Below are 57,671 nucleotides of genomic sequence, written 5' to 3'. Positions count from 1 at the left end.
CTGATCTTTTATTGCATTTACTACGGCAGGATGGCAATGCCCTAATGAACATGCCGAAACTCCAGCCACGAAATCAAGATGTTTTCTACCGTCTGTAGTATAAATATAAGAGCCCCTGGCATGTGAGACTTCCAGCCCCAGTGGATGTGGAGTGGTTTGCGCCTGATATTTTATAAAATCTTCTTTCAAATTTGCTCATTTTCGTCCTCAGAAGATGTGTTCTTCAATTGGTTTACAGGCTGGATTTCTTCTTGTTCCCGTTGCGGTGGAGTCTTGGAATTCTTAAGGTCTTCAGGTTGCAGGCGTGAGTTTTCATTCAGTAAAAGATCGTCATCTTCCCGCTCATCAAAAAATTCTTCCTGCTCTTCCGGTAAAGGGATGCCCTGAATCCGGACAAGTTCAGGTACAGGCTTTCCTTCAAAAAGGTCTTCCTTTGTCATTAGCCTTTCTTCGCCCCGCCAGTTAAAACCAATAAGTAGTCTTTGATTTATGGGAAATTCTTCTTCGGGATATAATCCGCCTTCGGGATCGTCAAAGTAATAAATTTCATCTATATCCTGCTCACTGAACAAAATCCTTATAGAACTTGACACTGTTCGGTTTATTCCTATAAGTTCCTGTTGTTCGTTGCGCATGTAATTCAGCGTTTCAGTATTCTTGTTTATGTCAACCTGGTAAATGTCGTTTTCGCGAAACAGTCCTACCAGTTCCATACCCTTTACCTGATTGTAACCTTCAATAGTATCCTTTTGAATCAGAAAAGCATTGTCGAATACCATCAATGAGTCCAGTTGTTCGGTTTCAGGATTTGATTTAAGATGAATAGTATCTCCGGTCATCTGGCTTTCTCCAGACCAAATTACAGGATTTCTTCTTTTCGTTACAGAAGTAACGGGACCGCTGGTTATGTTAATAAGTTTAGTTAATCCTGTTTTTTGATCCACGTATATAGAGTCGCTCTTCCCGCTCATATCTGTTTTAAATATCCTTACATCATAAAATCCACGAATCACTCTTTCCTCAGGAACGCCTGTAATCATTAAAGTGTCGCTGTGTATAAATACCGAATCTCTGTCCTGTAAAGTAGCTGCTACGGGTCTTTTAGTGATAATTACTGAATCTCTTTCGCGAAATACTTCAGCGTAGTGCCCTTTTACCACACTTTGATTTATGGTATCTGTAATTATGATGTTATTCGTGGCTGAAGCAAAATTTCTGTTCCTGTCAAAATAAAGGCTGTCTCCTTCTACCTGCCTGTTTTTATAGTCTATCTGGGAATTTTTTACAAAATATCCAGTATCCCCGCGAGTATCATAAAAACCTCTTTCGCAATAAACTGTGCTGGTTTCGCTTTCGATGGTTGTAGGGCCGTAGAGATAAGCGTGGCCAGTATCAGAATAAAAATCGAGTTGTTCAGAATTAATTACGTATTCCGGATTTGTCAGAACAACATTAGTAAGAAAGGAGTACTTATCCTGTTCCATATAATACCTGCCAACGGTACTGGTGAGCACACTGGCAGTGTCAATTACTTTTCCTCCACTCCGATAATAGGCTTGTTGTTTTACACGATCAAAAAATAAACTATCAGTTGTTAAAGTGGTTTGCGGCCTTTGCATAACCACCTGACCACTGGCAAAAGCAAATTGTGTAGTACCATTATACTCGGCATAACTACTGGCCATGCTCACAGTATCTCCCTGCTGCATTCTTACATTTCCAAAAGCTTTAAAAAAATTATCCTGATTGTAAAAAACTGCATTGTCGCACCACACCTCGATTCCCTGATGAGTAAAATGTACTTGGTTCTCAACTTTGCTAAGAATAATAGCGCCGGGATACCTCTCTTCATTTTTTACCTGCCGGTCGCTGGTGTAATTAATTTTTTTCCCATCCTGAGCATAACTGAAACAGGTACAGAACAGGATAGAAAAAATGAGGAGAAATTTGAAGTACTTCAAAAGAAAAAGTTTTTGCGAAAATAAAGAAAATTCTGTTTAAAAAATATCTTCTTTTTTCGAATGAAGCGCGGATTTATTTCAATTTTCAGAAGGCTTATGTTTCAAAATATCAGCTAATTATACTTGAACAACTCATAAGGTAATCTTAATGTAATACAATAAAATATTAAAAACCCCTCTGCTGCGGCGGGTTTTTGAAAACATTAACACGCGTCAACGTCTTTCCAGCTAATTAACCTGTATGTTTAAGCGTGAACTAAAAATTATAATTATGAAGAAACCAGTTGTAAAGGTTGATTTTGTTGATGAATCACCGAAAAACGGAAAATTTAAATCTCGAAGGAGATTTATAAAACTTGGTGGGATAGCTTTCGCCGGTTCGAGTTTTTTAATGTATTCCTGTAGTGAGGACGATGATTTTAACCCGGGCCAACAAGAAGGTCCTGATCCGCAGCCAGAACCAGAACCTGAGCCAGAGCCGGAGCCAGAACCGGAACCAACAGCTTTTGATCTTGGAAGTGGTGATGTAGGGATCCTTAATTACGCTTTCGCTTTGGAACAGCTTGAGGCAGCATTTTATACTGCAGTAAGAGGAGATGCTTACTATGAAGGAGCTCCACAAGAAGAAAAAGATGTTATTGATGATTTATATAATCATGAAGTAATTCACCGGGAGTTCTTTAGAGCTGCAATTACCGCAGCAGTAGGAGAGGGTAATGAAGATATGGTACTACCAACATTAGAATTCGACCTTTCTTCCGTCGATCTTAGTAGTCGTCAGGAAGTGCTTGAAACTGCCCTTCTTTTGGAAAATACAGGAGTAGGAGCATATAATGGTGCAGGGGATAGACTTGCAAGTTCTGATTATCTGACTATTGCAGGTAAAATTGTTTCTGTGGAAGCGAGACATGCGGCAGCAATTTATGAATTACTGAATCCAGAAGGTGGAATTGCAGCTGATGATACTATTGATGAAAACGGACTTGATCTTGCTTACGATCCATCACAGGTGCTTCAAGATGCAGGCGGATTTATTACTACAGACTTCACGGCTACACAGTTGCCTGAACCAATGACATCGTAACCACTAATTCCTAAAAGAAAAAATTATGAGTATTATAAAGATGCTGGATGGATTTACATCCGAGAATTTAATGAAAAAAAGGAGTTCACGGCGTGAAATGTTCGCTACCGTAGGTTCCTTAGGTAAAAAAGTGGCTGCGGCAGCAGTTCCTTTTGGACTGGCAACAAACAATGCAAAGGCGGCAGCTTTTTTTCAGGATACAACTGGCCCTGTACAGGCTTTACAATTTGCGTTGCTTCTGGAGCGTTTGGAAAATCAATTTTATTTAATGGCCTTAGAATCTGATGTGCTAACTGGTCGTGGGGGACGAGTTGAAAATGTATTTATGGATATTTCAGCCCATGAATCTGCACACGTTGAATTCTTAGAATCAAATTTGACTGATGCAGGTGCAGATGTGAGCGATATGCCAACTTTTGATTTTACTGCCGGAGGAATTTTTGATCCATTCAATGCAAATGGAGATGCTGATGCGTCTTATGCACAGTTACTCGCATTGGCTCAGGCTTTTGAAGATACAGGGGTGAGAGCATATAAAGGACAGGCTCCTAATTTAATGAATACACCATATCTTGAACCTGCTCTTCAAATTCATTCTGTTGAAGCACGACATGCTGCTGCAATTAGAAGAATAAGAGGAACAGAAGGATGGATAACAGGTGAAGGTGCTAACGCTATGGCGCCAAATGTACAGGCTGCAATGGATGCATACGCTGCAGTGTACGCAGGAGAAGGAAATGTAACGCAGGTTATTGATCTTACTACTCTGGATTATGGTGATTCACCTTTAGTTGGAGATGTTGCCGAGGCTGTGAGTCAGGCATTTGATGAGCCATTAGGAATGGATGATGTTAGTGCTATTGCCAGCCTATTTATTGCTACAGATGATAGTGAAGAGAGTGACGGATAGAAGAAGTTCACAAGATTCTTGTTTATAATAAGAAAAGGCTGTTTCGCGAGAAACAGCCTTTTTTATTTAAAATTGTATAAGATGTTATCGGGTGATCGTTTGTTTACGATCCGGTCCAACCGAGACTACAGAAATTGGTACTTCAAGTTCTTTTTCTAAAAACTTCACGTAATCATTAAATTCTTTTGGTAACTCAGATGCTTCGGTCATTCCGGTAAGATCAGCCGCCCAGCCTTTCATTTCGCTATAGACAGGAGTAACATTTTCTGCTTCTATATTGTATGGCAGATGTGTAATTTCTTTTCCTCTGTAGTTATAAGCAGTACAAACTTTTAGAGTTTTAAATCCGCTTAAAACATCACCTTTCATCATAATTAGCTGCGTGATACCATTCACCTGCACAGCATATTTTAGAGCCACAAGATCCAGCCAGCCACACCTTCTTGGTCTACCCGTGGTAGCTCCAAATTCGTTACCTACACGCGCCATAGTTTTTCCGTCTTCATCAAAAAGTTCGGTCGGGAAAGGACCACTGCCTACGCGGGTGGTGTATGCTTTAAAAATTCCGAAAGCTTCTCCAATTTGTCTTGGTGCCACACCTAAACCAGTACAGGCTCCTGCCGCAGTGGTATTGGATGAGGTGACAAAAGGATAGGTTCCAAAGTCGATATCCAGTAAAGATCCCTGTGCACCTTCAGCTAAGATACTTTTTTTGTCCGCCTGTGCTTTTTGAAGGTAATCTTCACTATCTATAAAAGTAAGTTCTTTCAACGTTTTTACAGCATCAAAAAATTCTTTTTCGAGTTCTGCCAGGTTGTACTGCACATCCACATTATAGAACTCAATCATTTTTTCATGCTTGTTGGCAAGGGAACGGTATTTCTCTTCCCAACCCTCAAGCTCAAGATCTCCTATTCTAATTCCATTTCTTCCGGTTTTGTCCATGTAAGTTGGGCCAATGCCTTTTAAGGTAGATCCAATTTTGGCTTTACCTTTAGAAGCTTCAGAAGCTGCGTCAAGTAACCTGTGTGTTGGCAAAATAACGTGCGCTTTTCTGGAAATAAGAAGCTTGGATTTATAGTCGACCTTGTGTTTGTCGAGATTCAGAAGCTCTTTTTTGAAAATCACAGGGTCAATTACAACTCCGTTACCTACTAAATTAATCGTGCTGTCGTGGAAAATTCCTGAAGGAATAGTATGTAAAACATGTTTTTGTCCGTCGAATTCGAGCGTGTGTCCGGCGTTTGGTCCGCCTTGAAAACGTGCTATAATGTCATACTTGGAGGTGAAAACATCAACAATTTTTCCTTTTCCCTCGTCGCCCCACTGGAGCCCGAGAAGTAAATCTACCGCCATGAAATATTTGGGTTAATTAGTTTCTTCTTTTTTGTTGCCGTAAAAATATAAAGAATGTTTGGTAATTTCGATATCAAAAACCTCTTCTATGGTTTTTTTGATGGTCTGTATCCTTGGATCACAGAATTCAATAACTTCTCCGGTATCGGTAAGGATAATATGATCGTGATTACGGTCAAAATAGGATTTTTCGTATTGTGCCTGGTTCTGCCCAAACTGGTGCTTTCTTACCAATCCGCAGCCCAACAACAATTCGATGGTATTGTATAAAGTAGCCCGGCTAACACGGTACTTTTTATTCTTCATTTTGATGTAAAGGGATTCAATATCAAAATGATCATCATTATTATATATTTCCTGAAGTATCGCAAAACGTTCCGGGGTCTTTCGATGACCCTTATCTTCCAAAAATTTGGTAAATACGTTTTTTACGACAGCCTGGTCGTTCTTATTTACAACTTTTTTACTCATAATTCTTTCTCCAAAGCAAAGATATGGGATTATTCACGGCTTACCTTGTCTATGCCGTTAATTTTTTTAAGCCTGCTAATGATCGTGGAAAGGATAGAATTATTTTTGACCACCAGGGTAATTCTTCCACTAAAAATACCATCTGAACTTTCAAAATTGATATTCTTCATGTTCACATTCAGGTTACTGGAAATTTCTTTTGTGATTTCGCTTACCAGTCCCAGGTTATCAATTCCCGTGAGCCTTATAACTGCTTTGAAGTCCTGTTGAGAACTATCTATCCACTTCGCCGGAATAATTCTATACGCATAATTACTCTGAAGCTGGATCGCATTTGGACAATCTTTTTTATGTACTTTAATCCCATCGCTAACCGTTACGAAACCAAAGACATTATCTCCCGGTATCGGGTTGCAACAACTGGCGAGTTTATAGTCCAGTGTTTCGTCCTGATCTTTGCCAAATACCAGCTGATCGTATTTGGAAGTGATTTCATCTTTATCAAGATCTTCGGCCACAACAGGTTTTTTGATCTTGCTTTTAATATAGCTAACCAGGGCATTACTTCTGGAGGAAGCAAATTCTTTAATTTTCTGGTTATCGATTTTACCGATTCCTACCCGGTAAAAAAGATCCAGACTGGTTTTTAAATGAAAAAATACAACCAGCTCGTTTACTGTTTTTTCGTTGAATTGTATCTTCTGAGATTTTAGTTTTCTGGTGAGGATCGCTTTTCCTTCTTCGGCGATTTCCTTTTTCTCATCTTTAAGAGAAGACTTTATTTTAGCTCTTGCCCTTGCTGTAGTGGCATAGTCCAGCCAGTTAATATTCGGTTTTGCGTTTTCTGAAGTTATTATTTCTACCTGGTCCCCGCTTTTTAATTCGTGACTTAGAGGGACGAGTTTATTGTTAACCCTTGCACCGCGAGTGTGAGTTCCAACTTCAGTATGAATACTGAAGGCGAAATCCAGCGGAGTAGCTCCCTTCGGTAGGGACTTTAAATCTCCCTGTGGTGTAAACACAAAAATTTCTTTAGAATATAGGTTGAGTTTAAACTGTTCTACAAAATCAACGGCATTAACTTCGGGATTTTCGAGAGCTTCCTGCAAACGGTTCAGCCATTCCTCAATTCCCTGTTCTTCCTGGACACTACCCTGTTTATATTTATAATGGGCAGCATAACCCTTCTCTGCAATTTCATTCATTCGCCGGCTCCTTATCTGCACTTCTACCCATCTTCCTTTTGGGCCCATAACGGTAATGTGCAGCGCTTCGTAACCTGTAGACTTCGGAGAAGAAATCCAGTCTCTTAATCGGGTAGGATTTGGCCTGAAATGATCGGTTACTATAGAATATATTTTCCAGGCAAAGAATTTTTCGTCATAAGCTTCACTCTTGTAAATAATCCTTATTGCAAACTTATCATAAACTTCGTCGAAGCTTACATTCTGATTAAGCATTTTACGATGAATGGAAAAAATAGATTTTGGCCTTCCTTTGATTTCATAAACAAATTCTTCCCGTTCAAGAGAGTTCTCTATAACACGGGAAAATTCCTTAATGTACGCATCCTGTTCCTCTTTACTCTCTTTAATCCTGGTGAAAATATCATTGTAAACTTCGGGTTCAGTATATTTTAGTCCAAGGTCTTCAAGTTCGGTTTTAATATTATAAAGCCCGATCCTGTGGGCCATGGGAGCATAAATATATAATGTTTCTGAAGCGATTTTCACTTGTTTGTCCGGCCGCATGGCGTCCATCGTCTGCATATTGTGCAGCCTGTCTGCTATTTTAATGATGATTACCCTTATATCATCGTTAAGGGTGAGCAGCATTTTTCTGAAGTTTTCGGCCTGTAACGAAACATCCTTGTCTTTTTTCAGACTCGAAATTTTGGTGAGTCCATCCACAATTTTTGCAACGGTTTCACCAAACATTTCTTCAATTTGCTCCAGGGTATAAGGAGTATCTTCAACCACATCATGAAGTAGAGCTGCAGCTATCGAGGTCGCATCCAGCCCAATTTCCGCAGCAACAATTTTTGCCACAGCAATAGGGTGGAAAATATAAGCTTCACCAGATTTTCTACGCTGGTCTTTGTGTGCATCTACGGCTGTATCAAAAGCAGAACGAATTAATACTTTATCCTCGGTAGTGAGGGTCTGGTAACTTATACGCAGGAGCTCCTTGTATTGCCTTGCAATATCCTTATTTTCCTTTTTTATAGCGGCTTCTGTCATCATGTTTTAAAAGTACAATTAAGATTATAAAGAAACAACTACAAATCTCCTTGCAGGTTTCTAAATCTCTGCAATAGTGTAGGGTGCGAGTAATGTACCTTCACATAAGCTTTATGCGGAGTTAAATTACTCAGGCTGTTTCTGGATAACTTTTTAAGACTGGAAATGAGGTGATTACCATTATAGGTGTCTCTCGCGAAATCATCTGCCTGATATTCGAATTTTCGGGAAAGATAGTTCATAATAAAACCTGTAATTTCAGAAATGGGGCTATACAATATTCCGAAGGCAACAAGGCCAATATGAAAACCAGGTTGTGAAACTCCCAAAGCTTCAGATAACAATGGATTTCCCACAAAAAGAGATAACAGCCATAATGTGAAGCCGGTGGTGAGGATAGAAGCGGTAAGATTTACGATAATATGGTTTTTCTTATAGTGACCTACTTCGTGCGCAAGTACCGCGACAATCTCTTCATCTTTCAGGTCGTTTACGAGCGTGTCATATAAAGTAATCCTTTTTTCCTTCCCAAATCCCGAAAAATAGGCATTGGCTTTTGTACTTCTTTTAGAACCGTCAATTACAAAAATATTATCGAGCTTAAAACCCACATTTTCGGCATATCTTTCAATTTTTGTACGCAGTGAACCTTCCTGTAGCGGAGTCTGTTTATTAAAAAGCGGAACAATAAGTTTTGCATAGAACATGTTCATAAAAATGGCAAATATCGCTACGAGAATCCAGGCATACCACCAAAAATTATCTCCGGCAATTTGGTAAAACCAGATAATGAGTGCCAGTATTCCACCGCCCAGGACAGCCATCATCAGCCAACCTTTTATTTTATCAAGCAGAAATGTCTTTTTTGTGGTTTTGTTAAATCCGTATTTTTCTTCAATAACAAAAGTGCTATACCAGGAAAAAGGAGTGGTGAGTATATCGCTGCCAAACATAATTATTCCAAAGAAAATAAGTGCTACCAAAATTGGGTTATCAGTAATGCTCCTTGCAATTTGATCTGCCCATTCAAAACCACCAAAAATTATAAATCCCAGTGTAAGCAAAACCGAAAAAGTGGAGGTGATCAAGCCGAATTTGTAGCGCTCTTTTTTATAGCGCTGCGATTTTTCATATTCTTCGGAATTGTATACATCCTCTAATTCCTGTGGAACGGGATCATCAAAATGCTTTGCGTTAAGGGTATCAAGAATTTTATCGACAATAAAATCGATAACTATAATGCCGATGATGATATAATATAAAGTCTCTGAAGTCAAATGTGTTTCTATTTAAATGAAAAATTTTTCTTGTTTTGGCTATAGCTTTGGTTGGATGAATTTTAGCTTTCTACCGTCTACCGTCTACCGTCTACCGTCTACCGTCTACCGTCTATCGTCTACAGCCTAATTTAAAAATCCCCGTTGCCGTTTGGCTTCAAAAATAAGAATCCCTGCCGCAACCGAAACATTCATAGAATCTATTTCACCACTCATGGGAATTATGATGTTTTGATCTGAATTTTCAAGCCATTCGCTGCTTAAACCGGTCGCTTCTGTCCCCACAACGATGGCCGAACTTTCCCTGAAATCAACTTCAGCATAATTTTTTGAAGACTGCAGCGCGGCGGCATAAATTTTAATATTTTGTCGTTTTAGGAACGCAATAATTTCAGAAGTAGAACCGGTGGCAATTTGATTAGTAAAAACACAGCCCACGCTGGACCGTATAATATTTGGATTGTAAAGATCGGTCTTTGGATTGGCAATTATCACTGCATCTGCATTTGCAGCATCTGCCGTTCTCAATAGAGCTCCGATATTTCCCGGTTTTTCGGGTGCTTCAGCAATAAGAATCAGTGGTTTTTCTGAAGAAAACTGCAAATCCTCCAGCGCTGAGGTTTTAGACTGAAAAACGGCAATTAAACCTTCAGTACTTCCGCGGTACGCAAGTTTTTTATAAACTTCAGAAGAGATTTCAGAGATATCAGGTCGAAAATTGGCATTTTCAAGCATTGACTTTATTTCGTCTTCGGAAGATAATTCGGGTTGAAAATAAATTTCCTTAAGCCGAAAACCACCTTTTATTCCTAACTGAATTTCCCGAATTCCTTCCACCGTAAAAACACCTTCTTTTCTTCTGTTTCGGGATTTTTCCTGTAACTGAAGAATTCGTTTTATTGCAGGATTCTGTAAACTCGAAATTTGTTTATGCATACAGCAAAGATAATAAAAGAGTTTCCCGCCTTACACATTTCTGAATCTAAAGTTAAGAGCGCTTAGGCCTGGGTTAAAAAACAATCGATATTAATATAAACTATTGTATATCAGGTGGAAAACAGCTAATTTTGTATGTTATTACTATAAAAGAAAAAGCGATGTTAGTAGAAAAAACAACAAAGAATAAGCTGCCTGTCAAAGAGGGTTTCAGAATACTGAGTTTTATTTTTGCAGCCATTTTGGTAAGCGCCTGCTCAAGCACCATAAATTTTCCTAATTCTGAGGTTATTCCCGCAGCCGAGGCAAAGCTGAAGGTTGAGAAAAATGATAATAATAACTACGAACTGGAATTTGAGGTAGAAAATATGGCTGACCCGGACCGGTTAACCCCTTCCAGAAGAAATTATGTAGCGTGGATGGAAACTGAAAAACACGGAACCATCAATATTGGAAATTTAAAGATAAACCGAAAGAACAGCGGAGAACTGCGTACTGTTACGCCGTATAAGCCAATCAGAGTTATTATTACGGCAGAAGACCGACAGGATGCAATAACCCCTTCTACCCAGGTTGTTCTTAATTCCGGGGAATTTAGGGTAAAATAGAGAGAGGCCCAGAAAATGACAAATATCGTCCCGCTGAAATTTTACTGCTGAAGAAGAAAACTGAACCTAAAATCCGTTTTCTTCTTCTTCAAAATAATTTACCAGTAGCGCCACGACATAACTGTAACTTCGTAATCCTTCAGACTGGTTATTGGCAATCAGGTACCGATTATAAATAATCTGAAAAATTGGCTCAAACGGATTCTTATGCGCCATCCAGAATTCTTCTACTTCTCTATAATTAGCCAAAATTCCCGGGTTAAGAGTTGCGATCAATTCCTCAGAAATTGCTTTATCCCTTCGGTATAATTCATTTAAACAATAACGAAGCGCAAATGTAAATCCGGAATATCTGAAATAAGGATCTGGATGGTTCATTGTCACCAGACAGGCAATAAAATTTGCTTCATTTTCTTTTGCAAAACCAAGCTGGTGACCAAGTTCATGACTGGCCGTTGTCGGAATTTTATACGGAACAATGAGCGTGTTAACCTGCGCCTCGTTGGTAAGCGGATTCAAGTATCCGTTAAAGCCCATATAGGATAACGGCATGCTGTATAAAGAGGATTTCAGGCTTTCCCCACGGTATGCCAGCTCCGGAAATTCTTCGCTTACACTCTCGTAACCTTCAACTGTTCTTTTAAAAAGTTGAGATGTGTTATACGGAATGTCAATTTTCACTGAATCATTTTCAGCAAGATCAGCATGGATTTGATTAGAACGATCAATGAGTTGTTTTGTTAGGGTAATCAGTTTTTCCGTGGTGTATTCATTATCAATTTCTAATGACTGGTGCAACGGCAAACGGTAATAATTATACCCCCAGAAGAGATTAAAACAGAGATAAATAATAGATAAACTGGCAAAGGCTTCTATGAGCCATTTTTTAGGATTTCTAAATCGTTCTTTTATCCTGATAATGATCCACCTGATCAATAGAATCACCAAAAATGCGTAAAGCAAATCGCCAAAAGAAAATGGAAGAATTCCTAAAGAAATCCTCATTACTCCGGAAATCTTTGGATAAAGGAAATTGCTGTACCAGGTTTCAATTAGAAGGGGGTGATTGGATAAAATATTGATAATGATGATCTGCAGGGGTAAGAATAAAGCAAGAACTAAGGTGGTTTTTCTCTTCACGGCGCTATATTACAATTTTTATAACTTTTCAAATTTTCCAGCTTACGCAATTACCAATACATTTGTGAATATACCAAAATATTAAGATTATGAATGAAGAAATAAGAGAGTTAGAACCGCGCGAATTATGGAAAAATTTTGCAGATCTAAACGAGGTTCCAAGGGCTTCCAAGAAGGAAGAGCAGGTAATAGAATTCATTAAAAACTTCGGAAATAATCTTAACCTGGAAACTTTGGTGGATGACGCCGGAAATGTGGTGATAAGAAAACCTGCCACTGCCGGTCTGGAAGATAGAAAACCAGTTGTGCTCCAGTCTCATCTTGATATGGTACACCAGAAAAATAATGACACAAATTTCGACTTCGCCACTCAGGGAATAGAAATGTATGTAGACGAAGATTGGGTGCGGGCAAAAGGCACCACGCTTGGTGCCGACAATGGTCTTGGTGTGGCCACAATTATGGCAATTCTGGAGAGTAATGAAATCCAACATCCTGCACTGGAAGCTCTTTTTACGATAGATGAAGAAACTGGAATGACCGGGGCAAAAGGCCTTGATCCCGATTTGCTTAAAGGAGAAATTCTGCTTAACCTGGATACTGAAGAAGATGACGAAATAGGTATTGGTTGTGCCGGAGGAGTGGATATTACGGCAATCAGGGAGTACGAGCAGGAAAACACCCCCGAAAATTCTGTGGGTTATTTGATAAAAGTAAAAGGCCTGAAAGGTGGCCATTCCGGTATGGATATAAATAAAGGACTGGGAAATGCGAATAAGTTGATTACCCGCGTGCTTTATGATTCCTTCCGGGATTATGGATTACGATTGTCTACGGTGCAGGGTGGCGGACTGCGGAATGCCATTCCGCGTGAAGCTGAAGCTGTTGTGGTTGTAGATAAATCTGATATCGAACCTTTTCTGAATGAAAACCTGATTTTGATCGACGACATTAAAGCGGAATATAAAAGCCTCGAGCCAAACCTCGATATAAGTATTTCTGAAGCTGACGTGCCGGAACATGTGATGAAGGTTGAAGATCAACAGGATTTACTAAAAGCGGTTTCCACAGCGCATAATGGCGTATATAGAATGAGCCCTGAAATTGAAGGACTTGTGGAAGCATCTAATAATATCGCAAGGATTTCTGTTGAAGACGGAAGGATTGAAGTTAACTGTCTCACAAGATCTTCAGTAGAATCTTCAAGAAATGATTTATCCAACAGCGTGGAGGCTGCTTTTGAACTGGCGAAGTTTAAGGTGAAACTATCGGGGGAATATCCGGGTTGGGCACCAAACAGGGAATCTGAAATTTTAAAAGTTGTAGATGAAACTTATCAGAAACTGAATCGGGAAAAAGCCAAAGTGGAGGCCTGCCATGCAGGTCTTGAATGCGGAATAATAGGAAATCATTATCCGCACATGGATATGGTTTCATTCGGGCCTACTATAAGAGGCGCACATTCTCCAGATGAACGCGCGAGCATTTCTTCAGCAAAAAAATATTATAAACTGATTCTTGAAGTTCTGAAAAATATTCCGAAGAAATAAACAGGAAATCTTTTAAAGAGAGGTGCTGAAAATGGCAGTTTTCGACTTGTAGATAAAAATCAGACAAAAAGATTGATCAATTAAAAAAGCCCCGTAATGGGGCTTTTTCAATTGATGTTCGGGAGAGTTTTACTATTCCTGAATATCTGTGAGTTCCAGTTTAAAAACAAGATCTGTATTTGGAGGAATAGGACCGCGGCCTCTTTCTCCATAAGCTAAATGACTCGGGATAAATACTACAGCCTTATCACCAACTTGCATTTGTTGTAATGCTTCATTAAATCCAGGGATCATAGGAGCATCTGGACCATACTTGATGTACATAGGACCATATCCTCCCTGTGCACCACGTTGCTCATTATAAGCACCTAATTCTCGTGCAATGTCTTCTTTATTAGTATCGAAATAACCTCCGTCTTCAAAATAACCTTCATATAAAACACCAACAGTTTGCCCTACTTCAGGTTTTTCACCGTCGCCTTTTTCTTCAAAGTATATTTTGAGTCCGCTATCTAATGAATCTGCCTGTTCCTCGATATTCTGAAGTTCTTGTGCGGTTTCAGCTTTGGCTTCTTCCATTTTCCTTGCAACTTCCTCTTTTTCAGCTTCTATTTCCTGAAGTCCGGTTTCAAAAGTTTCAGCAGCATCAAAATTTTTAGCTTCTCTTCCTTTTTTGATGATATTTACAGAGTTTATCACCACGTCTTCCACAGGTTTGTCCCTTGCCCCGGTCTCAACCTGACCAATAGAATCCACAACATCAAGGCCTTTTACTACTTTTCCAAAAACGGTATGTCTTCCGTCGAGATTGGGAGTAGGAGCCAGGGTGATAAAAAACTGACTTCCGTTTGTTCCCGGGCCTGCATTGGCCATAGAAAGAATTCCTTTCGCATCATGACGAAGACTGTCGTTAGTCTCATCTGGGAATCGGTAACCTGGTCCTCCTGAACCGGTTCCCGTAGGATCTCCTCCCTGGATTACAAAACCTTCAATTACCCGGTGAAAAATGATTCCGTCATAAAAAGGCTTATCCTGGTAAGTGCTGTCTACCTGTGGATTTGTACCTTCAGCAAGGGAAACAAAACTTCCAACGGTAATTGGGGTTTGCTCAAAATAAAGCTCTGCAATAATAGGACCTTTAGAAGTATTAAATTCTGCATAAAGTCCATCTTCCAAATCTGGATATTCATCATTACAGGAGAAAAGGGAAAGTGCTATTGCAAATAAAAATAATAAATTCGTTTTTTTCATTTCTTAATTATTGATTTCGTTATCGGTTTCCGTTTTTATTGAATGTAAAGTTACTTTTGTTTTGAGGGGAACATTAGTCCCAATTTTTCCTTTGTCACCATAGTAGCCAAAAGCCTGATAAGAAGGAAAGAGAAAAGTTACTGTTTCCCCTTCTTTCATGAGTTTAAGGCCTTCGCGCAGCCCGCTGAAAAGCTTTTCCTGGTCTATGGCATATTCTCTGGTAGGCTTTTCCCCTTCGGCATAAATAGGCTGCCCGTCTAGTGTGGAAATGCTGTAATCAAAAACCACAACATCACCAAAATTTGGAGTTACAGTATTCGTAGAATCGGTAGATTTCTGATTGTAATAATACCAGAAATTATTGCTTGAAGCAATGTAATTTTGGGTGGAATCCTCTGCGATAATGAGCTGAATTTTTTCTTCTTCCTGTGTAAGTAAATCTTTATTGCGTTGTGCAGATTCGTTTATATAGGAGCCGGAGCTCTGTGTTACAGGATATCTTGCTTCGGGAGACTTGCAGGAAGCCACGGCAATTCCAAATAAAATCAGCAATTTCAGTTTCATAGCGATAATTCCTTTGAATATTCCGGCAGAATTTGATTGAACCTCACCACAGTTTCTTCAAGGGACAAATTACTTTTTCCACCGGCTGCGTTAATATGTCCGCCGCCGTCAAAATGTTTTCTTGCAAAATCATTTACAGAAAAATCCCCTTTAGAACGGAATGAGATTTTGATCATATTTTCTGCTCTATGTTCTATAAAAATTACAGCAAAAACTATTCCTGCAAGAGACAGGCCATAATTTACAAAGCCTTCTGTATCCCCTTTTTTAAAGTTGTTCTTATCCAGTTCTTCCTGAGAGAGTGTGATATAAGCGGTTTTCAGTTCCTGATTTACCTTTAAATTCTGAAGTGCAACACCAAGCAGCTGCAATCCGTTTTGTGAATTGGTGTCGAAAACATTGTTATGAATAGTGGAATTGTCAGCTCCTTTTTCAATTAGATCGGCAACAACGCGATGCGTATCGCTTGAAGTTGAGCTAAATCTGAAGGAACCGGTGTCTGTCATTATTCCCGTGTAAAGGCAGGTTGCGATTTCAGGAGTAATTTTTTTAACGGCCATTAATTTCTCGATAAAATGATAGACCATCTGGCAGGTGGAACTCATGCTGGCATCGCTGTAAGTATAATCTGCATACTCTGCCGGTTCCTGGTGATGGTCGATCATAATAAAAGTAGCTTGAGACTGCTCCAGTTGTTCAACCATTAGGCCCGATCGGGAAAGCACATTAAAATCGAGGGTAAAGATAATCTCTGCCTCCGCAATTAATTTATTCGATTTTTCCTGGTTGCTTTCATAAATAATAACTTCTTCATTTCCCGGAAGCCACTTTAAAAAATGCGGATAATCATTAGGAGCGATCACGTGCGCATTATGCCCTTTCTCTTTCAGAAAATGCCATAATGCCAATGTAGAACCCATTGCGTCGCCATCGGGACCTTTATGCGGGACAATAACAATATTATTGGCTCGTGAAAGTTCTGCTGTTATTTCTAATATATTCTGTTCGATCATACCTGGTGGTAAAGATACGATTTATTAGATTTCGCTAATAGACGGACCTTCTTTTTTGGTTATTGACAAAGCAACAAAAAATGAGCTTTAAATCTACTTTTTTCTATTTTTTTTCTAATCTTCCGTTCTTTAACGCTTTAAAATTTTTGAATTGGTGCAAGAATAAAAATAGATAACTTAATATAAAGTAATTATGAGTTTGTAATTGTTATGAATTGTCTATTTTTGCACCAAATTTTAAAAAGATAAAAATGGCAGGAAATAAAACATTCACCATGCTGAAGCCAGATGCTGTAGAAAATGGGCATATTGGAGCAATCTTAGAACAAATCACAGCTTCAGGATTTAGGATAGTAGCAATGAAGCTTACGCAGATGACAAAAGCTGATGCTGAAAAATTCTACGATATCCATAAGGAGCGTCCGTTTTTTGGAGAATTGGTGGAATTTATGACTCGCGGTCCTATTGTGGCAGCTATTCTTGAAAAGGAAAATGCAGTGGAAGATTTTAGAACCCTTATAGGTGCTACAAATCCTGAAGAGGCTGCTGAAGGTACTATCAGGAAAAAATACGCTGCTTCTATTGGGGAAAACGCGGTACATGGAAGTGACAGCGATGAAAATGCAGCTATAGAAGGTGCTTTTCACTTTGCCGGAAGGGAAATGTTTTAATTTTCTTAAATAAATATTATTCTGAAGAGCCATCGGGAAACCGGTGGCTTTTTTGTTGCGGATATTTTCAATTTTCATTGCAGAACATTCTGCTAAGGGAAGCCAAAAAAAATATGAAGGTCGAAAATTGACAATTTTCGACCTTCATTATAGAATTGCTTATAACCAACCTTTTATCTTAGAACAAGCTTCTTTACAAGCTCCCGCCCAAGTTCTTTATTAAGAATTTTAATGATCTTTTCCCTTCCGTAGCTTAATTCTTCACGTAATACTGAAGAACTTAGCTGAACAAAGAGGGTAGAACCCTCTAATTTAATTGCTGTAGTGTATTTTTGAATTGCAGGGCCCATTTGCTGGTTCCAAACATCCTTAACTGTCACTTTATCGAGACCTTTTTGTAGTTTATTATGATCTACAAATTCCTGTAACACCTCGCTAATACTCATATTTTCATTATTCCGCTTCTTCATTTTTGGTGGCATTTATAGGTTCATATTTATTGTAGTGGTAGATAACTCCTTCCGGATCTAAAATTCTCATTTTATTTTCTTCAGCAGAAATTATAGTTTCTTTCCATGTAGCATAAGGAGTTTTATGATATAGCCTTAAACTGTCATTTTCGACTATAGCTTCAATTTCTTCGGTTGTACCGGCAACAAAAGGCGTACCATCAAAGTTAGGTTTGACTTTTCTCCTGAATCCTTTTTCGTCTTTAAATTCAAGATAATCAACATAAGGGCTAATGGAATATTCCTTTATGGAATCTTCAGAGAATTCCACTTTGTCAATTTCCCAATATCCCGAGAGATATTTTAACTGTTCTTTTGGGTCCTTCTTTTTACAGCTTAAAATCACAAATCCCAGCATTAAAAATGGCCATAATTGCTTCACAACTTAAATATTTTATAGGATTGATTGCTTTCTTTTACCACCTTTTCTGTCCTGTCCGCATGGGTGTCACTAATAAAAATTTGTCCGAGTTCATCAGTTGCTACAAGGGCAACAATGTGGGAAACCCGTTGTTCATCCAGTTTGTCAAAAATATCATCCAGAAGTAAAATTGGATTTACCTTACTTATTGCTTTTATAAAATCGAACTGTGCCAGTTTAAGAGCCACTAAAAAGGACTTTTGCTGTCCCTGGGAACCGAATTTTTTAATAGGATGCCCTTCGATTTCAAAACTTAGGTCATCTTTATGAATACCAACGCTGGTGTACTGCAACGCCATATCCTTCTGAAGGTTTTCCTCAAGCAATTTACTTAAATCCTTCCCGAATAACTGACTTTTATAACTGATATTTACCGGTTCTTTATTGTTGGTGATGTCGCCATACCTTTTGTTAAAAATCGGGATGAACTCCGCCAGAAATTTCTTCCTTTTTTCGAATAAATTTTGTCCAAACTCCGATAATTGCATGTTGTAAACTTCCAGCGTATCCCGATCAAAAGAATTGTTTGCCGCGAAATATTTGAGTAAAGAATTTCTTTGCGAGATGAGTTTGTTATACTGTAGAAGATGGTTGAGGTAAACATTGTCGCTCTGGGAAATAACGCCATCAATAAACTTACGGCGGGTTTCGCTGCCTTCAATTATTAAATCCCTGTCTGCGGGAGAAATAATAACTGTTGGAATAAAACCTATGTGCTCACTAAATTTGTCGTAAGGTTTATTATTCCGTTTAATCACTTTTTTCTGTCCCCGCTTAGCGCTTACAAGGATATGCTCCTCTTTTTGATTTTTCTCAAATTCCCCTTCCACTACAAAAAATTCAGAATCGTGATTAATGTTCTGACTTGTAATGGGATTAAAGTAGCTTTTTCCAAAGGAGAGATGGTAAATACTGTCCAGAACGTTAGTTTTTCCAACTCCATTATGTCCTACCAGGCAATTGATTTTTGCATCGAACTCAAATGCAATGGAATTTAGGTTCTTGTAATTGAGTAATGATAGTTGTTTTAAAAACATAAAATGCTGTGAATCAGCTATTTTTTAGAATTAAACCTAGGGACTCCCGACACTGCGAATGACCCGAAAATATCGAAAAAATACAAATAAATTCTCTTTTAATTTTCAATAAAAATTCTATTTTTGCCACGCATTAAATAGACTATATGGCAACGTACAAGAAAAAAGGCTATAAACCTTCTAATAAAGAGGAAGAAAAAAAACATGTAGAGGAAGAATCTACAACAGCAGAAGTTTTTAATTCTCTTGATGAAGGTGCCGGCAGAACTGAAACCTGGGTGGCCGAGAACCAGAAATACATTTACATTATTGTGGGTGTAGCCATTATTGCAGTCCTTGGCTATTTAGGATATGAGAGGTTCGTACAGGAACCAAGAGAGGCTGAGGCAGCCAATGAAATGGCACAGGCACAAAATTACTTTTCCGGAGCCCTTAATTCTACAGGAGCGCAAAGTGATTCATTGTACACAATGTCATTAAATGGAGGAGAGGGAAAATATGGTTTTGCTGAAATTATAGAGAATTACAGTGGAACAGACGCTGCTAATATTGCTAAATATCATGCCGGATTCGCTAATTTACGAATTGGAAATTATCAGGAAGCTATAGATTATCTTGAAGATTACAGTGCAGATGATCAAATTACTGCTGCTTTGGCTAAAGGCGGGATAGGAGATGCTTTTATGCAATTGAACCAGCCAGAAGAAGCTTTAGATTATTACGCTGAAGCTGCTTCTTTGCGATCCAATTCCTTTACCACGCCGAAGTTCCTACTTAAAGCAGCGATTACTGCTCTTGAACTAAATCAGGCAGGACAGGCAGAAGAGTATCTAACCAGAATTAAAGAAGAATACCCTGATACTCCTGAAGCAGATAAGGTGGCGATCCATATGGGACGCGCCCAGGCAATGAAATAAATAAAATATGGCTACTGAAGGAAATAACCTATCAGAATACGACAAGAGCACAATCCCAAACGCGAGCAATTTTCGGTTTGGGATTGTTGTTTCAGAATGGAACGAGAAAATTACCGAGGGTCTTTTTCAGGGAGCTTTTGAGGCACTGAAGGAGCACGGAGTGGTGAATGAAAAAATAGTACGCTGGAATGTTCCGGGAAGTTTTGAGCTTATTTATGGCTGTAAAAAAATGCAGCAGAGTTATGATATGCTCGATGCTATTATTGCGATAGGAAGCGTTATTGAAGGGGAGACTAAGCATTTTGACTTTGTTTGTGAAGGAGTGACGCAAGGCATTAAAGATTTAAATGTTCAGAATGATACTCCCATCATATTCTGTGTTTTAACAGATCAAAATATGCAGCAGGCCATTGATCGTTCGGGCGGGAAGCATGGTAACAAGGGGACAGAGGCTGCCATTGCAGCAATTAAAATGGCCCAACTTAGAAAAGACGCACGCTTTTAAGTGAAGGGTGAAGAGTGAAAAGTGATTGGTAAAGAGCGAAAGTTTGGAACCTTAAACCTCTCCAGCCTTGCCGCATAACTTTGAACTTTAAATCTGAAACCACCGATCTCAAAACTTTAAACTTTAAACCTTCAACCATTAAACTTCGAAGGCGGCATTATTCTTGTTATTTCTATTTTACTTAAAGTAGCTACGGAATTTAGGAGCTTTTTGAGTAAATTTGAAGTACCACCATCTAAATTTCCATATTTTGAAAGTTAATTTTTTAAACAGTAAGAAGAATACCCGCTATAACTACACTCCCAGGTATTATAAAGGGAAGGAGACGGGGAATATTTACGACTTTGATTCAAAATTTAACAAGTATAAGGAAGCGACAAATGCTATCGATTTTGGATCCCAATGGTCGGATGTGCGAAAATCCAGTCGAACAAGGGGCAACAGGGAAATTAATAAAAGAGTAGTGTATATTATTATCATTCTGCTTTTCATTTTTCTTTGGATTATAGATTTTGATTTGTCCATCTTTTCGAATGCGCGTTAAATGGGCGATTTTATTCAACTTTTACCAGATCACGTAGCGAATCAGATTGCCGCGGGAGAAGTGGTTCAACGTCCTGCGTCTGTTATTAAAGAATTACTTGAGAACTCAATTGATGCCGGCGCCAGTCATATCCAGGTAGTAATAAAAGATGCGGGGAAAACTCTTATCCAGGTGGTGGATGACGGAAGAGGAATGGGTCTTACCGATGCCAGGATGAGTTTTGAGCGCCATGCTACTTCAAAAATTAAAACAGCAGAAGATTTATTCAGTTTAAAAACAAAAGGCTTTAGAGGAGAAGCACTGGCTTCTATTGCAGCAATTGCACATGTAGAGTTAAAGACAAAAACTGAAGAAGAGGAGGTGGGAACCTGTATTAGGATTAAAGGTAGTACAATAAGCTCTCAGGATCCCTGCGTTAATCCAAAGGGAACTTCTATTTGTGTGAAAAACTTATTTTATAATATTCCTGCCCGAAGGAATTTCCTGAAGTCCGATGCGGTAGAATCGCGTCATATTATAGATGAATTTCAACGGGTAGCTCTTGCCCACCCTCATATAAATTTTTCCCTTCACCATAACGGGAGTGAGCTTTTTCAGCTTCCCGATACCAATTACAGGCAACGTATTACCAACATTTTTGGAGGAAAAACAAACGAAAAGCTGGTTCCGGTGAACGAGGATACCGAAATTGTGAAAATTTCGGGCTTCGTTGGGAAACCGGAATTTGCAAAGCGCAGCAGGGGAGAACAATTCTTTTTTGTGAACGACAGGTTTATAAAAAGTCCATATCTTAATCACGCTGTTGTTGCTGCTTTTGAAGGTCTCCTAAAAGATAAAGCTTATCCCAGTTATTTTCTTTACCTGGAGGTAGATCCAAAAAGTATAGATATAAATATACATCCCACTAAAACAGAAATTAAATTTGATGATGAGCATTCCCTCTACGCAATGTTGCGTAGTGCGATAAAACATAGCCTGGGGCAATTTAATGTTGCACCGGTTCTGGATTTTGACCGTGATGCTAATCTGGATACTCCATATTCTTATAACAATAAAAATGCAGAGACGCCTAAAGTGGAGGTGGATCGAAACTTCAATCCGTTTAAGAATGACGGTAGAGCCAGCAATTATAACCCCGGAAATTCTTCCTATAGAAAAGAATTTAGCCCTTCCTGGGAGAGTCTTTATTCAGGAATAGAGAATGAATCTCCTTCAGGTTCCGGACCGGATCAAATGGAGTTTGAGAGCGAAGAAGTCACCGGAAGTCTTTTTTCTACACAGGAGGAGAAGCCCGAAGCATCTACGTTTCAGCTTCAGAAGAAATATATTGTAAGCACCCTCAAGAGCGGTATACTGGTTATAGATCAATACCGTGCCCACAGCAGGATACTTTATGAAGAATTACTGAAAAATATAACGATTTCAGCAGCTGTGAGTCAGCAATTATTATTTCCTTTGAAACTTCAGTTTAGTACGCATGAAATAGAGATGCTTAAAGAGATTAAAGATTCCCTGGAGCAGACAGGATTTATATTTTCAGAAATAGAAAGAGATACTGTTGAAATTTCTGGAATACCAACACTGATTGCTGAAAGTGAAGTTGGGATGTTGCTGGAGCAGTTGTTTTCAGATTTTGAAAATGATGTTCCTGATAACGGATTTTCACAAACAGATCTTTTAGCAAAGTCAATGGCAAAAAGTATGGCGGTGAAGTCGGGAACGGCACTTAATAACAGTGAACAACAACATATTGCAAACCGTTTATTTGCCTGTAAAGAACCAAGTTTAACTCCATTTAATAAGTCAATCTTTATCACATTGACGGTGGACGAATTAGAGAAAAAATTTACTTAAATGGGAAGAATTACCGAAACTGTAAAAGTATTATTGATTATCAATGTCCTTGTTTTTGTTGGTAGTCAACTTCTTGGTAATTATAGTATTCAGCTCTTTGCGCTTTGGTTTTTTAAGAATGAAAATTTTGAAATATGGCAGTTGGTTACGCATATGTTTATGCATGGGAGCTTTATGCACATTCTGTTTAATATGTATGCCCTTTGGGCCTTTGGGAGTCCAATAGAACAAATGATGGGACAAGGGAAGTTCCTTTTCTTTTATTTTTCTTCAGGTTTAGGTGCGATTATCCTTCATACGCTGGTAAATTATCTTGCCTATCAAAATGGTTTTAATGAGCTGCTTGATGCCGGCTATAGTGTAGCAGAAATTAATGAATGGCTTGGCAGTTCGTTTGAAAGTATAATGCGCACAAGCCAGTACGGCATTCCGGAAGGGGTAGACCAGGAATCTATTCAGGCAATGATGCAGGCATATTCAAGTTCTGCTGTTGGAGCTTCTGGCGCTATCTATGGTATTTTGGTAGCCTTTGGAATGATGTTTCCCAATGTAGAGCTGTTTTTACTTTTTGTTCCGGTTCCTATCAAAGCAAAATATTTTATTCCCGGATTAATTGCGCTGGATCTATTTTCCGGTTTTACAGGATATTCTCTCTTTGGAGGAGGAATAGCACATTTTGCGCACGTTGGAGGTGCTTTATTTGGATTTATAATGATTTGGTACTGGAGAAAAAATCAGTTTAATCAAAATCGCTGGGATTAAGGATGAGACCATCAGATAAGTTTAAATACAAGATCCAGACCGCTACGGTTACAGAAAAGCTTATAGCTGTAAATGTAATGGTCTTTTTGCTTTTCTTTCTGTTCAGAACGATTACTTATCTGTTTCAGATACCTTCAGATTTCCTGGTGGAGTGGTTTGCCTTTCCAAAAGATGCAGGGGAGTTCCTGTTTAAGCCATGGTCTATTATAACCTATTCTTTCCTGCATAGTGGTATTTGGCATATCCTGGGGAATATGCTCATTCTATACTTTTCTGGAGTTTATTTTTTAAATTTCTTTTCCCCAAAGAGGCTTCTTAATTATTATTTCCTGGGCGTTATTGTTGGTGCCCTTATTTACATGCTTAGCTATAACTTATTCCCGGCCTTTCAAGGTACGGGAAAATCCTATTTAATGGGTGCTTCGGCGGGTGTTATGGCAGTTTTAGTTGGGATAGCATCGCACGTTCCCCATATGCGTGTGAGATTGCTTATTCTTGGCAGTATAAAATTCTGGTGGATTGCAGCCTTTCTGATAGCTCTGGATGTTATTCAGATTCCTATGGGTAATGCTGGAGGGCATTTGGCCCATCTTGGCGGAGCGATGCTGGGATATATTTACACCGCGCAGTTACAAAAGGGCAACGATATTGGAAGTTGGTTTGAAGGTATAATGGATAGTATTGCAAATTTATTTAAGCCTAAAGAGAAGAAAGCCAGAATGAAGACCGTCCACAGAACCACGAAAAAGTCGGCAGCAACGTCTTCTTCCTCGCGTAGCCGTTCAGGACGACTTGATAAGGATGAAAAGCAGAAAAGAATTGATGCTATCCTGGATAAGATCAGTAAAAGCGGTTATGATAGCCTTAGTAAGGCCGAAAAAGACTTTCTTTTTCAGGCTGGTAAAGATGATTAAATGAAAAATTTAAACTGGTTTGATAAGTTTATCTTTCTTTTAAACTCGCTCCTCGCAGCTGCTTTGCTGGTTTCGTATATCCTGCCATTTATTCCTCCAAGGGAATTCGCATTGCTATCTGTCCTGAGTCTTGGTGTGCCTTTGCTCATCATGATTAATATGGTTTTTTTGATTTATTGGTTGATAAAACTTAAAAAACAGATTTGGCTACCACTTATAACTTTACTTCTTGGCTTTAATCATGTAAGTTCTATTTATGAAGTCGATGCTTCAGATGAAGAGGAGATTGATGGTCTGGAGGTGATGAGCTATAATGTACGGCATTTTAATCATTATCTAAGTTCTAAGGAAGAAAGGGAAATGACACCCAAAAATATTGGTGCTTTTATAGCAAAAGAGGATCCCGATATTGTGGCTTTTCAGGAGTATTATAACGGGGAGATGAAAATCGCAGAGCGCTATCCTTATAAATACATCAAAATGAAAACTGAAAACGCTGAATTCGGTTTGGCCATTCTTTCAAAATATCCCATTATAAAAACAGTTTCTCTTAATTTTGATTCGGCCAGCAACAATAACGGAGTTTATGCAGATATTGTTGTTAAAAATGATACCCTGCGTGTAATCAATATTCATCTTCAATCCTTCAGTGTAAAGCCTGATATAGGAAATATTGAGAAGGAAAGTTCAAAAAGAGTCTTCTTGGGAATGGGACAAACATTTGCTGTTCAGCAGGAACAGGTAGAACTTGTCCTGGAGGTGATAAGAAATACTCCGCATAAGGTCATAGTTCTGGGAGATTTCAATAATACGGCTTATTCCTATATCTACAGGGAGCTTCGTTCTGAAGGATCTGGATTAAAGGACGCATATAAAGAAGCGGGGAGTGGCTTTGGAAGAACCTTTGATTTTGATTATTTCCCGCTAAGAATAGATTTCATTCTGCCTGATGAGTCAATAGAAGTGCTGTCTTTTGAAACTACTGAAGTTTTCTTTTCAGATCATTTTCCTATTAAGGCCATATTATCCTTGTCTTCAGAATAACATTTAATTATCCTTCTTTTTCTAAATACGAGAGACTGTTAGGTCCCTCATTAAACAGTAGGTCGATAATTGCCAAATTTGGAATGAAACCATTTTTAGGTTCAAAAACCTGTGGATAACGGCTATTGCTGAAAGTTGTTCTGGATTTGGCGTCAATAAGATTCCGGTAATCCTGAAGATCTTTTGGGTTTAAAATATATTCTGAAGTTTTCTCAATATTAATGTCCAATTGGAGGCTTTCCAGTACAAAATCGAGGCAGGCATAATTAAAATCTAATAAATATTTGAATTCTTTGTGGTACAGGGGATATAGATCATCTTCATAAAATTCAAAAAAAGGAGAAGTTTGGTATGATGCTTTTAAAGCTCTCCAGTGTTGTTTCTGCCATTCAAAATCGTTTTCAATAAGAACGTCCCTGTATTTTTGGTGCCTGTTATCTTTAGTGTTTAATCCTAAAGAAGAAGAATGTTTTATTGGGATGTTGAGTAGCAGTTTACCGTTGGAATCGTAAATATACATTCTGTTACGGTACGTCTGCTTCTGATAGTTGTCTTCATTTTCAAAAACCACTCTCTCTGCCCTTACCAGTTGGACATACTGGGAAATTGAACCAAAGTATGCAGGATGCAGAAGAATATTCATGTTGATTTAAGAATTTCTCCTTTTTCTAAAATAATTGAAGGCAATTAGCACCACAACGATCATAAGCGCGTATGGTAGGTACGAAACCGGTGTCCCCTGTCCACGAACTGTTGTAAATACCCTGTCCCACCTGATTTTATTCATAATCCCTGAAGCATTTGTGTCCCAGCTAAACCAGATAAACACCGGTTTTCCGACAACGTGATTTTCGGGTACAAATCCCCAGAACCTACTATCTTCACTATTATTACGGTTGTCTCCCATCATCCAGTAATAATTCTGTTTGAAGGTATAGGAGTCAATTTCATTTCCATTTAGAAGCACTCTATTTCCGTTTAATGTCAGCACATTATCCTGCTCCATCTCGTAGCCTTCATAGGTTTCGATAATTCGTTTGTAAAAAGGCATTGTTTTCTGATTAATTTCCACAGTAACCCCTTCCTTCGGAATATATATAGGCCCCATATTGTCAGAATTCCAATTGAGTTTGTTGTTGTTGGGAAAAATAGAAGAAAGTTTGGTTCCAGCAGAATCCACATAACGTTCAATAGAAGCAACGTTGGGATGGTTTTTTAATCTTTGGAAACCTTCCTCTGTAAGCGCCCTTATTACAAATCTGTTTGTTGCGGGATCATAGCTATAGCCATCGGTAATGTCTAGTTCCTGATACATGTATTGCGGACTAAATCCCTGGCCTTTGGTTTGTCCAAAATAAGTGTATTGAATTTTTGCCCGGCCGGGAAGTTGTAAACGTTCGCCGTTAATATGGACCCTTCCATCAATAATACTTAAAGAATCGCCAGGAACACCAACAGCACGTTTTACATAATTTGACTTCTTGTCTATCGGTTTATCAAAGTGCTGATTAGAACGGTCAAAGAACTGCCTTACCGTATCAACGGGCCAGTTAAAAACCACAATATCGTTCCTTTCAATTTTTTCAAATCCAGGGAGACGCATATATGGAATCTGCGGGTTGTTTAGGTAAGATTTTATTCCGAAAAAAGGAATAGTATCATGTACCATAGGAAAAGCTACAGCCGTTTTTGGTATCCTGGCGCCGTAATGGAACTTGCTAACAAAAAGGAAGTCTCCCACCAGCAATGTCTTTTCCAAAGAGGAAGTAGGAATGGTAAAAGGCTGCATCACGTATGTGTGCACTATAGTTGCGGCAATAACGGCAAAAAGAACAGAACTTATCCATTCGCCAGTTGCTGTTCTTGGCTGCAGGCTTCTGTCTTCTATATAGGTAACATCAGCAGCGTAATTGACATAATAGATATAAAAGCCTAATGTCAACATTGCCAGCCAGGTATCTGTAGTAGAATGGCGTCCAAAACTTCTCACAGTTTCGACCCAAATTACAGGAAACATAATAAGATTTACGATGGGAATAAAGAGGAGAATAACCCACCACCATGGGCGATTAATAATCTTCATCAATATTACCGCATTGTATATAGGAATTGCGGCTTCCCATGCCTGTCTTCCTGCCTTTTGATAAAGCTTCCATGTACCAAAAAAGTGGATTACCTGGATGAACAGGAAAAACAGAAACCATTCTGTAAACGTCATAATCTAGTTGTTTGCTGTTATAGGTGTCTTATTCAACCGAATTGTTACTAAAAATATTAAAACAGGCTGGAGAGTACATCTCTCATAGTAAATACACCTTTTTTATCTTTGAGCCATTCGGCAGCAATAACTGCTCCAAGTGCGAAACCCTGCCTGGACTTTGCCATGTGCATAATTTCTATTGTATCAATTTTTGATTTGTAAGAGACGGTATGGGTGCCGGGTACATCTTTTATACGCTTCGCGTAAACGGGAATTTCATCCTTATCTGCATGATCCAACTGCCATCCATTTTTCTTAGGGTTCTCTGCAATTATCTGTTGCGCAAGACTAATCGCAGTGCCACTGGGAGCATCAAGTTTTTCGGTATGATGAATCTCTTCAATTTCTACTGCATAATCATCCAGACCCTTCATCATGTGGGCCAGCTTTTTGTTCAGTTCAAAAAAGACATTTACCCCAAGGCTAAAGTTGGAGGCGTAAAGAAATGCGGAATCTTCTTCTTTACAAACTTCCGTTACTTTTTCATAGTCATCAAGCCATCCTGTGGTACCGCAAACTACAGGAATTTTAGTTTTAAAAGCCGTAGTAATGTTTTTATAAGCTGCTTTCGGAATACTGAAGTCTATTGCTGCATCTATTTCCAGTTCTTCGAGATTGTAAGCTTCTATGTCTTCAGATACCCTTAGCACAATTTCGTGTCCCCTGTTTAACGCAATTTCCTCAATTGCTTTTCCCATTTTTCCGTAACCTAATAGTGCTATTTTCATTAAAATTTAAAATTTAAAGATAATCCGTAATTTGTTTTTCCATTAATGGTATTAAAATCCATGTTTGGTTTAAAAGAAAGATCCTCACTCACATTAAATTGCTGAAGGTGGGCATCTACATTTGCATCTATAATGTTCAGAATATATACACCGGCTATTACCAATATAGAAATTTCCATATTACGCTGATAAAATTGCTGTGCATCTACCAGCCTGTCGAGGGAAATCCGGTCTAAAAATTCGTCTTCCCTTCCCGCTAATCTATCTTTATAAGCATCTCTGTACCTGTTGTACTGCTCCTTATTATCTAAATAAAAGTAGACTCCCACCCCTAATCCGGCATAAGCAATAGGAATTTTCCAGTAGCGGCCATTGTAGGCTTGTCCTAAACCAGGTAAGATTGCTGAATAAAAGGCGGCCTTGGCAGGAGCAAGGGGATTATAAGGTTCGTAGTCTCCGGGATCAGGCAGAGGAGCATCCGTAAGCCCCCGACGTTCAACAACAAGTGAATCTTCCTGCGCAAAAGTTACTGCTGAAAAAGTCAGAAAGAAAATTCCTGTTAAAATGAACGTTTTAATCTTCACTTTGAATGAGCTTTTTGATTCGTTCAAAATCTTCTTCAGACTTAAAAGGAATGGTAAGTTTTCCATTACCTTTTTTAGTAACTTTTACATCTACCTTTGCACCTAAATATTCAGAAAATTCCTTAATTCCTTTTTTAAAAGTAGGAGGAACGGAAGAGGATGGAGAAGTAACTTTAGTTTTTGAATTTCCCTCCTGCATTTCCCTTACCAGCTTTTCAGTATCTCTTACAGATAAAGATTTCTGAAGAATCTTCTCGTATATATTTAATTGTAGCTGGGGGTCATCAACATTAATTAAGGCGCGTCCATGTCCCATAGATAAAAATCCGTCGCGCATCCCGGTCTGGATAATAGGGTCCAGTTTAAGCAACCGAAGATAATTGGCAATTGTCGACCTGTTTTTTCCCACCCGATCGCTAAGTTGCTCCTGGGTAAGACTAATTTCATCCATCAATCGTTGATAAGAAAGGGCGATTTCGATAGGGTCAAGATCCTGACGCTGAATATTTTCTACCAGTGCCATTTCCAGCGATTCCTGGTCGTTGGCAATTCGTATATAAGCCGGGACGGTTTCCAGACCAATTAGTTTGGAGGCCCGGTACCTGCGTTCACCAGATACAAGCTGATATTTGTCAAATTCCAGCTTCCTTACAGTAATGGGCTGGATCACACCCAATTCTTTTATGGAAGATGCAAGTTCCCGTAATGATTCTTCGTTAAAACTGGTCCTTGGCTGAAATGGATTAACTTCTATTGAAGATAATTCGAGTTCAACAATATGGCCTACTAATTTGTCTGCATTTTTATCTTCTGCAGATTGAATATCATTTTGAGGATCTTTTAGCAGAGCTGAAAGTCCGCGTCCAAGAGCTTGTTTCTTCGTCGCCTTCGCCATCTTCTAAGAGTTTTTCTTTATAATTTCGTGCGCCAGGCTCAGGTAATTGCTGGCGCCTTTACTAGCGGCATCATAATTAATAATACTTTCCCCGTAACTTGGTGCTTCACTTAAACGCACATTACGCTGGATGATTGTATCAAAAACCATTTCATCAAAATGCTTTTGAACTTCTTCTACCACCTGATTGGATAACCTTAAACGGGAATCATACATTGTTAGCAAAAGACCTTCAATATCCAGTTTGTTGTTATGGATTTTCTGAACACTTTTTATGGTATTTAGCAACTTACCAAGACCTTCCAGTGCAAAATATTCACATTGAATTGGGATTATAACAGAATCTGAAGCTGTAAGTGCATTAAGAGTTAGTAAACCTAACGAAGGAGCACAGTCTATTAAAATATAATCGTATTTTTCCTTTAACGGGAGAATTGCCTTTTTAAGCATGTATTCTCTTGATTCCTGATCTACCAGTTCAATCTCTATAGCCACCAGATCTATGTGTGCCGGAATAATGTCCAGATTTGGGGATCCAGTTTCCATAATGGTTTTAGAGGCTTTTACAGAATGCTCCAGCAACTGGTAAGTGCCGAATTCTACCGCTTCCACGTCAATACCAAGTCCCGAAGTCGCATTTGCCTGGGGATCGGCATCAATAAGTAGAACTTTTTTTTCTAAAACCCCCAGCGATGCGGCAAGGTTTACTGAAGTTGTGGTTTTTCCCACACCTCCTTTTTGGTTAGCGATAGCAATGATTTTGCCCATTAATTATATCCGGTTTTTAAAGCGTAAAAATACAATTAATTATAGGTATATAAAATCATTTTGTCAACAGCTTATAAAGGAGTTTTCAGTTCTAAGTTTTCAGTTCTTAGACCTTACGGATGCACCTTTCTGATAGAGAAAAGAGGAAAAGGGAGTGTCAGGACGTGTCAAAGAAAAATCTCGATTAGTTCAAATGGTTAAAAATTTTGCGGGCTCTGAGAAAATATAACTACAACAAAAGTCTGAACCAGATAGTTGAAAACTGAAACTTTGAACTCCAAACATTGAACTTTTAATTCTTTTTAGCTTTAATCATTGCCTCAAGTTGATCCCACATTTCCTCCGGAATAGCTTCAAGCAGATTAAATTGTCCTGCACCTTTCAACCATTCTCCACCATCTATAGTAATAACTTCCCCATTTACATAAGCTGAAAAATCTGAAACAAGATAAGCTGCGAGATTTGCCAGTTCCTGGTGTTCTCCAACACGTTTAAGCGGAACTTTTTTTGCCAGATCAAACTTTTCTTTCAGATCTCCGGGCAATAACCTGTCCCATGCGCCTTTGGTAGGAAAGGGGCCAGGGGCAATTGCATTAAACCTGATTCCGTACTTTGCCCATTCTATTGCCAGGGACCGAGTCATTGCCAAAACACCTGCTTTTGCAGTGGCACTTGGTACAACATAAGCAGAACCTGTCCAGGCATAGGTCGTAACAATGTTTAGAACGGTCTTATTTTCTTCTTTTTTATCAATCCAATGTTTACCAAATGCGAGCGTACAATTTTTACTTCCTTTTAAAACGATATCAATGATTGTATCAAAAGCATTAGCACTTAATCTTTCAGTGGGGGAAATAAAATTTCCTGCAGCATTGTTTAGCAAGACATCTGCACTTCCAAACTTTTTAATAACCGCGTCCCGCATTTTTTCTACTTCATCATAATTCCTAACATCGCATTGAAATGGATAACACTTCCCGCCGGTTTCTCCTTCGAGTTCCTTAGCTGTATTTTTCAGCTTTTCGAGGTTTCTGGAAGTAATGGCAACATTGGCTCCCAATTCCAGGAAATATCTGGTCATCGCTTTTCCGAGTCCGCTACCACCACCGGTAACTACAATCGATTTTCCGTATAAAGCGTCGTCTCTAAGCATTTTATTTTGGTAGTTCATGTCTGAAAGGTATTACGTCGGTCAAATAAAAGGTTATGTATAAAGCCTAATTTACTAATATCTTTTTTATTCAGAATAAAAGGATAAATATCAGAGAGGCCCATCCCGCGGTTCAAAGAATTTATGGCTATAGTTAAAGATATGTATTCATTTACAATGGCATCAAAATCGCTTTCTTTGTAAGGATTAATTGTAATACCTGAACTTAAAAGTTGCTTGTTTTTTAAAACCTTCGGTTCTGTTTTTACACCAAAATAGTATGCGGTTTCCACAGTGTCCATGATGTGTAAATAATGAGCCCAGGTTTCGGCCAAATCTTCCCATGGATGTGAAGAGGCATATTTTGTAATAAAGAACTTCCGCCAATCTTCGGCAGGTCCTTTTTTGTAATACTCCTGCAGGGCTTCAGAATAATCTCTTCTTTCGTCTCCAAAAATTTCCCGAAACTGATGAAGATTCTCCTGATGTGGCAAAATAATAGCTTCCCAATAAAAATGCCCAATTTCATGCCTAAAGTGCCCCAACAGGGTTCTCATTTTTTCTCCCATCTGCATTCGTGCCTTTTCTCTCTTTAAATCGTCTGCTTCTTCTACATTCAAGGTTATGATGCCGTTTAGGTGGCCTGTTAGGATTTTCTGCCCAATTTCACTATTGGATTGTGGTCCTAAAAAGCGGAATTGTAATTTTAAATCTTTCCCGTCTTTTTGCTGAAAAACAAAAGGTAGTTGTAGCTTATTAAGACTATAAATTAACCTGTGCTTGGCAAACTCTATTAGCCGCCATTCCTCCAGTCTTTTTTTGTCTTCAATGTTTGGGATAATACTGTTTAACTGGCAGGCTTCACAAAATTCAATGTCTGAATTGTCGGGTATTAACCAATTACATGCACTGTATTGGTGATTTTTACAATATTTAAAGTCTGTACTATTTTCAGAAAAAGCTGTTCCCGGGTTTGCGGCTATTATCTTTTCTTCCTCATTCCAATATCCCAATAAACTGTCGCAGTATCCGCAGATGTCGTTATCGAAAAAAACTATATTCTTACAGTTGTTGCAGGTGAAAGTTTTCATTGAAGAAAAAGATTTGTAGAAATAAGTTATTTCCTTTTAGCGAATATCCTGCAAAATTTTGATAATAGTAAGGTTTTCCTCTTAAAGCGTCATTCTTTAAGCCTTTCTCGGTTTAATTTACCAGTTAAAGCTTAAAAACCATAGAATTTGGAATACAGTTTAAAAGTTACAGTTCTTTCCTTAAAACAATTGTATACCCAGTTCGAATATATCTTTTAAAGAGTCTTCTTTTGATAAAAATACTTATCCTTTTTATAAGATAGCCAATTTTACTAAAATTATATAAATGCAAATCGGGAAGTTTTTCGAGATATCTATACTCTAGTCTTTCTACACTAAAACTGCTAGAAATATTACTCTTGCTAAAGTTTTTATTTCTGCTTCTGCAAAGATATTTTTCCAGCACCATTGGGTTGTATGGCTTGACATGTGAAAGGTCATTATAAAATCCATGCCACATGAGTGGTGTGGAAACCACTATGGCTCCTCCAGGTTTACAGCATCTGCTCATTTCCTCCAACGTAAGATAAAGCTCATCAGGGGATAAATGCTCTATTACATGACTTATATGTATAACATCAAAGAATTCATTCTCAAATGGTAATTGAGGGAGCTGTCCTAAAAAGACATTTTGATATTTTTCTTTTAGTTTTTTTACAGTATTTATGTTCTTATCAATTAAGAAAATGTCTTCTGTATTGCAGTATTCAGCAAACTTACCATCTCCCGCACCAATATCAAGAATTATTGATTCTTCTGAAAGTAATTCTGTTGCAATTCTAAAGAAAGGTTCTCTTTTTAAGGTGATGTAGTCGGGGTTAATCATAACAAATGTCAGTAATAAAAATTTATTCAATCAAAATTTCTAGTAATTGTATTGCAGCATCACTGATTTTTGTTCCCGGACCAAAAACCGCTACTGCACCGGCATCAAATAAAAACTGATAATCCTGGGAAGGAATTACGCCTCCTACAATTACCATTATATCTTGACGACCATGATTTTTCAACTCTTCTATTACCTGCGGAACAAGGGTTTTATGCCCGGCTGCCAGGGAAGAAACTCCTAATATATGTACATCATTTTCTAAGGCCTGTTTTGCGGCTTCTTTTGGAGTTTGAAAAAGCGGACCAATGTCTACATCAAATCCAAGATCTGCATATCCTGTAGCGACCACTTTCGCACCCCGGTCGTGACCATCCTGTCCCATTTTTGCTACCATTATACGTGGGCGGCGACCATCCTGCTCTGCAAATTTATCGGCTAATTCACGTGCTTTTTTAAAGGAGGAATTATCTTTCATTTCTTTTGAATAAACACCACTAAAGGACTGTATTTTTGCTTTATACCTTCCGTAAATTTCTTCCAGGGCATCACTTATTTCACCAAGGGTAGCGCGATGCCTGGCGGCTTCTACAGTCAATACCAGTAAATTGCCATTTTCGTGCTTTGCTGCAGAAGATAAATCTGCTAAAGCTTTTTTTACTTTTGCAGAATTTCTTTCCTTTTTCGTTTTTTCTAACCGGGCAAGTTGTTGTTTCCTAACCGTTTGGTTATCAACTTCCAGCGTTACAAGCGGATCTTCTTTTTTCAGCCTGTATTTATTGTTCCCAACAATAATATCTGTTCCGCTGTCAATACGCGCCTGCTTTTTTGCTGCAGCTTCTTCAATCCTCATTTTGGGAATTCCTGCCTCTATGGCTTTGGTCATTCCTCCTAAATTCTCAACTTCCTGAATTAAATCCCAGGCTCTGTGCGCAATTTCATCTGTAAGGCTTTCAACATAATAACTTCCTGCCCATGGATCTACCGTTTTGGTGATTTTGGTTTCCTGTTGCAGGAAGAGCTGTGTATTTCTCGCAATTCTTGCTGAAAAGTCTGTTGGTAATGCAATAGCTTCATCTAAAGCATTGGTGTGCAGGCTTTGAGTTCCTCCAAACGCAGCGGCGGCAGCTTCAATACAAGTTCTGGCGACATTGTTAAACGGGTCCTGCTCTGTTAAACTCCAGCCGCTGGTTTGGGAATGGGTTCTTAAAGCAAGGGATTTCGGGTTTTTGGGATTAAATTGTTTAACCAGTTTTGCCCAAAGCATACGTGCTGCCCTCATTTTGGCAATTTCCATAAAATGGTTCATCCCAATAGCCCAAAAGAACGAGAGACGCGGAGCAAAACTGTCGATATCCATTCCGGCGCCAAGGCCTTTGCGGATATATTCTAGTCCGTCGGCTAAGGTATAGGCCAGCTCTATATCACAGGTAGCTCCGGCTTCCTGCATATGATATCCGGAAATACTGATACTATTAAATTTGGGCATATTTTTAGAAGAATATTCAAAAATATCTGAGATAATCTTCATCGATGGAGTAGGAGGGTAGATGTAAGTATTGCGTACCATAAACTCCTTTAAAATATCATTCTGAATAGTTCCCGAAAGCTCTTCAGGTTTTACGCCTTGTTCTTCAGCAGCAACGATATAAAAGGCCATTATAGGGAGCACTGCTCCGTTCATCGTCATCGAAACCGACATTTTATTGAGTGGAATCTGGTCGAAAAGGATCTTCATATCCTCTACAGAACCTATGGCCACCCCGGCTTTTCCCACATCGCCAACCACACGTTCGTGGTCGCTGTCGTAACCGCGGTGGGTAGGAAGATCGAATGCTACAGAAAGTCCTTTTTGCCCGGCCGCCAGGTTTCTTCTGTAAAAAGCATTGCTTTCTTCTGCAGTAGAAAATCCCGCGTATTGACGAATTGTCCAGGGCCTGCTAACATACATTGTGCTGTACGGGCCACGCAGGTATGGCGGAATTCCGGCAGCAAAACCAAGATGCTCCAGGTGCTGAATATCTTCTTCGGAATAAGAAGATTTCAGCCTAATTTCTTCCGGAGTTTCGAATTCTTCAGATTTCTGAAGTTGAGGTTTTAGTTCTGGCTCTGTTAATTTTATATGTTGAAGATTTTTTCTTGGCATTATTTTTCGGCTTTTTCCAGTTCCAGTTTCTCCTGTTCCATCTTCTCGCTTAAGCGTTTTTCGAGAATTGGCGGAATTAGCGTTTTTCTGGGATTCCTTTTTAGAAATGGATATAATTCCAATTCGTGCTGCATTTTATCTTCAGGATTTTCAAAAGTATTGGTACCGATAAGCACCAGTTTACCATTGTCAAACATATTCTGTTCTGCTTCAGCACTTTCTTTGATTTTCCGCTGAATGATTCCCTCTTTTAATTGCTTTAGAAAGCCTCCTTTTTCTTCAATTTCTTTAAAAATATCCAGTGCCATTTCAGCAAATTGCCGCGTCAGGCTCTCGATATAATACGTTCCTTCTGCGGCATTGGAAACTTTGTCCAGGTAAGCTTCATTTTTCATTACCAGTAGCTGGTTGCGGGCTATCCTGTCTCCAAATTCATTGTTTTTATGAAAAATAGCATCATAAGGCAAATTATAAACCGTATCTGCGCCACCTAAAATCGCACTCATGCATTCTGTGGTAGTACGAAGCATGTTTACATTATAATCGTATAAGGTTTTATTCCTTTTTGAAGGCAAGGCCAAAATATGACAATTATCGGCAATTTTATATTCCTTGGCCAATATAGCAAAGAGCCATCTTAAGGCTTTAATTTTAGCGATCTCAAAGAAGTAATTTGATCCTGAAGCGACGATAAACTGGAGCTGAAAATCTTCTGAATGTTGAAAATTGCCATTTTCGGCATATCGGTTTAAATATTCATTTGCGTGGGCAAGGGCATAAGCCAATTGCTGCGGAATTGTAGCACCGGCGTTTTGATATAACGTACTATCGACGGAAATTACCGATTTAAAGGCACCCGAAATTTTAACAATATCGTCCAGGATTTCGTGATCCCGTTTTAGGTTATAGAACCAGTTTCCGCTTCTGGCAAGATTTCCAACAATATCGGTCTGCAGGAAGACAGAAGCTTCTTTTTCGCTAATAAAATCATGGATTTTCCTGATAAAACTGACAGAAAGAAATTCGAGACTAATGTAAACCGGCAGATTCTTTAGTTTAAGGTCTTTAAATAATTCTGAGATATCAATTTTTTCATTTGGAATGATAAACCATAAACTTTCAGCACCTTTTTTAATGGCATTTTTAGCTAACGAATTTGAAATTTTGACTGATGCCACGTAAATTCGTTCGCAAATATTCCAGTTTTTGGGAGAAGGGGTTTTGATGCTTTGAGATACATCATCCTGGTGGTAAAAAGGTTTAATGTCAATGCCGTCCAGGCTCTTATAGATTAATTTTTCATTATAATCCTGGCCCTTCAGATCAAATTGAATTTTTTGCTTCCATTGGCGGGCAGAAACTTCATCAAATTCCTGAAATAACTTATCCTTCATCAGTAATGTTTAAATAGTCAGGTATAATTACTCTATTCTATTGAATCGTATTCGATGATGTAAATATCCTCATCTGCACGCTTCATGTAATATTTTTGACGTGCGAATTGTTCCAGTTGAACAGAATCCTGCAACTGCTGAATAATAGCTTTATCGTGAGCGATCTGGTTCTGGTAATATTCTTTGTTCTCCTTTAATTCATTTACTTCCTGATTCAGTTCATGGTGAATAAACCAGGAATTACTGTCCAAAAAAAACATCCAGCCTGCAAATATGAGGCTTAGCAATACATATCTATTGCTAAAAAATTTAAACCAGGGTCTGGTGCGTATCTCTTTCCACTTCATTGCTTTAAATATACAAAATTAGCTTAAGCGATCTTTGATGATTGTTTGAACAATGTCAACAGCTACCGTATTATAGCGATTTGTAGGAATGATAATATCTGCAAACTCTTTAGTAGGCTCTATAAATTGCTGGTGCATAGGCTTTAGTGTAGTTTGATAACGCCAGAGAACCTCGTCGAGATCGCGGCCACGTTCGTTAATATCCCTCTTTAATCTTCTGATTAAACGTTCGTCACTATCGGCATGCACGTAAATCTTGATGTCAAACAATTCCCGTATATCGGGATGAGTCAGAATTAAAATTCCTTCTACGATAAGAACCTTCCTGGGATGGATGGTGCGGGTTTCGCCGGTGCGGTTGTGTTCTTTAAAAGAATAAAGTGGCTCCTCTATAGCTTTGCCTGATTTTAATTCTTTAAGATGGTTCACCAACAGGTCGAAATCTATAGATTTTGGATGATCAAAATTAATCTTCACCCTTTCTTCATAGCTCAAATGTGAAGTGTCCTGGTAATATGAATCCTGCGAAATAATATCGACTTCATCATTTTTCAATTCTTCTACAATTTGATTTACAACAGTGGTTTTTCCGCTTCCCGTTCCCCCGGCAATTCCGATAATGAGCATAAATTTTTTTAAGGCAAATTTAGCTATTACTATTTAAAACCAAACCTGGGCGGTAGATAAAATAAAATTGTCTGTAGCTGTGTGAAAGTTTATATTTGACTTTTCAGGCGGGGCTGTTTTATTTTTACCTTAAAGGATATGAGGATTCTATTTTACGCACATTCTTCTACATTATATGGGGCTAATAGGTCTTTGATGGAGTTGATTTTGGGGATGAAGGAATGTAATCCAAGCTTAGAGATAATGTTAATTATACCCAAAAATGGCATCATTGAATCTGAATTGATCAGGAAAAACATTCCTTATAAGGTAATTGAACATTACAATTGGTTTTACAATAAAGCATTTGGAGATAAGTGGAAAAAGAAATCTTTCATCTTATTTAAATTTTGGTTATTACGAAATAAATGGAGGAAATTATTTGAGAATAAGTTGGCTATCAAAAAACATTTGAATTATGTGAGCCAATTTTGCCCTGATTTTATTTATGTCAATTCTTCTTTGAATCCAATGGGATTAACGGTGGCAAAAGAGCTAGGTATTAAAAATGTCTGGCATCATCGCGAAACTTTGAATGACAATGTTTATGGTTTTTACTTGGAAAACAGAAAAAAGTTTTTAAAATATTATCGTTCCGCTGACCTGCATTTTTTTCCATCTCAATTCCTTGAAAAAAATTATTTGAATGAGTTTGGTAAAGTAAAATCTAAAGTTGTCTACAACAGTGTTTTACTTGATTCTGAAACTTTTTCTGATCGTAGGCTGCATAAGCCTATACGTTTTGGTATTGTTGGAAGGATTAACGATCAAAAGAATCAGAAAGAAATAATAGAATTATTTAAAACTGCTGAAATTAAAGAGTTGAATTTTGAGCTTCATATAATTGGACACGGAGACCAAGATTTTCAGAAATGGCTTCGGAAGCAAAATGTGGCTAATATTGTTTTTCATGATTTTTTAGATAGAAGAGAGATTTATAAGAAGTTTGATTTTCTTATTTCTAATGCACGCTATGAAGCATTTGGGAGGACAGTAGCAGAGGCTAATTTTGCTGGAGTCCCGGTAATTGTAAGAGCTTCGGGGGCTTTTTCTGAGATAGTTGAAAATCGAGCAAACGGATATTTATATCAAAATATGCGAGAACTGATAGTTATTATAAAGGATATTTCATATATGAGAGAAGCTGATTACAAGAAAATGTCAAAGCAATGTAGGAAGATGGCAGGAACAAATTATGATTATGAGAAACTTGCGAAAAAAGTAATGAGAGAACTTGATTTTCTAAACTATCATGGCGAATGAAACATTTTTTGTGTACCAGATTCAATTTAAGAAATGAAAATTGGGTAAGAACCAAAAAGGGGGAAGTAGTATTAACTCCTGAATGGCTATCACAGCGGTACAAGATTTTTATGGATTACTGTGTTCCATCTGTTATAAATCAGACAAATAGAAATTTCACCTGGCTTATTTTTTTTGATATTCATACACCTCAGGATTTTAAGAATTCTATAAACAATTTTGCTTCCGACACAAAAGCTTTTCAACCTCTTTATATTGATGGAGTTAAAAATTTACAGTCAGCATTAAAAAATCACATAATTGGATCTATAGACGAATGGGATTCATCTGTAATTACCTCCAGACTAGACAATGATGATGCACTTCACAAAGATTTTATTGACACTATTCAAAATCTTGCACAAGGACAAAAGCGCGTAATTATAGATGTTATAAGAGGATATCAAATGAATACCGGGAAGCAACCTTTTGAAATTAGAAAGCATTTTAAATATTATAATCCTTTTATAAGCTTGGTGGAATCAGTTGAAAATTTAAAGGGGGTTTATTCCAGAGATCATTATAAGTGGTCAAGTGAAAAAAATATAATAGCTTATAGAGGTGAACGATTGTGGTTAGAAATTGTTCATGAGAGAAATATGATAAATGACGTGAAAAATCAATATTATCTTACAACGAAATTTAAGGGAGAGGATTTTGGGCTAAAACCTATAAAAACACAGGATACCTTTTACACTCACTGTTTTAACCTTAAGCTCAGGCTAAAAAAATTATATAAGAAAATTAAATCTAGTTGACTCTGTTGAAGTTCGGCAAATCTATAGGTTGGCTGAGTTTGACTTTTTTTTGAGGAAATCTGAGACTATCACCGTAAAAGATTCTGTTTGCTTTATAAAGAATTGCCCCAAGAATATTCAGAGGTTTTCTAGATAAATAATTAAGAGAATGCAAATACACTTCCGTGCCTTTTGGAACATCATAGGCATAGCGAGATTTCCACAATTTAAAGATTTTACTGAAACTTTCCTGTTGGAGCTTTCTGGCTGCAATTTCCAGGTAAAAGAAATAAAAATAAAGAAATTCTTTCTTGTAATTCCTGCCGGTCCGTTTCAAAATAAGATCCTGAATTTCGGAATAAATTAAAATTCGTGAATATAACTTTTCATAAGACCACTCTGAAGTAGAGATTCTGCTGATGGCAGAGATTCTCACATACACATCTGGTTTGGAATTTTTAAATTTTTGATAATTTTCACTAATAATTATAGCTCTAATATGAAATTCAACGTCCTGCCAACTGAGAGCCCTGGTGTCGAAATGTAGATTTTTTCGAACAAATTCTGATTTAAACAGGGAGCTTGAAGTATGCCATCCTCCGGTATATTTGATAAAACCATCCAGATCGTCTTTAGTTTCAAGGTTTGCAGCTAAATAATCAGCTATCATGGTATCAGGAGAAAATAGCGCGACATTAAATATGTAATAATCTTTTCCAGGCATTTGTGAAGCATAACTTAATCGTTGCTCAATGCACGTCGGATCCAAAAGGTCATCTGAATCTAAAAACATCAAGTACTTACCTCGGGCAATCATAATGCCCTCATTCCTGCATTCCGGAGCCCCTCTTGAACTTCCTTTCCGCTTTAAGACCCGAAACCTACTATCTTTATTTACATAGTTTTTTACAATATCATAAGATCCATCTGTGGAATGATCATCTATTATAATTACTTCAAGACTAGACATAGTTTGCGCAAGAATAGAATCAATAGTTTCAATAATCAATTTTCTCCTATTAAATAACGGTATTATTACAGAGATTAAATTATTCATGGATTCCATTAATTTCCTTAAATAGTTGGGGGTATTTCACATGGATTACAGAATCCAGCCTTTTTGTAGCTTTTTCAGCACCTATTGGATTTAGGTGATTTCCATCATCAAAAAATTTTCTGGTAAAATCTTCATTGGTATCTTCAATAAAGAATGGAATGTCTGGATGTTTGCTCTTAAGGCTATCCATTAAATTTTTCCATTTTTCCATTAATTTCGGATCCCGTAAATTATTATATGATTTATGGGTAGGTGGGTGGTAAACCATTATTTTCAATTTATTCTTATAAGAGTAGGTGAGGATTTTATCAAGCAAAAGAATGTTCTTCTTGTAATTCTCATTGTTTTTTATATTTTCTATTAAAATATAATCTGCATTACGACTATATGCGCCGTCATATTTGTTTTCATCGAAACCGTATTTGTTTAACTCGATACTGGAAGTGCTAAAGATTTCTTCTTCCAGTTTCTTAGAAAAGTATTGAGGGCTGAAGTGGAATAAAAAATTATCCTGGATTTTTATCTGCCGATCAAAAGTATTTACACCATAGAATTTTAAATTTTTTGGATCTATAATAGGTAGCACATGTGATTTGTCACGTTCTAATTTATCATAAGATATTTCTATAACTACCATCTTTAAATTTGGCAACTTAGGCTGAAAGAATTTTAGAAGTTGGAAATCTTCATATAATGTTTGGCTAGCATTTGCGAGATTAACAGCAGTTATGGAGAGATATTTAGGATTAACGGCTCTTTCTATTTGAGAAGATCCCAAGAAAAGTAATTTTATTTGCGGTGAATTTTGTTGTATAAACTCGTTTTTTACAGCTTCAGCAAAATTCATTTCATTCAAAATATATTCCATAATAGAATATATAACAAGGATCGGAAATAAAAATATAGTCATCCGAAGTGTGAATTTTTTCAAATCAGAACTGGAAATAAATGAATGATTCTTTTGGTCCTCCATAACGGATTATTAGATAAACAAAAATATAATATATGCACCACCTCACCAATCTCGGTATTAGCTTCTCCAAATCTTCAAAAGGATATTCCTTCTTTTGGGAAAATATTTCCATTAGTAGCATAAGGAAAAGAAATCCAATATTGAGTTTAATAATGCTTTCAAAATTGTGATCAGGTATAAACCGAAAAATCCTTTCTAGAATTGTAAAAGCTACTTCATAATTTGGTGCTCTAAAAAAAACAATGGATAGCACAAGTAGCGTAAAAGATAAACCGATAGCCCCCATGTTAATTAGGATTCCTGGTATTAACTTATTGGTTTTTATAGTACCAATCCTCTTATAATAGATCTGATATAAAATCATATAAAGAGCATGGATAAGACCAAACAAAATAAAAGTCCACTCTGCACCATGCCAGAGACCTATTAAGCCGAAGGTCAATATTAAAGCCACATATCTATTATAGGGAGTTTTTTTTCTGTTTTGCAGAAATGGGATATGCACATAATCCCTAAACCACTGGCTTAGGGTGATATTCCATCTTCTCCAGAAATCGGGTATTCCTCTGGCAAAATGGGGAAGATTGAAATTAACATGTAATTTAAAACCAAATAATTTGGCTGAACCTAAAGCAATATCAGTATATCCGGAGAAATCCGCATAGATCTGAAAGTAGAATAAAACCAATCCATAAAATAATTCCCAACTTTGAAAATCTGAAGGTTTGGCAAAAAAAGTATCTACTGCCAAGGCTAGATTGTCGGCAACGACTATTTTTTTAAATAGTCCCCATAAAATTTGACGTAAGCCTTCTTTTCCTCTTTTCAGAGAAAACTGTCGTTTCTTGAAAAATTGTGGTAATAAAAAAGAGGTCCTTTCAATTGGTCCAGCAACAAGTTGTGGAAAAAAACTTACATAGCAAAGAAATTCTAAAAGATGATTTGTGGGTTTTATTTTGTTTTTATAAACATCTATAGTATAACTAATGGTTTGAAAAGTATAAAAACTTAACCCAACAGGAAGGATTATTTCAAAGGAAAGAGCGAAATTATTAGCTCCGGTTAAATTAAAAGTTTGTAAAAAGCTTTGTACGAAGAAATCGTAGTACTTGAAAGTAAAGAGAACCCCAAGGTTCCATACTAAGCTAAATAATAAGTATAATTTTTTATACTTGGCGGAAGATGATTGGCTAATCAGGATTGCAGTGTAATAATCAACAATAGAGCTTAAAAATATAAGTATTACAAATCTCCAATCCCAGAAACCGTAAAAAGTATAGCTGGCTCCTAAAATCAGAAGATTTTGAAGCTTTAATTTTTTGCTTCCAATTAGCCAGTAAATTCCAAATACTAATGGAAGGAATACAGCGTATTCGAAAGAATTAAATAGCAAGCAACTAAAAATTTATGATGAAAAAATTAATCAAAAAAACCCGGGAGTTAAAACCCGGGTTTTCTTTTTTTTGTAATGTTGTACACTATATTAAATGCACTCTTCTCCAGAAGCTGAATCTGATTCAAACACAAGGCTTGATTCTCCAAACCAAGCTGAGTCATAGACCCACTGACCTCTTAGTGTTGAACAATCTTCAAATTGTTCAATGTTATCATTATCATAAGTATGCTCACCAGTTACATCAGCAGGGCCTGAACCACCTTGGATTGTACCAGACAAATCACAAGTAGTAGCACCTCTACCATTAGCCACACAATTAGTCTGTGTCATAGTACCTGGAAAAACTTCATTTTTCAAAGTAACCTGAAGTATGAAATCAGCTCCATTGCCCATACCATCACTAGTAGCTATTGAATTAAAAGTTTGCGTTCCTCCTTTGCCCAAATCAGGATGATCTTCACATCCATTTAAACATCTGTAAGTTCCTGTTTTAGTTTCTACTGCCGCTTTAGATGTTTCTTTTACAATCACCACATCTCCTTCTTTACCCATGTATATAGCATTAGAAACTATAGGGTTTGAACCATCTTCCTCTACACTAAAATCAAAAGAGAAATCCTCTCCTGAGAATTGTATAGCATCATCAGATGCTTTTGATGCTTTAGCATCAGATCGGAAAGATTTTAGTTGTCCATCAGGAAAACCAAAAGCAACTAACGGATTGTCCTTTCCATTCATTTCAATAAGAACTGTTGCTCTTTGCTTTCCATCAAGTGTTGTAAACACACCTTCATAAATACCAAGATTTGAATTGTCATAAAGACCTTCGGCTACTTGTGTTTCCAGATCTACTGCTGTTTCTGGTTCGTTAACTTCATTAAGTTCATCATTGGAACAAGATGCGATCATCGAGCCAATGAACAAAAAAGTAAATAATTTTTTCATAGGTTTAAATTTAATTGATTTAAAAAACTTTTGTCAAAGAAAGTAAATTTGACAGTGCAATAATAATGTTTTTAGTTAAACGTTTCGCAAAAAACGTGAAATTTGTAAGAAAACTTATGGTGTTAAAATCATCACTTTCAGCGCTTGACACGTTTTAACAAGGTCTAAATCTTAAAAATGGACAGGAATAATATTAAACGGATAAATAGCACAGTCTATCGAGCTACTCCTTTACTGCAGCAACTTCTTCAGCGGTTATCATATCCTCTATATTATTGCTCCACGAATTCATCGCGTAATTTAAAGCGTCTGCCACCTCCTGGTCACTTAGCCCCAGTGGAGGCATTAAATTATCATAAGTTTTTCCATTTACTGTTATTTCTCCTCTTAACCCAAATTTTACAGCATGGATGCTTGCTTCACGTTTTTCAGTAAGCCAGTTAGACCCATCAAGTGGAGGATAAGTTCCTGGAATGCCTTGACCTGTTGGTAGGTGACATGTAGAGCATAAACCAGAATAAAGTTCTTTTCCTCTTGCCATACTTTCCTGTAAAGGTGATTGTGAACCGGATTCTTCTGTAGAAGGGATTATATAGGAATCTTCCTCTTTCTGGCTTTTCTTTTTGTCAGATTTGCAGGCGAACATGATAAATGCAAAAGCAATCAGTAAAACTTTCTTCATTGGTATTATTCTTCTTTTGTTAATTTTATTATTCCTGTTCCTTCTATTGCTGCGAAAATATCTCCGTTAGGACCCTGTCGTACGTCTCTTACCCTGCCAATTTCTTCAAGAATTTTTTCACGCTTTTCAATTTTCTTCCCGTTAAGGGTAAGATGCTCAATGTATTGGAACTTAAGAGAGCCAACTAAAAGATCCCCTTTTAGTTCTGGAAATTTTTCAGAAGTAATATATGCCATACCACTCGGTGCAATGGAAGGAAGCCAGTAGAAAATAGGATCTTCCATTTCAGGATTAGAAGTTTCATCTGTAATAGCACCACCGCCATAGTTTTCACCATAAGTTACTGCTGGCCAGCCATAATTTTCTCCTTTTTTTATTACATTAATTTCATCCCCTCCTTGTGGCCCATGTTCGTGTACCCATACTTCACCTGTTCCGGGATGTAGAATCATTCCCTGCGGATTCCTGTGGCCGTAGGAGAAAATCGCCTTTTTTGCATCTTCATTTTCTGTAAACGGATTGCTCTCAGGAACGGTACCATCATCATTTAACCTGTAAACTTTACCATTGTCCCGGGTTATATCTTGTGGATTTTCATCCCTGGCACCGCGTTCTCCTGCCGTGAAGTACAAATAGCCTTCATTATCAAAAACTATACGTGATCCGAAGTGCTGGCCTTTTGTGGTATTAGGACTGGCTTTATAAAGTACTTCTTTGCTTGTGAAACTTCCATTTTCAAGCTTACCACGCATGACAGCAGTGTTTCCTCCTTCTTCCGATCCTTCAGGTGAAGCATAGGAAATATAAATCCATCCGGTCTCTTCGTAATTGGGGTGCAGTACAATGTCAAGAAGCCCACCTTGTCCGCGATCATAAACTTCAGGAACTCCTTTTATCTGTTGCTTTGTGCCATCTTTAAAATGAATAATTTCACCACTTTTTTCAGTAATGAGCATAGATCCATCTGACATGAAGGTAAAACCCCATGGAATTTGCATATCGGACACAACCACTTCATAGGAATAACTTCCAGAGGTTGATTCCGCAGGTATAGGCTCCGGAACATTGTTTTCAATGGTGGTTTCTTCTGCACTATTTTGGTCTGCAGTGGCAGTGTCAGTATTTTTACCATTTTCTCCACATGCATGTAGAGTAACAGTGACAACAATTAGAAAGAGTAACTTTTTCATAAATTCTTTTTTTTAAAAACGAAGATATAAAAATAAAAAATTTTATTGCAGAGTGGACAGAATTATTATATTTGCATCCGCTTAAGTTATATTTAAGTTTTCGGGGTGTAGCGTAGCCCGGTTATCGCGCCTGCTTTGGGAGCAGGAGGCCGCAGGTTCGAATCCTGCCACCCCGACAAAATATTATTGCAAAGGAGTTAAAAAAACACTGTTAATCTATTGATTTTCAGTGTTTTTTGTTTTTACTTATGTTGGACGACATCATATAGGATCAAGCCAAATTGTTTTGTTTAGTCGAAAAATGTAGTTAATCTCTAGAGGAAGAAAAGCCTGAATCTTTCAGCAGGTGAACGAGTAATAGTAAATAATTTTCAGGATATATTGAAATTTAGCCCAAAATTTTTGGAAATGAGATGAGAAACAGATGATCTAATACTCGAATATCCCATACTTTCCATACTTTTACCTATAGCCTGTAAGATGTCTAGAAATAGTAGTATATTTCAAAACTCCAAATTGTTACCCTATTGATGCCGAAACTAGCCCTGGTGATTCAGGAAGACATAATTATTCTAAAGATCCTTGAACGGCTTGCAATTTCAAATTCCTATAGTTGTAAAGCAATATCTTCCCTGAGCCATTTAGATATTGAAGACCAAAACACCAATTTCGACGTTATTATTTCTGATATTTTATTTGATGGTATTGCTCCGTTGGAATTTGTTTCTCAGGTTCAGGAGGTCATTCTTCATCGTAACCTACTCATTGTTTCGAATATGGGACAGGAAAAAATCAAGCAAGAGACTATGGCTTTAAAAGGTATAGCAGGATTCTTTGAAATTCCCTTCGATCTGGATGAGATAGAGAAACTAATGCAAACCTACTAAATGGATATAGCTATACTTATTCTAATTCTTAAGATTGGCCTTCTCATGCTGATTCTTCTTTGGATAAGTATTGGCATTACCATGTCTTACAGAAAGCGAAGACTCCGTAAACTTCATTTAATAGAAAGCACTTTTGCAGATGTAGTGAGTAAATATCTTTATCCAGATAAAGAAAACCCTGTATCACTTGTAGAAATTCAGCGTCTCATGCGAAAAATAGGGATCAGGGAATCCAGAATGAAGAATGTGCAGTATCTTATAGCGCTAATGATAAGAACTCAAAGATCGATATTGGGCAAAAATCACGATAGACTTAAACAGCTTTACGGACAGATACCACCATTTCGTGCTTCTATTTCTAAGGTACGAACCTATGGCTGGTATAACAAAGCCTGTGGCATTAGGGAAATATATGAAATGAACCAGACTCAATACCTCCAGGAAATTATTCCCTTAAGAAACCATAAAAATTTATATGTTCGACGTGAAGCCCAAATAGCATTGGTTGTAATTTTGGGTTGGGAAAGTCTCCGGTTTATACCTTATTTAAAGAAGAAAGTTACACGGTGGCAACAGATTAAAATTGTGGAGAAATTGTATGATCTTTACAGGGAACCACAAGTCGAATCGTTAAGGAAAATCTATGGATCTGACAGGATTTTTGCAAAACAGTTGATAATGCGTATTATTAGAAAATATAATCTTGAAAGCGAGATAGACTACATCCTGGCACACCTTAGTCATGCGAATTATGATGTCAGGGAGGCAGCAATTTATTGTCTTAACAGTTTTAATGCGTCTGAGAAGATGGAGCATATCAAAAAAAACTTTCAGGAGATTCCTGTAGTTAGTCAGCAAAAACAACTTCTGGAATATGTTTTTCAGAATTCAGAAATTGACTTGGAATTCTACATGAAGCTTTTAAGAACTTCTAATGATGAAATTAAATTAAAATCAGCAGAGATTCTTTGGAATAATGGATATAAAGAAAAGGTTCAGGAATTTTATCTGCAGCAATATTCTAATACCGACATCTATGCAGAATGATCTGTTCAATATCTCTTGGGGAGAGGTGATTTTCTGGTCGGTAAATTATTTTTTCTTTTTTTACGGACTTATCCTAATGAGCATCTACTTTACTGGGATAATCTTGGCTAACAGAGCCATCAATAGAACAAAGCAACGCTCTGTTTTTCTTAATGTGAAGGATATCGTAGGAGCTACAGATATCCCTTCTGTAACATTGGTTGCTCCCGCATTTAATGAAGGTTTGACCATAATAGAAAACGTAAAATCCCTTCTTTCTATCCAATACCCGTACTATGATTTTATCCTGGTGAATGATGGTAGTAAAGATGACTCCCTACAAAAGTTAATTGAAGAATTTGACCTGGAGCCGCGGGATGCAACATTTATTACACAACCAATTCCAACTGCTTCTGTAAATCATATTTATAAAAGCAGAAATAAAAAGTACACGCATCTTACAGTTATAGATAAAAATAACGGAGGACGGGCAGACGCATTAAACGCGGGAATTAACTTTGCTAGTAGTGAACTGGTAATATGTACAGATGCCGATTGTATAATTGAACAGGACGCTTTAATAAAGATGGTAAGGCCGTATCTTGAAGAAGATGACAAAGAAATAATTGCTTGTGGAGCAGGTATAGGAATAGCTAACGATTCTGTAGTGAAAAACGGTGTCTTAAAGGAGCTAAGGCTACCTGATAATCTTGTTCCAATGATTCAGGTGGTAGAGTACATAAGAGCATTTTTACTGGGGCGCATGGCTTGGGGCGAAATCAATGGACTTATGTTGGTTTCAGGAGCTTTTGGAATGTACCCTCTTAAACGGGTGATTGAAGTAGGAGGGTTTGATGCTAAAATGGTTGGGGAGGACCTGGAACTGTGTATTAGGTTAAGAACTCATATGGAAGATCTAAAGTTGCCATACAAAGTAGTATATCTGCCAGAAACACTTTGCTGGACAGAAGCACCTCCCACATATCAGGTACTTATTAATCAACGTGACAGGTGGTCCAGGGGCTTATGGGAAACTATAAGTATACACAAACACCTTTTTTTAAACAGGAAGTACAGGCATATGGGAATAATTTATTTTCCTTATTGGCTAATTTTTGAGTTTGGAGCACCTTTGGTAGAATTCTTAGGTATAATTGCAATTTTTGTTTTTGCATTGATGGGGTTAATAAACTGGCCGAATGCTATTTTAATTTATGCTTTTATATATCTGCTGGGATGTCTTTTTTCTACGGCTGCAGTTTTTATGTATGTTAAAAGCTTTGACCATTATACAAAGCCGGCACAAGTTGTAGAACTACTTCTGGCATCTTATCTTGAGCCTTTTTTGTATCACCCGGTTTTACTGTATGGCCAAATGAAGGGGTACTACAAAAAGTTGTTTAAAATCAAGTCTGGCTGGGGAGTGATGACCAGAAAAGGTTTTAAAATCTCAGAAGACTAAAATCTATAGCGATACATGATGTTCGCAAGAAGTTGATTTCCCTTAGTTCCGGTATTTACATCTTCAAAAAGATAACCTCCTCCCAGTTGAATAATATGGTGGACACCCAAAGATTTATTTATACCTACATTAAAATAATAAGCTTCCAGACCAGGATTGTTTTGTACTGAGGTGTATATTACCCTTTCATCGGGAGAGATACCACTTCCCAATCTGCCAAAGAAGAAATTATCTGCATTGCCAAAGTAATATCGAATGTTAAACTGGTAATTTTGGACCAGTTGATTTAACCTTTCAGGCCCTAGAAAAGTTCTGGCATTAAGATAGAAACTACCCTGATAAGCAGTCAGTCCAAAAATACCTGTGAAAAAACTACTATCGGAGAAACCCAGAAGCCTGCCGCCAATTTCGGCTTCAAAGATTTGAGCGAAATTATAAAAAAACGAAGCACTTCCGCGGTAATTAGGAAAAAGTGTACCATCAGAAACACCTGCATTTACAAAACCATACATTTTGTCATTAAACACGGGATAAGCCTCCAGTTCGTATAGAGTTCCCTGGTCATAAGCCCTGTCAGTATAATTTACCCTTCCAATTATTGCGGTACGGTTTACATTATGCTGAAAATCTGCACTTATCGTATGCCATGGCTCCCGCTCATAAACATCGCTAAAATTGTTTAGCTGATAATTTACGGCAACTTCATTAGTTACTGTTCTATTCAATATAATTTGAAGTACATATCGATCGGCTCCTGAAATTTCTGAATCTTCTATAGTTTTCAGGGCTATTTCCCTCGCCTCTTTTCTTCTTCTTAAACTCAGCAGGAGCTGTGCTTTTTGAATTTTCAGGGAAGTATCATTAGTATAAATATTTTCCAGTTCAGCTATAAACCGAAGAGCGTCTTTTTTAGCATTATACTTTCCAATACGCTGCAAAGCAAGGGATTTGGTGTCTACATAATGTGGAGCTTCTTTTAGTAAAAGATTTAAATCCTGATCAGCTTGATCTGGCTGATTGAGAGCCCAGTAATTCCTTATCTGAAGAATTCTGATATCATGATATTCTGGTGCAATTTCCAGAGCACGATTAGTAAGTTTTAATGACTCGCCATATTTTTTTCCTTTGTACAAATCAAGTGCATTGTAATAAAGTGAGTCGGTATTCTTTTCTGTAGTCTCCTGGGCTTGTGTAGTTAAGGAGGCGAAGCTCATTAGAATAAGGGCAATTAAGAGGTTCTTCATATCTGGGGATAGTGCAAATTTTCTTCAAAAATATAGTTTTACAGCAAACAAACCTTTTTTTCTTATAAGATTTTCAGAATGAGTAAATAAACCCTCTGCACTCGCTATACGCCCTATATCTAATTAAAAGCTTTCGGATCTTCAATTTTTCAGTATATTTTTGAAATCCAATTTCAAATTAGGATGTATGGATTTAACAGATATTAGGGGAACTATAAGCTTAAGAAACGGCGATGATATGCCATACTTAGGACTAGGAGTGTACAAGTCAAAGAATGGTGATGAAGTAATAAAAGCAGTCCATTCCGCATTAGAAATTGGTTATAGGCACATTGACACTGCCAGTATGTATAAGAATGAAGAAGGCGTGGGAGAAGCTATTAGATCCAGCGGAATTTTGAGAGATGAAATATTTGTGACAACAAAGGTTTGGAACGATGATGAGGGGTATGAATCCACCTTAAAAGCATTCGAAAAATCTCTTAAAAGATTGCAACTTAAATATGTTGATTTATATCTAATTCATTGGCCTACCGTAAAATATATTGATACCTGGAGGGCTCTTGAAAAGTTACATCGCGATGGGAAAGCAAAAGCCATTGGAGTGTGTAATTGCATGGAGCACCATTTGGAAGAGCTAAAGAATAAATCTGAAGTTATTCCTATGATTCTTCAAAATGAATTTCATCCCAGGCTTATTCAGCAAGATTTAATTGATTACTGCAAAAAAAATAATATTCAGTATCAGGCATGGTCCCCATTGATGCGTGGTAAAGTAATGCAAATTGAAGAACTAAAGCAGCTCGCGAGGAAGTATGATAAAAGCGTAGCACAATTAGTGATTCGCTGGAGTCTTCAGAAAGGCGTATTGACTATACCAAAAAGCGTACATAAGCAAAGAATTTTGGAAAATTCGCAGGTATTTGATTTTCAAATATCATCAGAGGATATGGCTCGTATTGATATGTTGGACAGAGAAGAAAGAACAGGGGCACATCCTGATAATTTTATAAGTCATTTTGCAGCAAAAGAGCGAAACAAAAAGTGATAATTCTTTTGAAATATGTAAATAACCTATTTTATTTGCACTTCTTTTAATGGAGGTTCATTTTCTTCCGTTAATGGAGTAAAGATTCGGGATGTGGCGCAGTCTGGTAGCGTATACGTCTGGGGGGCGTAGGGTCGCAGGTTCAAATCCTGTCATCCCGACTTTTTAGCATATCAAATTAACACATTTAAAAGGTAATTATATGATTTTAATATAATTACCTTTTTACTTTGATGCAAAATTTAACAAATAGCGTTAAAAAAAATGTGAGTTGAAAGCTCTTATAACTTCCACAGAAATGCTTTACTGAGAAAGCTTCAAAAATAGCATTTGCCTGATCTATGCTTAATTGAATAACCCTAAGGTCAAAATGTTGAAATTTTTCTCTCGCATCGTCATCTATGGAATATACTTCCAGGGTATTTAATCTGTTTCTGATCCTTTTTCTTTTAACAAAGAAATAAACGGCTGCCATGCTTAATAAAAAAGGAATAAAGTAAATAACAGTAAAACTTATCTGAATCCATAAACTGGAGGGAGTAGTCCAGACATAAAATAGGAGGGTCGTCAAAAATAAAAAACAGCAGGTAATTAATACCTGGCCAAGTTGTGAATCTGTTTCCCGCAGTACATAATTAAAAGAATCCTGGAGCTTTGCCCTCAGCTGAAGAGTAATAACCGCGATACGCTCCAAAAACATGCTATCTTTGTTACCGTTAACTAATTAAAGATAACGAAAAGAACGTATGGAATTATTTAAATATTTTGTCTGCTCCGGTTTTAAGAATAGGAAGTTGTATTCTTTATAGAAAAGAATCTCTAAAGCTGAAAAAAGCCAGAGTAAATAAAATGTTCATACGATTCTGTTATACCTCTGCACCAGGTGACCGTTTCCCTCTTTATCCTCGAGCAATTAGTTATTAAAAAAGATATAAGTTCATTTCTGGTGGAATAGCAGCTTTTATCTGGAGAAACAATCTTCCGGTAGTTAGGATGTCTTCACCGCTACCAAAAAGCAGCTTTGCTCCTTAATTTCCTCACATACTCAACTCTTCTTCTCCGTATTTATAACCGAAAAAAGTAATTCTGTATTATTCAGCACAAAACTTACGTCCTGAATTTCCCCAGCCATTAAAATAAAACCCAAGACTAAATCCCTCAGCAGTGTCCAACTGCTTCCTATTGCACAGAAATTAATAGCGAAGAAGGTGTGGAAGGTCCTAACGACACTTTATTTTCCGTTTATTCGAATCAACGTGTCATTTTTATTTTAAAGAAATAGCTGATCGCTGCAAAATTAAATTATTTGATGTCATATATTGCCAGACATTCGCCACAATCGTTAATAATCTTTATTCCGACTGTGGCCTCTAGATGAAATAAGTTCAAAAGTTTAAAAAAAATCATTAAAAAATATAGGAATAAATTTGTAAAAAATTATTCAATCTTTTTCTTTGTTGTCGGACCTTTGAAAAGAAGATAAAGTATGATAACTTGGAGAAACTTAATAGCATTTTCAGCTCCTTATAGTTTAAAACAAAAATTTCGTTGTTATGGGGCCGAAATGATTTGGGTCATCACTGTAACAACTTTAAAAGTTCTGTAATACTTCCGATTTGATTAACATTTTATTAATAGCATCCATCTTTGGCTTTGTCTTATCCACTACCTTATTTCTAAAAAAATCTACGAATACTACTGCCACCCGTATTTTAGGTAGTTTTTATTTTCTATTGTCGGTGTATGCCTTGCAAGCCTACATAATAGACGGCGGCTATTTACAGCATTTCAGATGGTTCTTTCTTTGGCCGTTACTCCCGTATCACCTGATTTTTGTCCCGATCTATTATTATTTCAAAGTCATTTTGACGGATGAACTTAAGTGGCATAACGCAGAATTAATTTTGTTTATTCCTTTTCTTTTAGGTTTAATTGATGTTAGTTATGTATATCTCCAACCAGAGAGTTTTTATAATAATCTTATTGACTCTACAATTTCATCACCCCGGGAAAGACTGGCAGTTCATTACTGGCTCTTAGATCTCGATCAACATCTTCTTATGCGGCACATTTGGCAGTTAGGTGTTTTAGTAGTATTACTACCTCAAATAAGGACCTTTATTAAAAAAGGAAAGAATGATGAATTAAAATCTATACTCAATAAATGGCTATTCACTTTTTGGAGTATTTTAATGGTAATGGCCGTTTTGGCCAGTATCTATGCTTTAGAAAAGATGTTTCAGGAGAATTTATTTCACTCATTAATTATTATAGGAAAAGATGGAGGAATTATAACTTTCTTTCTATATATAGCGCTTTTTCTTATTGGAATCATTCCCATTTATTTCCCCAGTATTCTGTACGGTTACCCACAGCAGGTAAAACCTGTTCCTGATATTAAAACACAAGAACAACCAGAGGACCTGAAATTCGGACTTGATGAGCAGGTGGTTAATGCAAAGCTAGAGCGCCTGAAAGAAAACAGGTCCTATTTGAATCAAAATTTCAGCCTTTCCGAATGTGCCAGGGAACTGGAAATGCCTTCCCATCATATTTCCTATTTCCTCAAGCAACAATTTGAAATGAGTTTTGCGGCCTATAAAAACGGTTTGCGAATGGATCATGCAAAAAAGCTTATTGAAAATGGTTACCTGCAAAGTAACACTATTGAAGCTTTGGCCGGGGAATGTGGATTTGCCAGCAGAACATCTTTCAGCAAAGCTTTTAAAAGCGCAACTGATGTAAGCCCCAGTCAATATTCGCTCACCAAAAATTAATTCTGGTTTTTTGTAATCAGGCCTGTAAAGAAGTTATCCAAATAGAACCTGAATACACTTGACTCTATTTCCCACTGTTTAATATCCAATTTATTTCCTTTTTTGCAACTAATCTCTCAAAATATCACATCGCGCTGTGGAATCACTGAAGCAAATTTTAGTTATAAAATGTGGCAGGAATGAATGGAGGAAAAGAAAAAAGAGCAGCGGGACGGGATTTCTGCACAACCCGAAAATAGCCATCACGAGATCATCAGTCATCAAGAATGGATGATCTTCATAGTGTTTATAGCTGTTATTTTATTACTGGGGCTCTTCTTCTTTTTGATTTCCACCTACATAAGCAGTAAGGCACCCAGAGACTTAGGGATTTTGACAGTAACTTTGGTGATGAGGATATGTCTGGAGTTCGTAATGATAAGAAAGAAAAGATTTCCGATAGATGTAAGCCTCCAGGCATTATAAACAGCAATTGACCACTTACTATGAAAATAGATATATGTACTCCATTATTTCTCCGTTATTGTTGGCTGCCTACATTTATGGCTTCGCAAGGCTACTCTATATTATAGAACAAGAGCTACTGAGGGAATTCTATGTCTATATAATTTATGCTTTTTGGGTTGTTTTCTTCGGATTAACCGTTCTGATTGGCCTAAAAACTAAGAAAGGACCTTGAGATCCTTAAATTATTAATTGCTGGTAATAAGATTTCTTAGGTTACTCCTTTTCCTGCCCTAGAAGAACTGATAACTTCAGATTTGGAGAAATAAGGACTTCAAATAATTACTCTCTTGTTAGTTTTGGTTTTTACACATGAGCAGGGGTCATTACGCTGTAAGCAATAGATCCAAGATCAGTTCTCCCGCTAGATTCACCCCGCCTAAAAAAATTTGAACTTTATTTTACTTCCTATAGAAATACTTTTCATGGAGACCATGCAAAGCAATCATTAAAAGTGACCACTGCAGAATAAGACTATTGAAGCTATGGCTGTATAATATTACCAGACTAGTAAATTTATTAAAAAACCTTTAAAAGCTTTATCACTATTAGTCTCAGAGACTATGGACAGTATAAGATAAACAATTTTGAAAAAAACACGTGATCAAATCAAATTTAGACACTACAATTATCTATTTTTATTTTTATTAACGTTTTTTTAAAGTTTTTTTGCATACTCCAAGTTGAACCTCAATTTCAGGTCCTTTTGGAAAGCTCCAAAAGTGCTGATAATATTTTAAAACCCAAAAATCTCAATAAACCCAATATCTTAACCTACTCTTTCATGAAGAACTTTTACTATTCCTTATGCACGCGTAACCAGCAGTCTTTCTGCTGTAATTCAAACGTGAAAATTCTAATTATCTCCATATTGTCAGTTTTAGACTTAAGCTGAACCGCAAATACAATTACCGAGCAAATCATAAATTTCACGGATACCACCAAGATTTAGCACCTGATTTCTTAACCATAAGAGGAACAGACTTAAATGTCATGTTCGCTATTAGCAGATCTGGAGCAGTATAAAGTGGTAGTAGGCCGAACCTTAATTAAATATGGAAATCAACTAATATGAAACAAACTTTTACTCTTAAACATATTAAACTGCACTTATTGACAATATTTGTTTCCACACCAACGGCAGTGAATAAAAAATTTATTGCTATAAATAGTCAGTGCTTGCGATTATTAATTTTTTTCAATCTTCTGGTTTCTGCATCAGGTTTTTCGCAAACCTACTTTCAGGAAGGTCCATTTCGTTATGAGGTTATTTCTGAAGAAAACCAGACAGTGCGTATTATAGAATATAACGAGTGGGGGATTTCGTCAGTAACCATTCCCAGTTCGGTAAATTTTTCAGGAAATATCTATACTGTGACTGCTATAGGTGATCACGCTTTTATGTGGGCAGATCTTCAAAATGTAATAATTCCTCAGACTGTAACCAGTATAGGAAACTCTGCTTTTGAAGGGAATCAATTAACTAGTATCAACCTACCAGACAATTTAACGAGTATAGGTTATTTTGCTTTTTTTGATAGTCGCTTAACTAATATAACACTTCCAGCTAGTTTGACGAACATAGGATGGGGTGCTTTCGATATGAATTGGGATTTAAGAAGTGTAACTTCATTAAGTTTAACTCCTGGGCAAAATCCTTTCATGGATTCCTACAATATTGATTTAACCATCCCTAGCGGTACTGCTGCTGCCTATGCTGCCGCCGGTTGGACAGGCTTTAGATCAATAACTGAAGTAAATATGGCTTCTTCAGAAATCACCGAGGTCACTTTTGAAGGTGACACTTTCACTTATGATGGAACTGCACACAGCATTGCCGTTACCGGACTTCCGGAAGGCGCCACCGTAAAATATGCCGATAATGGGCAAATTAATGCAGGTACTTATAAAGTGACTGCAACAGTAAGTCAGGACAACTATAATGATAAAGTTCTGACTGCCAGTCTTGTGATCGAAAAAGCAGAAGCGGTAATCACTGCCGATGCTGTTCAGACTTTCACTTATGATGGAGATGTTAAGAATGTGT

The 57,671-nt window shown here is 37.4% G+C and carries 55 protein-coding genes and 2 tRNA genes (1 of these 57 running past the window's edge); 23 read left to right on the top strand and 34 right to left on the bottom strand.

The genetic code is table 11. The features are described 5' to 3' along the window. Both RM541_RS14030 and RM541_RS14025 read right to left on the bottom strand, forming a co-directional pair. Positions 1–189, bottom strand: partial view of an aspartate aminotransferase family protein gene (locus RM541_RS14030; RefSeq protein ID WP_311500766.1) — the start only. It extends 1,008 nt beyond the left edge of the window; only the first 189 of its 1,197 coding nucleotides appear in the window; it begins with the start codon at positions 187–189; its stop codon lies off the left edge, out of view. Continuing rightward, positions 186–1,961, bottom strand: a complete 1,776-nt coding sequence (locus tag RM541_RS14025; RefSeq protein ID WP_311500765.1) for an OstA-like protein — start codon at positions 1,959–1,961, stop codon at positions 186–188. Before RM541_RS14025 ends, RM541_RS14030 begins: the two co-directional genes overlap by 4 nt. A 271-nt stretch (positions 1,962–2,232) precedes the next feature. Here RM541_RS14025 and RM541_RS14020 point away from each other — a divergent pair, with 271 nt between their 5' ends. Then, entirely contained in the window at positions 2,233–3,045 is an 813-nt protein-coding gene (locus tag RM541_RS14020) for a ferritin-like domain-containing protein (RefSeq protein ID WP_311500764.1), read from the top strand. 25 nt (positions 3,046–3,070) lie between these two features. After that, positions 3,071–3,955, top strand: a complete 885-nt coding sequence (locus RM541_RS14015) for a ferritin-like domain-containing protein (protein WP_311500763.1) — start codon at positions 3,071–3,073, stop codon at positions 3,953–3,955. 84 nt (positions 3,956–4,039) lie between these two features. Here the strand turns inward: RM541_RS14015 and RM541_RS14010 are convergent, their stop codons facing one another. The 5 genes from RM541_RS14010 to RM541_RS13990 form a co-directional block, all read right to left on the bottom strand. Continuing rightward, a complete protein-coding gene (locus tag RM541_RS14010; RefSeq protein ID WP_311500762.1) occupies positions 4,040–5,311 on the bottom strand; it encodes an adenylosuccinate synthase in 1,272 nt (423 codons plus the stop codon). 12 nt (positions 5,312–5,323) lie between these two features. Next, complete coding sequence (locus RM541_RS14005; protein ID WP_311493360.1) at positions 5,324–5,782, bottom strand: Fur family transcriptional regulator; 459 nt, start codon at positions 5,780–5,782, stop codon at positions 5,324–5,326. A gap of 29 nt (positions 5,783–5,811) precedes the next feature. Then, positions 5,812–8,022, bottom strand: a complete 2,211-nt coding sequence (locus RM541_RS14000; protein WP_311500827.1) for a RelA/SpoT family protein — start codon at positions 8,020–8,022, stop codon at positions 5,812–5,814. A 38-nt stretch (positions 8,023–8,060) separates the two neighbouring features. Next, the gene (locus RM541_RS13995; RefSeq protein WP_311500761.1) at positions 8,061–9,299 is read right to left on the bottom strand and encodes a M48 family metallopeptidase; all 1,239 of its coding nucleotides are present in this window, start codon (positions 9,297–9,299) and stop codon (positions 8,061–8,063) included. A 126-nt stretch (positions 9,300–9,425) separates the two neighbouring features. After that, the gene (locus RM541_RS13990) at positions 9,426–10,235 is read right to left on the bottom strand and encodes a TrmH family RNA methyltransferase (protein ID WP_311500760.1); all 810 of its coding nucleotides are present in this window, start codon (positions 10,233–10,235) and stop codon (positions 9,426–9,428) included. Between the two features lie 161 nt (positions 10,236–10,396). Between RM541_RS13990 and RM541_RS13985 the strand changes: the two genes are divergently transcribed. Further along, positions 10,397–10,843, top strand: a complete 447-nt coding sequence (locus tag RM541_RS13985; RefSeq protein WP_311500759.1) for a hypothetical protein — start codon at positions 10,397–10,399, stop codon at positions 10,841–10,843. A 66-nt stretch (positions 10,844–10,909) separates the two neighbouring features. Here RM541_RS13985 and RM541_RS13980 read toward each other — a convergent pair whose 3' ends face one another. Then, positions 10,910–11,983 (bottom strand): DUF3810 domain-containing protein, encoded by a 1,074-nt coding sequence (locus tag RM541_RS13980; protein WP_311500758.1) that lies wholly within the window; start codon positions 11,981–11,983, stop codon positions 10,910–10,912. 89 nt (positions 11,984–12,072) lie between these two features. Between RM541_RS13980 and RM541_RS13975 the strand changes: the two genes are divergently transcribed. Beyond that, positions 12,073–13,533, top strand: a complete 1,461-nt coding sequence (locus RM541_RS13975; RefSeq protein WP_311500757.1) for an aminoacyl-histidine dipeptidase — start codon at positions 12,073–12,075, stop codon at positions 13,531–13,533. A 132-nt stretch (positions 13,534–13,665) separates the two neighbouring features. Here RM541_RS13975 and RM541_RS13970 read toward each other — a convergent pair whose 3' ends face one another. Genes RM541_RS13970 through RM541_RS13960 form a run of 3 tightly spaced genes read right to left on the bottom strand, consistent with a single transcriptional unit; the run spans position 13,666 to position 16,361 of the window. Further along, complete coding sequence (locus RM541_RS13970) at positions 13,666–14,784, bottom strand: peptidylprolyl isomerase (protein ID WP_311500756.1); 1,119 nt, start codon at positions 14,782–14,784, stop codon at positions 13,666–13,668. 3 nt (positions 14,785–14,787) lie between these two features. Then, complete coding sequence (gldI, locus tag RM541_RS13965) at positions 14,788–15,348, bottom strand: gliding motility-associated peptidyl-prolyl isomerase GldI (RefSeq protein ID WP_311500755.1); 561 nt, start codon at positions 15,346–15,348, stop codon at positions 14,788–14,790. Beyond that, positions 15,345–16,361: a DHH family phosphoesterase gene (locus RM541_RS13960; RefSeq protein ID WP_311500754.1), complete on the bottom strand. Its 1,017-nt coding sequence runs from the start codon at positions 16,359–16,361 to the stop codon at positions 15,345–15,347. The genes gldI and RM541_RS13960 overlap by 4 nt, the downstream gene beginning before the upstream one ends. 251 nt (positions 16,362–16,612) lie before the next feature. On the opposite strand from RM541_RS13960, the gene RM541_RS13955 reads away from it, so the two are divergent. Further along, on the top strand, positions 16,613–17,032 hold the full coding sequence (locus tag RM541_RS13955; protein ID WP_311500753.1) for a nucleoside-diphosphate kinase: 420 nt from the start codon (positions 16,613–16,615) through the stop codon (positions 17,030–17,032). A gap of 173 nt (positions 17,033–17,205) precedes the next feature. Here RM541_RS13955 and RM541_RS13950 read toward each other — a convergent pair whose 3' ends face one another. From RM541_RS13950 to recF, 3 genes are read right to left on the bottom strand one after another with little or no spacing between them, the layout of a single operon-like run. Continuing rightward, entirely contained in the window at positions 17,206–17,502 is a 297-nt protein-coding gene (locus RM541_RS13950; protein ID WP_311500752.1) for a DciA family protein, read from the bottom strand. Continuing rightward, on the bottom strand, positions 17,486–17,923 hold the full coding sequence (locus RM541_RS13945) for a lipocalin family protein (protein ID WP_311500751.1): 438 nt from the start codon (positions 17,921–17,923) through the stop codon (positions 17,486–17,488). The genes RM541_RS13950 and RM541_RS13945 overlap by 17 nt, the downstream gene beginning before the upstream one ends. After that, on the bottom strand, positions 17,920–18,999 hold the full coding sequence (gene recF / locus RM541_RS13940) for a DNA replication/repair protein RecF (protein WP_311500750.1): 1,080 nt from the start codon (positions 18,997–18,999) through the stop codon (positions 17,920–17,922). The genes RM541_RS13945 and recF overlap by 4 nt, the downstream gene beginning before the upstream one ends. A gap of 146 nt (positions 19,000–19,145) precedes the next feature. On the opposite strand from recF, the gene RM541_RS13935 reads away from it, so the two are divergent. The 7 genes from RM541_RS13935 to RM541_RS13905 all read left to right on the top strand — a co-directional run bounded on the left by RM541_RS13935 (position 19,146) and on the right by RM541_RS13905 (position 25,539). Continuing rightward, positions 19,146–19,916 carry a tetratricopeptide repeat protein gene (locus RM541_RS13935; protein ID WP_311500749.1) on the top strand — a complete coding sequence of 257 codons (771 nt, stop codon included), beginning with the start codon at positions 19,146–19,148 and terminating at the stop codon, positions 19,914–19,916. A 7-nt stretch (positions 19,917–19,923) separates the two neighbouring features. Continuing rightward, positions 19,924–20,421: a 6,7-dimethyl-8-ribityllumazine synthase gene (gene ribH, locus RM541_RS13930; RefSeq protein WP_311493344.1), complete on the top strand. Its 498-nt coding sequence runs from the start codon at positions 19,924–19,926 to the stop codon at positions 20,419–20,421. A gap of 247 nt (positions 20,422–20,668) precedes the next feature. Next, entirely contained in the window at positions 20,669–20,965 is a 297-nt protein-coding gene (locus RM541_RS13925; RefSeq protein ID WP_432264682.1) for a hypothetical protein, read from the top strand. Beyond that, complete coding sequence (mutL, locus tag RM541_RS13920) at positions 20,966–22,819, top strand: DNA mismatch repair endonuclease MutL (protein ID WP_311500747.1); 1,854 nt, start codon at positions 20,966–20,968, stop codon at positions 22,817–22,819. Beyond that, positions 22,820–23,581: a rhomboid family intramembrane serine protease gene (locus RM541_RS13915; protein ID WP_311500746.1), complete on the top strand. Its 762-nt coding sequence runs from the start codon at positions 22,820–22,822 to the stop codon at positions 23,579–23,581. It abuts the gene before it with no gap. Positions 23,582–23,583: 2 nt separating this feature from the next. Beyond that, positions 23,584–24,495, top strand: a complete 912-nt coding sequence (locus RM541_RS13910) for a rhomboid family intramembrane serine protease (RefSeq protein ID WP_311500745.1) — start codon at positions 23,584–23,586, stop codon at positions 24,493–24,495. After that, positions 24,496–25,539, top strand: a complete 1,044-nt coding sequence (locus RM541_RS13905; protein WP_311500744.1) for an endonuclease/exonuclease/phosphatase family protein — start codon at positions 24,496–24,498, stop codon at positions 25,537–25,539. It abuts the gene before it with no gap. Between the two features lie 7 nt (positions 25,540–25,546). On the opposite strand, the gene RM541_RS13900 is transcribed toward RM541_RS13905, so the two are convergent. The 13 genes from RM541_RS13900 to udk form a co-directional block, all read right to left on the bottom strand. Continuing rightward, a complete protein-coding gene (locus RM541_RS13900) occupies positions 25,547–26,182 on the bottom strand; it encodes a WbqC family protein (RefSeq protein ID WP_311500743.1) in 636 nt (211 codons plus the stop codon). 6 nt (positions 26,183–26,188) lie between these two features. Further along, positions 26,189–27,757 (bottom strand): signal peptidase I, encoded by a 1,569-nt coding sequence (gene lepB / locus RM541_RS13895; protein ID WP_311500742.1) that lies wholly within the window; start codon positions 27,755–27,757, stop codon positions 26,189–26,191. 56 nt (positions 27,758–27,813) lie between these two features. After that, positions 27,814–28,527: a 4-hydroxy-tetrahydrodipicolinate reductase gene (gene dapB / locus RM541_RS13890; RefSeq protein WP_311500741.1), complete on the bottom strand. Its 714-nt coding sequence runs from the start codon at positions 28,525–28,527 to the stop codon at positions 27,814–27,816. Further along, a complete protein-coding gene (locus RM541_RS13885; protein ID WP_311500740.1) occupies positions 28,527–29,111 on the bottom strand; it encodes a DUF5683 domain-containing protein in 585 nt (194 codons plus the stop codon). Before RM541_RS13885 ends, dapB begins: the two co-directional genes overlap by 1 nt. Then, positions 29,101–30,006, bottom strand: a complete 906-nt coding sequence (locus RM541_RS13880) for a ParB/RepB/Spo0J family partition protein (protein WP_311500739.1) — start codon at positions 30,004–30,006, stop codon at positions 29,101–29,103. Before RM541_RS13880 ends, RM541_RS13885 begins: the two co-directional genes overlap by 11 nt. Before the next feature lie 3 nt (positions 30,007–30,009). After that, entirely contained in the window at positions 30,010–30,774 is a 765-nt protein-coding gene (locus RM541_RS13875) for a ParA family protein (protein ID WP_311500738.1), read from the bottom strand. Between the two features lie 292 nt (positions 30,775–31,066). Then, complete coding sequence (locus tag RM541_RS13870; RefSeq protein WP_311500737.1) at positions 31,067–31,945, bottom strand: SDR family oxidoreductase; 879 nt, start codon at positions 31,943–31,945, stop codon at positions 31,067–31,069. Beyond that, the gene (locus RM541_RS13865) at positions 31,942–33,015 is read right to left on the bottom strand and encodes a zinc-binding metallopeptidase family protein (RefSeq protein ID WP_311500736.1); all 1,074 of its coding nucleotides are present in this window, start codon (positions 33,013–33,015) and stop codon (positions 31,942–31,944) included. The genes RM541_RS13870 and RM541_RS13865 overlap by 4 nt, the downstream gene beginning before the upstream one ends. Positions 33,016–33,181: 166 nt before the next feature. Further along, on the bottom strand, positions 33,182–33,841 hold the full coding sequence (locus RM541_RS13860; RefSeq protein ID WP_311500735.1) for a class I SAM-dependent methyltransferase: 660 nt from the start codon (positions 33,839–33,841) through the stop codon (positions 33,182–33,184). A gap of 22 nt (positions 33,842–33,863) precedes the next feature. After that, complete coding sequence (gene scpA, locus RM541_RS13855; protein WP_311500734.1) at positions 33,864–35,987, bottom strand: methylmalonyl-CoA mutase; 2,124 nt, start codon at positions 35,985–35,987, stop codon at positions 33,864–33,866. Then, complete coding sequence (locus RM541_RS13850; protein WP_311500733.1) at positions 35,987–37,381, bottom strand: methylmalonyl-CoA mutase subunit beta; 1,395 nt, start codon at positions 37,379–37,381, stop codon at positions 35,987–35,989. The genes scpA and RM541_RS13850 overlap by 1 nt, the downstream gene beginning before the upstream one ends. Before the next feature lie 32 nt (positions 37,382–37,413). Further along, entirely contained in the window at positions 37,414–37,728 is a 315-nt protein-coding gene (locus RM541_RS13845) for an FtsB family cell division protein (protein ID WP_311500732.1), read from the bottom strand. An 18-nt stretch (positions 37,729–37,746) separates the two neighbouring features. Further along, a complete protein-coding gene (gene udk, locus RM541_RS13840) occupies positions 37,747–38,355 on the bottom strand; it encodes a uridine kinase (protein ID WP_311500731.1) in 609 nt (202 codons plus the stop codon). Between the two features lie 195 nt (positions 38,356–38,550). Between udk and RM541_RS13835 the strand changes: the two genes are divergently transcribed. Both RM541_RS13835 and RM541_RS13830 read left to right on the top strand, forming a co-directional pair. After that, positions 38,551–39,657 carry a glycosyltransferase family 4 protein gene (locus tag RM541_RS13835; protein WP_311500730.1) on the top strand — a complete coding sequence of 369 codons (1,107 nt, stop codon included), beginning with the start codon at positions 38,551–38,553 and terminating at the stop codon, positions 39,655–39,657. Further along, complete coding sequence (locus tag RM541_RS13830; protein ID WP_311500729.1) at positions 39,654–40,454, top strand: glycosyltransferase; 801 nt, start codon at positions 39,654–39,656, stop codon at positions 40,452–40,454. The genes RM541_RS13835 and RM541_RS13830 overlap by 4 nt, the downstream gene beginning before the upstream one ends. Here the strand turns inward: RM541_RS13830 and RM541_RS13825 are convergent. The 6 genes from RM541_RS13825 to RM541_RS13800 all read right to left on the bottom strand — a co-directional run bounded on the left by RM541_RS13825 (position 40,447) and on the right by RM541_RS13800 (position 46,676). Beyond that, complete coding sequence (locus tag RM541_RS13825) at positions 40,447–41,490, bottom strand: glycosyltransferase family 2 protein (RefSeq protein ID WP_311500728.1); 1,044 nt, start codon at positions 41,488–41,490, stop codon at positions 40,447–40,449. The genes RM541_RS13830 and RM541_RS13825 overlap by 8 nt on opposite strands. Beyond that, a complete protein-coding gene (locus RM541_RS13820; protein WP_311500727.1) occupies positions 41,483–42,358 on the bottom strand; it encodes an SGNH/GDSL hydrolase family protein in 876 nt (291 codons plus the stop codon). The genes RM541_RS13825 and RM541_RS13820 overlap by 8 nt, the downstream gene beginning before the upstream one ends. A 64-nt stretch (positions 42,359–42,422) precedes the next feature. Continuing rightward, positions 42,423–43,856 carry an MBOAT family O-acyltransferase gene (locus RM541_RS13815; protein WP_311500726.1) on the bottom strand — a complete coding sequence of 478 codons (1,434 nt, stop codon included), beginning with the start codon at positions 43,854–43,856 and terminating at the stop codon, positions 42,423–42,425. A gap of 90 nt (positions 43,857–43,946) precedes the next feature. Beyond that, complete coding sequence (locus RM541_RS13810) at positions 43,947–44,804, bottom strand: hypothetical protein (RefSeq protein ID WP_311500725.1); 858 nt, start codon at positions 44,802–44,804, stop codon at positions 43,947–43,949. A gap of 223 nt (positions 44,805–45,027) precedes the next feature. Next, complete coding sequence (locus tag RM541_RS13805) at positions 45,028–45,486, bottom strand: c-type cytochrome (protein ID WP_311500724.1); 459 nt, start codon at positions 45,484–45,486, stop codon at positions 45,028–45,030. Positions 45,487–45,491: 5 nt separating this feature from the next. Further along, positions 45,492–46,676: a PQQ-dependent sugar dehydrogenase gene (locus tag RM541_RS13800; protein ID WP_311500723.1), complete on the bottom strand. Its 1,185-nt coding sequence runs from the start codon at positions 46,674–46,676 to the stop codon at positions 45,492–45,494. A 101-nt stretch (positions 46,677–46,777) separates the two neighbouring features. Here RM541_RS13800 and RM541_RS13795 point away from each other — a divergent pair. The 4 genes from RM541_RS13795 to RM541_RS13780 all read left to right on the top strand — a co-directional run bounded on the left by RM541_RS13795 (position 46,778) and on the right by RM541_RS13780 (position 50,051). Then, a tRNA-Pro gene (locus RM541_RS13795) sits at positions 46,778–46,852 on the top strand. Positions 46,853–47,206: 354 nt separating this feature from the next. Beyond that, the gene (locus tag RM541_RS13790; protein ID WP_311500722.1) at positions 47,207–47,563 is read left to right on the top strand and encodes a response regulator; all 357 of its coding nucleotides are present in this window, start codon (positions 47,207–47,209) and stop codon (positions 47,561–47,563) included. Then, the gene (locus tag RM541_RS13785; protein WP_311500721.1) at positions 47,564–48,610 is read left to right on the top strand and encodes a hypothetical protein; all 1,047 of its coding nucleotides are present in this window, start codon (positions 47,564–47,566) and stop codon (positions 48,608–48,610) included. It begins immediately after the preceding gene. Next, on the top strand, positions 48,600–50,051 hold the full coding sequence (locus RM541_RS13780; RefSeq protein WP_311500720.1) for a glycosyltransferase family 2 protein: 1,452 nt from the start codon (positions 48,600–48,602) through the stop codon (positions 50,049–50,051). The genes RM541_RS13785 and RM541_RS13780 overlap by 11 nt, the downstream gene beginning before the upstream one ends. Here RM541_RS13780 and RM541_RS13775 read toward each other — a convergent pair. Next, the gene (locus tag RM541_RS13775) at positions 50,048–51,295 is read right to left on the bottom strand and encodes a YaiO family outer membrane beta-barrel protein (protein ID WP_311500719.1); all 1,248 of its coding nucleotides are present in this window, start codon (positions 51,293–51,295) and stop codon (positions 50,048–50,050) included. The genes RM541_RS13780 and RM541_RS13775 overlap by 4 nt on opposite strands. Before the next feature lie 187 nt (positions 51,296–51,482). Between RM541_RS13775 and RM541_RS13770 the strand changes: the two genes are divergently transcribed. From RM541_RS13770 to RM541_RS13750, 5 genes are all read left to right on the top strand, one after another. Beyond that, entirely contained in the window at positions 51,483–52,343 is an 861-nt protein-coding gene (locus tag RM541_RS13770) for an aldo/keto reductase (protein WP_311500718.1), read from the top strand. A gap of 87 nt (positions 52,344–52,430) precedes the next feature. After that, positions 52,431–52,504: transfer RNA gene (locus RM541_RS13765), tRNA-Pro, on the top strand. A gap of 1,455 nt (positions 52,505–53,959) precedes the next feature. After that, entirely contained in the window at positions 53,960–55,120 is a 1,161-nt protein-coding gene (locus tag RM541_RS13760) for a helix-turn-helix domain-containing protein (protein WP_311500717.1), read from the top strand. Between the two features lie 183 nt (positions 55,121–55,303). Continuing rightward, positions 55,304–55,585: a hypothetical protein gene (locus tag RM541_RS13755; RefSeq protein WP_311500716.1), complete on the top strand. Its 282-nt coding sequence runs from the start codon at positions 55,304–55,306 to the stop codon at positions 55,583–55,585. Positions 55,586–56,803: 1,218 nt separating this feature from the next. After that, positions 56,804–57,671: leucine-rich repeat protein (locus RM541_RS13750; RefSeq protein WP_311500715.1), on the top strand; the 868-nt coding region annotated here is incomplete at its 3' end.

The sequence above is a fragment of the Autumnicola psychrophila genome, assembly GCF_031846645.1.
Classification (GTDB): domain Bacteria; phylum Bacteroidota; class Bacteroidia; order Flavobacteriales; family Flavobacteriaceae; genus Autumnicola; species Autumnicola psychrophila.
Note: the sequence above shows the minus strand (reverse complement) of the source record. Positions and strands in the feature narration are given on the sequence as shown.

What these genes read in the sequence shown, in the direction of transcription:
- recF (WP_311500750.1), bottom strand. Translation starts at nt 18,999, where the DNA reads ATGTTTTTAAAACAACTATCATTACTCAATTACAAGAACCTAAATTCC.
- gldI (WP_311500755.1), bottom strand. Translation starts at nt 15,348, where the DNA reads ATGAAACTGAAATTGCTGATTTTATTTGGAATTGCCGTGGCTTCCTGC.
- RM541_RS13830 (WP_311500729.1), top strand. Translation starts at nt 39,654, where the DNA reads ATGAAACATTTTTTGTGTACCAGATTCAATTTAAGAAATGAAAATTGG.
- RM541_RS13850 (WP_311500733.1), bottom strand. Translation starts at nt 37,381, where the DNA reads ATGAAGGATAAGTTATTTCAGGAATTTGATGAAGTTTCTGCCCGCCAA.
- RM541_RS13785 (WP_311500721.1), top strand. Translation starts at nt 47,564, where the DNA reads ATGGATATAGCTATACTTATTCTAATTCTTAAGATTGGCCTTCTCATG.
- RM541_RS13790 (WP_311500722.1), top strand. Translation starts at nt 47,207, where the DNA reads ATGCCGAAACTAGCCCTGGTGATTCAGGAAGACATAATTATTCTAAAG.
- RM541_RS13835 (WP_311500730.1), top strand. Translation starts at nt 38,551, where the DNA reads ATGGAGTTGATTTTGGGGATGAAGGAATGTAATCCAAGCTTAGAGATA.
- RM541_RS13810 (WP_311500725.1), bottom strand. Translation starts at nt 44,804, where the DNA reads ATGAAAAAATTATTTACTTTTTTGTTCATTGGCTCGATGATCGCATCT.
- RM541_RS13825 (WP_311500728.1), bottom strand. Translation starts at nt 41,490, where the DNA reads ATGAATAATTTAATCTCTGTAATAATACCGTTATTTAATAGGAGAAAA.
- lepB (WP_311500742.1), bottom strand. Translation starts at nt 27,757, where the DNA reads ATGACGTTTACAGAATGGTTTCTGTTTTTCCTGTTCATCCAGGTAATC.
- RM541_RS13910 (WP_311500745.1), top strand. Translation starts at nt 23,584, where the DNA reads ATGAGACCATCAGATAAGTTTAAATACAAGATCCAGACCGCTACGGTT.
- ribH (WP_311493344.1), top strand. Translation starts at nt 19,924, where the DNA reads ATGGCTACTGAAGGAAATAACCTATCAGAATACGACAAGAGCACAATC.
- RM541_RS14020 (WP_311500764.1), top strand. Translation starts at nt 2,233, where the DNA reads ATGAAGAAACCAGTTGTAAAGGTTGATTTTGTTGATGAATCACCGAAA.
- RM541_RS13845 (WP_311500732.1), bottom strand. Translation starts at nt 37,728, where the DNA reads ATGAAGTGGAAAGAGATACGCACCAGACCCTGGTTTAAATTTTTTAGC.
- RM541_RS13820 (WP_311500727.1), bottom strand. Translation starts at nt 42,358, where the DNA reads ATGGAATATATTTTGAATGAAATGAATTTTGCTGAAGCTGTAAAAAAC.
- RM541_RS13880 (WP_311500739.1), bottom strand. Translation starts at nt 30,006, where the DNA reads ATGGCGAAGGCGACGAAGAAACAAGCTCTTGGACGCGGACTTTCAGCT.
- RM541_RS14005 (WP_311493360.1), bottom strand. Translation starts at nt 5,782, where the DNA reads ATGAGTAAAAAAGTTGTAAATAAGAACGACCAGGCTGTCGTAAAAAAC.
- RM541_RS13780 (WP_311500720.1), top strand. Translation starts at nt 48,600, where the DNA reads ATGCAGAATGATCTGTTCAATATCTCTTGGGGAGAGGTGATTTTCTGG.
- RM541_RS13800 (WP_311500723.1), bottom strand. Translation starts at nt 46,676, where the DNA reads ATGAAAAAGTTACTCTTTCTAATTGTTGTCACTGTTACTCTACATGCA.
- RM541_RS13970 (WP_311500756.1), bottom strand. Translation starts at nt 14,784, where the DNA reads ATGAAAAAAACGAATTTATTATTTTTATTTGCAATAGCACTTTCCCTT.
- RM541_RS13770 (WP_311500718.1), top strand. Translation starts at nt 51,483, where the DNA reads ATGGATTTAACAGATATTAGGGGAACTATAAGCTTAAGAAACGGCGAT.
- mutL (WP_311500747.1), top strand. Translation starts at nt 20,966, where the DNA reads ATGGGCGATTTTATTCAACTTTTACCAGATCACGTAGCGAATCAGATT.
- RM541_RS13900 (WP_311500743.1), bottom strand. Translation starts at nt 26,182, where the DNA reads ATGAATATTCTTCTGCATCCTGCATACTTTGGTTCAATTTCCCAGTAT.
- RM541_RS13960 (WP_311500754.1), bottom strand. Translation starts at nt 16,361, where the DNA reads ATGATCGAACAGAATATATTAGAAATAACAGCAGAACTTTCACGAGCC.
- RM541_RS13950 (WP_311500752.1), bottom strand. Translation starts at nt 17,502, where the DNA reads ATGAAGAAGCGGAATAATGAAAATATGAGTATTAGCGAGGTGTTACAG.
- RM541_RS13870 (WP_311500737.1), bottom strand. Translation starts at nt 31,945, where the DNA reads ATGAACTACCAAAATAAAATGCTTAGAGACGACGCTTTATACGGAAAA.
- RM541_RS13955 (WP_311500753.1), top strand. Translation starts at nt 16,613, where the DNA reads ATGGCAGGAAATAAAACATTCACCATGCTGAAGCCAGATGCTGTAGAA.
- RM541_RS13860 (WP_311500735.1), bottom strand. Translation starts at nt 33,841, where the DNA reads ATGATTAACCCCGACTACATCACCTTAAAAAGAGAACCTTTCTTTAGA.
- RM541_RS13990 (WP_311500760.1), bottom strand. Translation starts at nt 10,235, where the DNA reads ATGCATAAACAAATTTCGAGTTTACAGAATCCTGCAATAAAACGAATT.
- RM541_RS13865 (WP_311500736.1), bottom strand. Translation starts at nt 33,015, where the DNA reads ATGAAAACTTTCACCTGCAACAACTGTAAGAATATAGTTTTTTTCGAT.
- RM541_RS14000 (WP_311500827.1), bottom strand. Translation starts at nt 8,022, where the DNA reads ATGACAGAAGCCGCTATAAAAAAGGAAAATAAGGATATTGCAAGGCAA.
- RM541_RS13975 (WP_311500757.1), top strand. Translation starts at nt 12,073, where the DNA reads ATGAATGAAGAAATAAGAGAGTTAGAACCGCGCGAATTATGGAAAAAT.
- dapB (WP_311500741.1), bottom strand. Translation starts at nt 28,527, where the DNA reads ATGAAAATAGCACTATTAGGTTACGGAAAAATGGGAAAAGCAATTGAG.
- RM541_RS14010 (WP_311500762.1), bottom strand. Translation starts at nt 5,311, where the DNA reads ATGGCGGTAGATTTACTTCTCGGGCTCCAGTGGGGCGACGAGGGAAAA.
- RM541_RS13915 (WP_311500746.1), top strand. Translation starts at nt 22,820, where the DNA reads ATGGGAAGAATTACCGAAACTGTAAAAGTATTATTGATTATCAATGTC.
- RM541_RS13905 (WP_311500744.1), top strand. Translation starts at nt 24,496, where the DNA reads ATGAAAAATTTAAACTGGTTTGATAAGTTTATCTTTCTTTTAAACTCG.
- scpA (WP_311500734.1), bottom strand. Translation starts at nt 35,987, where the DNA reads ATGCCAAGAAAAAATCTTCAACATATAAAATTAACAGAGCCAGAACTA.
- RM541_RS13985 (WP_311500759.1), top strand. Translation starts at nt 10,397, where the DNA reads ATGTTAGTAGAAAAAACAACAAAGAATAAGCTGCCTGTCAAAGAGGGT.
- udk (WP_311500731.1), bottom strand. Translation starts at nt 38,355, where the DNA reads ATGCTCATTATCGGAATTGCCGGGGGAACGGGAAGCGGAAAAACCACT.
- RM541_RS13755 (WP_311500716.1), top strand. Translation starts at nt 55,304, where the DNA reads ATGGAGGAAAAGAAAAAAGAGCAGCGGGACGGGATTTCTGCACAACCC.
- RM541_RS13775 (WP_311500719.1), bottom strand. Translation starts at nt 51,295, where the DNA reads ATGAAGAACCTCTTAATTGCCCTTATTCTAATGAGCTTCGCCTCCTTA.
- RM541_RS13875 (WP_311500738.1), bottom strand. Translation starts at nt 30,774, where the DNA reads ATGGGCAAAATCATTGCTATCGCTAACCAAAAAGGAGGTGTGGGAAAA.
- RM541_RS14015 (WP_311500763.1), top strand. Translation starts at nt 3,071, where the DNA reads ATGAGTATTATAAAGATGCTGGATGGATTTACATCCGAGAATTTAATG.
- RM541_RS13805 (WP_311500724.1), bottom strand. Translation starts at nt 45,486, where the DNA reads ATGAAGAAAGTTTTACTGATTGCTTTTGCATTTATCATGTTCGCCTGC.
- RM541_RS13935 (WP_311500749.1), top strand. Translation starts at nt 19,146, where the DNA reads ATGGCAACGTACAAGAAAAAAGGCTATAAACCTTCTAATAAAGAGGAA.